Genomic DNA, 57,671 nt, shown 5'->3' on the forward strand with positions numbered 1-57,671 from the left:
CCCTCTCACCCGACGGCGCCCTGGAGGCAACCCTCGTCCTCCGAGCCGTCTACCAGTCCAGTGGCACCGCCTGGCTCCGAGCCGGCGCGGGCATCATCGCGCAATCGAGCCCCGAGCGCGAATTCGAAGAGACCTGCGAGAAGCTCGGCAGCGTGGCGCCCTACCTGGTCCCACGCACATAGCCCGATCGTCCACTCACCGGAAAACGCCGGATTGCCTTGTGTCAGACCACAGCCTGGCACAAGGCAATTCGGCATGACACCGAGGTGGCTGCTCATACCGTCCGCGTTGCGATTCCTCGCCGAGTCCGGCGGGTGACGTCGCGTGAACGGTAGGGCATCCCGCGGATGCGCGGAGCCGGATGCCCTACCGCGGATCCGCCGTCGGATACAGCCCGGCCGGCAGATCCGGACCTCAGGTCAAGGACCACTTGCGGGCACGGTCGCGTTGTGCCCAGAATCGCGTGTAGCGGCCGTCGGTGTCGAGAAGTTCGCTGTGCGTGCCGCGTTCGGAGATCGAGCCGTTGTCCAGGAAGAGGATCTGGTCCGCATGCATCACGGTGTGCAGGCGGTGAGCGATCACCAAGACCGTGCGGTCGGCGGTGAGGGTGGACATCGCGTCGTACACCGCCCGCTCGTTTTCGGCGTCGAGCGCCGCCGTCGCCTCGTCGAGCAGGACGACAGGCGCGTTCTTCAGAATCGCGCGGGCGATCGAAACTCGTTGCCGCTCACCGCCTGACAAGGTCGAGCCGCCTTCACCGACACGGGTCTCCCAACCGTCGGGCAGGCGATCGACGATCTCGGTGACCCGCGCGGCATCGGCGGCGGCCCGGACCTGGGCATCGGTGGCACCCGGTCGACCGAGGCGAATGTTCTCCTCGATGGTGTCCTCGAACAAGTAGACGTCCTGGAAGACCACCGAGATTCGAGACATCAGATCGACGCCCGCGATGGAGCGGATATCGACACCGCCCACTGTGACGCGGCCGGCATCGACGTCCCAGAAACGCCCGATCAGGCGGCTGACCGTCGTCTTGCCGGACCCGGAGGGGCCGACCAGTGCGGTGGTTGTGCCCTCGGGAATGACGAAGGAGACGTCTCGCAGAACCGTTTTGTCACCGTAGCCGAATTCGACCGCCTCGAATCGAACCTCGTTGCCCGACGGGGTCGACGGCATGAGCGGCTCGGGCAGTACGGGTTCGTTCAGGAGGGCCAGCACGCGATCCAACGCACCGCCCGCGGACTTCAGCGTGGATCCCAGCACCGCCAATTCGGTGATGGGCTCGGTGAATCGGGCTGCGAGCACCAATACCGCCACCAGCGTCGCGGCGGCGAGACCATGGTCCAGCACGAGGTAGACGCCGAGCGCGATGACCGTGGTGAAGGTTGCCTGAACAGCGACGCTCAGCCCGATCAATCCGGGTACCGCGGTCGCCAGCACTCGTCGCGCCGCGCGGTGATCGGTCTGGATTGCCTCCTCCAGGAGCCTGTCTCCGGCTCCACGCCCGAACACCCGGAGTACCGGCTGCAATTGCGCGAACTCGACCACCCGGCCGCTGCTCTCGGCGCGCGAGGCGGCACGGACGGCATCGGCGCGAGCACCCAGCGCCACACTCCAGCGGTAGACCAGGATGATCACGGGAATCGTCAGCGTCACGGCGATCGCCAGACGCCAGTCGAAGAGATACAGCGCCACGACGACCGTCGCCGGGGTGACGACGGTGTTCACCAGCGGGCGCAACAAATGCGCGGGAACACCCATGATGTCCATGACGCTCTTGGTGGCCAGCTGGCCGAGCATGCCGACCCGGTCGGCGCCGAACCAGCCCAGCGGCAGCGACGCCACAGTATCGCCCAACCGAGTGTGCAAGCTTCTCGACAGCGCCCCGCCCACCCGAACGCCCAGCTGCAGACTCACGTAGTACTCGATGGCGTAGACCGCGAGAACGACCAGCAGCAGGAACATCCACGGCCACAGGACCGAGGCCGGGTCGGGTCCGAAGAGGGTTTTCAGGATCGGTACCAGCAGAGCGAAGGCGATGCCCTGCATCACCGCGCCGATCACGAGCGCGACGAGCATGTGCCGCAAGGCGCCGCGGTGCTCGGGTCCGACGACCGTCAGCAGTTTCCGGATCATCATGCGCCGGTCCTCTCCTCGATGCGTTCGTAGTCCGCCCACATGCGGGCATACCGCCCACCGGCGAGCACCAATTCGGTGTGCTTGCCTCGCTCGGCGATGGTGCCGTCGGCGAGAACGACGATCTGGTGGGCGCCTGCCACCGTGGAGAGTCGGTGCGCGATCATGAGCACTGTCTTCTCGGCGGTGAGCCGAGACAGTGCGTCCTGAACGGCGGCCTCGGACTCCGGGTCGGCGTAAGCGGCGGCCTCGTCGAGGACGACGATCGGGGTGTCCGCGAGCAGCGCCCGCGCGATCGACACCCGCTGCGCTTGCCCGCCCGACAGTTGGGCGTCCATTCCGACGACAGAGTCGTAGCCGCGCGGAAGTGCCTGGATCTCATCGTGGATCGCGGCTGCGCGCGCCATGGCGATGATCTCGTCGCGGGTTGCATCGGGCCGAGCCAGCGCGATGTTCGCCGCGACGGTGTCGCGCAGCAAACGAACGTCCTGGAACACGAACGCCACTCGACGGTAGAGCTCGTCCGCTGCCATCTCCCGCACGTCCACACCACCGATGGTGACCGCGCCGGCGGTCACGTCGCGGAACCGCGGCACCAGGGTCGCGAGTGTGCTCTTGCCCGCGCCCGACGGCCCGACCAGGGCCGTCACCGTACCTTCCGCGAGCTCCAGGTCGACGCCGGCGAGCACCTCCACCTCACCGTCGTAGGAGCAGCGCACACCCTCGAGCCGGACAGTGTTGTCCAGCGGCACGCGCGGAGTCTCGGACACCGGCAGAACGGCTGTATCGAGCGTCTGGCGCACCTGCTCGGCGGCGGTCTTCGCCATGCTCAGTTCGTAGCTTGCGTAGAACAGCGACAGCACCGGAGCGGTGAGTCCGACGCCGAGCAGGGCGAACGGAAGCAGGTCGACCGCGTCGAGCCAACCGCGAGTCACGAAGATCGCCCCGCCGCCGAGCACCACGGTCAGTACGACCACCGGCGACAGCACCACCTCGGCCACGGTTTTCGATGTCAGTGTGGAACGGACCCAGGCGGTGAAGAAGCTGGAGAAGTCGGAGGCGGCCCGGGTGTAACGTTCGTGTGCCCGGCGGGTCTGCCCGAAGATCTTGACCACACCGATGCCTTGCACGAATTCCACTGCCCGGCTGTTGATTTCGGCCATCGCCTGCCCGTACGCGGGCATACTCTTGCCGATCGCGGCGGCGGTGACGGAGTACAGGCCCAAGCCGATGATCAGCGGCAGCAGCGTCACCGATGTCATCCGCCAGTCGACCCAGATCAGATATGCCACCGAAGTGGCCGGAACCACTATGGCGGACGTGATTTCGAGCATGGAATGCGCCACCAGATGGTGCATGGATTCCACGTCGTCGGTGACGACCTTCTTCACCGCCCCGGAGTTTCGGTCGGAGAACCACGCCAGTGGCACCTCCCCCAGCCGCCGGACCAAACGCTGCCGGATGTGCAGCTGCAGTTCGTTGTCGGCGAAGTGGGTGATGCCACCGGCGGTGAGCAGCAGGATGGTGCGAACGAACAACGCGACGACGGCCACCGCCACCCACAGCCAGGCATCCGCGGACCGGTCCGGTCCGGGACCGACGAGCGCGCGTCCGAGTTCCGCGATCGCGATGAAGGGCACGACTCCGGCGGCGGCGCCGAGCGCCTGTGCCAGGACAGCCGCTCGCAGCCGCCAGCGAATCGGTTGTAGGAGTCCACTCAGTGTCGAACTGTTCTCTGCCATCACCTTTCCCCGTTCATACGGCGGCGTGCACGCGCGCGGCGAGGTCACCGAGTTCGCGCCGGCTGTGAACGCCGAGCTTGCAGTAGCTGCGCTGCAGGTGGTTCTCGACTGTCCGAATGGAGATGAACAATCGCGCGGCGATATCCCGGTTCGACATCCCCTGTGCCGCGAGGGCCACGATCACACGCTCGCGGCGGGTGAGCGACGCGGAATGCCGGCTGTAAGTGGCGAACGATACGGTGGTCATCGAACTCTCCTGCTGCTCTGTGTCTTACGGCGCGGGCAGGAACCCGCGGCGGACGAAATAGTCCGTGTAGGTGGCGAACAATGTCGTGTCGATCGGCGGGCACGTGATGTCGGTACCGTCCGATCCCGCCCCGCGCAGGAATCCGCTCGTGATCTCGTCGGTGAACGGCGGCTGTTCTTCCTGCTCCATCAACATCGTCGTGCGGATCAGTGGGAACATGGCGTTGTCGACGTCGGCCGAGATCGCCTTCAGCCACTTGATGATGCTGACCTCTTTCAGGTCATACCCGGCGGCCGCGATGAATCCCTGGATGGTGGCCGAGTCGATGGCCTCGGGGCCGATCGCGTGGTAGATCCCGCCGATCGCGTCGTCCTGTCGCGCAACGGTCACGATTGCCGCGCACACGTAGTCGACCGGCACGAGGTTCATCTTCAGCCGGAACCTGCGCGGGTAGACCCCCGCCTGGATGGAGCCGATGACGAAGCGCCAGACGAAGTCGTTGCGCTGACACGCACCCGAGCGGGAATCGCCCCACACCTGGGTGGGCCGATGCACCGTAACCGGCACTCCCCGTTCGCGAGCGTGCTCGATCAGCTGCTCGGCAACCCACTTGCTCTTGGTGTAGCCCAGCGGCATTCCTTCGGCGGGTCCGGTCGGATGCCGCTCACCGCGCGGGGTGACGTTGTCGCCGGTCTGGCCGCTGAATACACCGGTGGTCGAAACATGGTGCAGAGGAGCTGAGGCCGCACACGCGAAGCGCAGCACCTCGTGGATTCCGCTGACGGTCGACTTGCGCAACCACTTGTAGGGCGTGAGGAAGTTGACTTTGGCCGCGGTGTGGAAGACCGCGTCGACTCCTCCGGCTAGGTCCTGATAGTCGGATTCGGACAGCCCCAACCGCGGCAGCGTGATGTCGCCGAGAACGATCTCGATGCGTTCCAAGGCGACCTGGCCGGTCAGGTCGTAGGACTCCAGATTGGCGAGCAGCCGCTCCCGGCCCTTCTCGACCGAGTCCGCTCGGACCAGGCAGTGCACCGTCAGGTCGGCCGCGAGCAGTTCACGAAGCAGGAACACACCGAGGAATCCGGTCGCGCCGGTGAGCAGTACCGACTTCATCTGCGCGCCCGGAGTTCGCGCGGTGAAGCCCTCGATGTCGTCCGCGAGCACCGTGTCCTCAGCGAACTGCGCTGCGTCGCCTTCGATTTCGAGCGATGTCATGTCCTTGCCTTCCCGTTCTGGCGGCTACGCGACTGCGGCGCGCGCCTGTTCGATCGATCCGCGCAACAGGAACAGCGCCTGTGCGATGTCCTCGGAGCCGGCGATGATGGGCGGAATGAGGCGCAGCACCTCGGGGCGGCTCAGGCAGGTGGAAACGATCAGGCCACGCTGGGCCAGACCCACCTGCACTTCACCGACGAACTCCGCCGAGTGGAAGTCGATACCCCACAGCAGACCTTTGCCCCGCACCTCGGTGACGACCGCTGGGTGGTCGGACGCGATCTCCGCCAGCCCGGCGGCCATTTCGGCGCTGATGCGCACGCCATCCTCGACGTGCGCTTCGATCGTCGCGAGCGCGGGCTCGATTGCCGCGGTGCACAAAGGATGTCCGGAGAACGTAGCGGTGTGCAGCACCGGGTCCGCCGCCAGCGGGGCGTACAGCGCCTCGGAGCACACCAAGGCGGAGACGGGCACGACACCGCCGCCGAGCGCCTTACCGAGCAGGACCGCGTCCACCGGCAGCCCGGCTGCCATGGCGGCGGATCGTTCCCCACAGCGACGCAGCCCGACCTGGATCTCGTCGGCGATCACGAAGACTCCGGCCGCTTTCGCGTCGGCACACCACTGTGCCAGGATTGCCGGATCGAGTACGGTCACACCGTTCTCACCCTGGACGGGTTCGAAAATCAATGCCGCGACATCGGTTTCGGCGACGACCCGCGCGACCGCACCAGCGTCGGCCGGGTCGATATGCACGGAGCCGGTGAGCAACGGGCCGAGGTTGCCCTTGAACCGATCGTGGTGGGTCAGCGCCAGCGCGCCGAGCGTCTTGCCGTGGTAGGAACCCGCTACGGCGATCACGGTCTTCCGCCCGGTCGCCAGGCGGGCCAGCTTCACCGCGGCCTCGACCGCGTCCGCACCGCTTCCGCCGAGGTACACCTTGGGCAGGGCGCCGCCGAGATGATCGACGATCGTCTCGGCGGCCTGCGCGGGAAGCGGGTTGAGCACCGAGCGGGTCGAGGTGGGCATCGTATCCAATTGCCGGCGCACGGCCTCGACGACCGCTGCATTGCGGTGACCGAGCAGGGCGACCGCGTACGAGCCGAAGTCGAGGGCTTCGCGACCGTCCGAGAGGGTGATACGGCAGCCGTCGGCAGACGCCTCGACCGCGCCCTGGCCGGTGAACTTGCCGGCCAGCGCCATCGACGGTGAGAAGTGACGCTTGACCCGCTTGAAGGTCGTCTTGGCATCGCTTGTCCTGATGTCACTCATCGCATTCCCCTACTGCTCGGCGCGGGCCACGATGGACCCGGCGTATCCCTCGAGCGCCTTGGCGATAGCCGGGTGGATCATCTCCGCCACCAGCGGCATCCCGATGTCGAACTCCACGCTCAGCTCCAGCTCGTTCGCGTGGACCTGCCAGTAGCCCTGATATTCGGCGAGGTCACCATCGAGCTGACGGAAGTCGATCCGGCGCTGCTCAACGGAGATGACATCCTCCTGGTCCCACTCCATTTCCGACCCCTTGAGCTCGACCAGCCAGCTGCTGGTGCGGCGCTCGCCTTCGTCGTCGAGGATCTCCACCTCGTTGACGCCGGTCATGTAGTCGGGGTAGGAGGTGCAGTCCAGCAGCACATCCCACAGGTGCTCCGGCGGGCACGTCAGGGCATGCCGAGAGGTCATCGAGTACACGTGTTCGTTCCGTTCATTCGTCGGTTCCGGACTCGCCGGATGCCAGTACCTGGATCTGCCAGTGCGAGAACAGCTTTCGCTCATCGTGCAGTCGCAGGAGGACTTCGGTGACGTGATCGATCTCGACCACGCCGGTGCGGGTCTCGGTCGGCTGGAAGGTGCGCCAGACACGTTCCAGGCACAGCAGCAGGACCGCACCGTCGGGGAACGGATCCTCCAGCACCGCACCGGAATTGACGGTCAGGTGGATGATCGCCGCAGCCGCGTGCAGGGCGCAGTACCGCTCGGCCAGGCGATACAGTTCTGCGGAGGGTCCATACTCACGGCCCAGTCGCACCTGCAAATCACGCTGGTCGGTGGCCAGCCGGTCGACCTCACTCAGCAACAGGTCCGCCAGGTCTGCCGATTGACCGAACCAGGCTCGCTGGTCACCCTCATGGGTATCGGCCAGCTCGCGCAGCTTCTGGATCGCCGCGGGCAGGGCCACCAGTACGACGTCACCGTCGCGGCTGAAAAGCTGCTGCCGTGCCGGAACCCACGCATCGAGCTTGGCGTCGATGTCGTACATGAGCGCGACCTTGGCCTGCGCGGCCGCGCGCTGCTCCGGCGTCGCGGTCGCACCGCGGGTCAGGATCGTCTCCAGCTGCGCTCCGACGCTCTTCAGGTTCACGACGGTATTGCCGTCGGCGAAAACCGAAACCAGGATGTCGCGCAGCATCTTCTGGAAGATGCCGTAGTGCGGGTGCTCACGCAGGTACAGCCGCGCGCCGAGAACCAGCGACAACTGTGACAGCGTGCGTTCCAGGGAGGTCGGCACGAAGTACTTGACGATGGCGGAGAAGATGCCCGCTTGTTCCGGACATGCCTGCAGGCCGCGCACGCCACCTGTCGCGACCGCCTCGGCGAGCAACAGGTCGGCGAAGCTCTCGGCCACCTGGCGCCGGGTGTAGGGGATCTGGGCGACCTTCTGTCCGAAGATCTCACGGGAGACAATGAAGTCACAGGTCACCCGTAGCGCGGTATCCGCCGCCCCGAGGGCGATGCCGCTGATCGTGGTGCGGGCCACCTGAGCACTTTTGAGGACCAGTTCCAGGCCTTGACCTTCCGCGCCGATGCGGTGGCTCTCGGGCACGAATACCTCGTCGAGCTGAATTCCGCTCAGATCCAGCGCGCGCAATCCGTGGAGCCGCTCGTTCGGCACCTCTCGCACGGATCCCGCAGGGCACAGACGCTTTTCGACCGCGAACACCGACCAGTCGCCCGGCCCGCCGCGAGCTCCGGTGCGCGCGTGCACCGTGACCACGTCGGCGAGGGTCGCGACGCCGATGAGCCACTTCTCACCGCTGAGCAGGTAGCCGCCGTCGGTCTTCTCGGCGCGCATGTCATTGGACAGCACATCGCTGCCGTGATGGCGTTCGGACAGGCCCCATGCCATCTTCGCGCCGTTGTTGATCATCGAGACGAACCGGGTGCGCTGGTCGTCGCTGCCACCGATCCAGGTCGGCATGAAGGCGAGGTCGGTCAGCATGAGCGCGCTGGCGGTGGTCGGGTCGCGACGTGCGACCAGGCGCAGCAGTAGGAAGCCGGTCTCGACGTCCCCGGCGCGCCCGCCCCATTCGGCCGGCAGACAGTACTCGTGAACAGCCTGCCGCTGCAGTTCGCCGACCAGTTCGTGCGGGAACTCCTCCAGCTCGTCGTAACGCAGAATGCGCTGGAACGACAGCAGGGTCGCCGGATCGTGAGGATCGCCGAGATGGCGTTCGAGTCCCTCGGCGAGGCCGATATTGTGCTGAACGGTCATGCCGGCGTCCGTCCTTTCTCGTCTTCCAGGTCTGTTCGGGGTCCGGCCAGCTGGATCGGAGCCGCGGAGAACAGCCGCTGCTCCCGCCACAATCGCGCTGCGATCCGGAATGCGGTGTCCGCCAATGGCATCGGAAGCCTGGCGGTACGCTCCGAAGCCCTCTCCAGCAGCAGCGACAAGGCTGCCGTCAGCCACCCGACCGCGCCGGGCGGACAGCCGTACAGCGAGTGGTGCCGGTTGAACCACCACAGGTGCACACACGCCGCGGCCGCGTGCAGATGGGCGATACGGGCGGCCAGGTCCAGCTGCACCGGACCACGTTGCGCGGACGGCTGAGCAGCTACCGCGCGAATGTCGGCCGCGGCCGAGCGCAGCTCGACCTCGAGCAGCTCGAGTTCCTGGAGCAGTAGTGCGGCATCGGCTTCCAGGACACCGCGGTCGAGCACGACCGGGTCCAGTGCCGCCCGCACCCGCGCCAGCACGCCGGCCAACTCGCCGGTCACCACATCGCGGCCACGTGCGCTCAGGGCCAGCCGATCGAACTCCAACGGCGGCAGTTCGCGACCCAAATCGAAGGTGGCAGCCAGCAATTCAGGGTCACGATCACTGTGCTTCGCGTCCGCGAAGCAGTTCAGCTGCATCGATACCAAGCGCAGATTCGCGGTGGGGCTGGTGTCGAAGTACCGGACCGCGGCATTGTCGGCACGCAGCACATCGAATGCTCCCGCGGGCCCTTCGCGAAGCACGCTCCTGGTGCCGAGAACATCGGCGCAGCGCGCGAACACCTCTTCGGACAACCCCGTGAGTACCGTCTTCAGCGTCCCGGACCACAGGCTCTGTGCCTCCGGGAAGGTGTGCATCGCGCGCACGCACGCCAATGCCGCAGCGTCGCAGGCGATCAGGGCCGCCGCCGCGGTGCCCAGCTCGCGGCGGTTGACCAGGTGGTGATCGACCGGGCGGTTCGCGACCACGTGCCCTCGCGCGAATTCCAGGGTGAGCCGCAACGCGCTGTCGGCGCCGGCCAGGTTGGCGGCGGTGCTGGTGGCTCGTACGATCTGCATCGCCTTCATGGCCGTTTCCATCCCACGACCGAGCTGCCCGACCAGTGCGTCAGCGGCGACGGGTACCTGACCGAAGTGGATCTCGGCGAACTGCGCGCCGCGCATGCCGGCGACGCGCTGGAAACGGATGGAGGTGGTGGGCTCCTGTTCCGAGGAAGGAAGGTCGAGTGGATTCTCGATGAGAACCGCGCTGAACGCGGCCGGGCCCCGGCCTCCTGTGTGGCCGATCACCAGGGCCGCTTCGGCCCGGTTCCCGAAGCCGGTGAGCCACTTCGACCCGTCGAGGTGCCACCCGTTCGCGGAGGGCATCAGGGCGCACGTGTTCGCGAGCAGGTCACTGCCGTGGTCGGGCTCGGAGAACGCGAAACCGATGGATCCGCCACCGCGCAGCAGCTCGACGACCCGCTGCCGCTGCTCTGCCGAGCCGGCCAGCAGGACGCACGAGGTTGCCGTGATGTCGATCATTGTCGCGGGCATGACGGTCAGGTCCCGCCGGGCAGCGACACGGACCAGCGCGAACGTCTCGTCGTAGCGCACCAGGTCCCCGCCCGCCGCCGCGGGCACGTAGGACAACCGCAGCGCCGGGCCGGCCGCGTCGGTCAGCGCATCGGGAAAGGAGCCGCGCTCAGCCCGGGTGATCATCGCGGCGAAACCGCAGTCGTTGTCCGGGTCGGTGGGATCTCCGAGCGCGGCATCCAACTCCGCCGCGGCCGAATACAGCTGGGCGGGTGCGAAATCCGCTACCGCGGTCACAGCTCGTTCCCGCTCTGTTCGGTCGGTGCGGGGCGAAAATCAGCGGTGCCACGGGGCATCCGCACCCCGGCGAGCGCCAGTTGGTGCACGCGGGAGGTGAAGGCCGCTCCCTGCATCAGGTTCCGCGCGACATCGGCGACGCGACGGTTCTCGGCGGCCGCCAGGTAGGAACCGCGAACCCATTCGTTGAAGCTGCCCATCGCCGGGCCGCACCAGATCTGGTAGTCGAGCGTCCGATCACCGTCGCCGACGACCGCCCACCGCGAGGCCATCCCCAGGTACCACCGGAAGATGAGTGCCATCTTCCGCTTCGGGTCGTCGGCGGCCCGCGTCAGCTGGTCGGGGTCACGGCGGGTGAAGTACTCGACCACGTCCTGCCAGACCTCGTCCACGGTACGACGCAGGATCTGTCCCTCGAGCCGGGTCAGCTCCGCCTCGGGCAGTGCGTCCAGACCGGAGTAGGCGCAATAGATTTCGTACAGGCGCTTGGCCCGCATCGCGAACATCGTGCCCTTCTTCAGCACCTGCAGCTCCACGCCGAGCTCGAACATGTCTGCCGCCGGGGCCATGTCCACATCGGCGACACCGGACTGGGCCAGCAGATGCCGGACTTCGCTGGACGTACCTGCCTCGAGACAGGATTGGTTCACCGAACCGGTGACGATGTAGTCGGCGCCCATCGCGAAGGCCGCGGCCGCGGCGATCGGCGTACCGATGCCACCCGCGGCGCCGATTCGGACGTCCAACGGCAAACCGAGTTCGTGTCGCAGCTGGTCACGGCGACGCACCAGCGATGGAAACAAGGTGGTCAGTGGACGGCGATCGGTGTGGCCACCGGAATCGGCCTCCGCGGTGATGTCGTCGGCCAGCGGAACCAGCCGGGCCAGCTCGGCCTGTTCGGCGGTCACCAGACCCGCGGCGACCAGCTCGGCGACCATGGCCTCCGGCGCCGGGCGCATGAACTTCTCGGCGACCTCGGCGCGAGAAACCTTGGCGATCACCCGATTCGCGGTGATCACCCAGCCGTCGGCGGAGCGAGACAGTCCGGCCACCCGGTAGCGGACGATGTTCGGGGTGATGTCCATGAAGGCCGACGCCTCGACACAACGGACGCCGTAGCGCAGGAACAGCTCCACTGCGGCGCGCTCGAGCTCGGCCTCGCTCGGGCTGTGAATCAGGTTGGCGGCGTAGGGAAGACCGGGGATCTCCGCCGCGAACCGCTGCAGGGCCGCCTCCACCCGCGACGGCAGCAGGCCGGCCGCGCCGAATGAGCCGAGATATCCGGCCCGCGCCAGCGCGATGACATAGTCCTCCGAGGCGATGCCACCCGCCATCGCGCCGCCCATGTAGGCGTACCGCACTCCGTGCTGCGCACGAAACGCCTGGGAGCCGAGGCTTTCCGGGACCAAGGGGCCAACCGCGGCGACAACGGTCGCGTCGTCCAGCGGCCGGTGCACGCTGAGCCCGACGCCCTCGGGCGTGCGCACCACGTAGACGGGAGACTCGAGGTCGGTGAGGGTGTCGTACAAGCCCTCGACGGTCGTGTGGACAATCGGTTCGACGAAGTCGTCGGTTCCGAGGGTGATGCTCATCGTTCGTCCTCTCGACGGTTGTGCACCTCAACGGCGATGTCGGTGATCTCGTAGATGCGCATGCCCGGCTTCCAGACATTGGCGTCGGCGATCACCAGCGCCCGGCCGTCCTCGCGCCGGATTTCCTTGATGTGCAGGTCGAAGGTCATCGGGCCCTCGGTCCGCAGAATCTGGCCGCGGTACTTCCAGGTCATCGGTACCCCGACCGGCATGGCGAAGACCGGGTCGTCGAACTCCCCGCCGATCCCCTGTTCGATGGCGTAGACCTGCAGTGCCTGGATCAGCGCCTCGACACCGAGCGAACCGGGCATGACCGGGTCGCGGTAGAAGTGGCACTCGAAATACCAATCGTCGTGATCGATTTCGCGGTGGCCACGCAGGTATCCCTGCTCGAACTTGCCTCCGCCGTCGACGATGTCGACGGTGTCGACCATGCGCAGATGTCCATCGGCCAACCGCAGCCCCGGCCGGGAGAACCAGTCGTCCGCGCCGCGCACCGCGAGCGTGCGAATCGCACCGGCCGGCAGGCTGTCCTGCTCGTCCAGCCAGGGCGCCACGTACTTGCCCGCGTCCAGGCCGACCTGGTTGGCCAGTGCGTCGGCCGTGTGATAGCCGAACATGGACTCGCCCTGGTAGAACAGCTCGCCATCCGCGAACAGCTCGTAGCTGAACTTCTGCAGCGACGTGCCGGGCATGACCTGGTTGAAGGTCATCCGGGTGTGCTGGCGAATCGTCTTGCCGCGCAGATCGATCTGTTTGACGACACCCGCGGTGCCGTCCAGGTTGCGAATGTTCAGCTCCTGCTCCGGCGTCGCCAGGGTGGCCCCCAGGTAGTAGCCGAGCAGAATGGCCGCCTGCAGCGAGGACTCCATGTAGACACAGTTCGGCATGCCGGGGAAGGCGTTCTCGTGGAAGTACCAGGCTTCCGGCGGGCAGTCGTACTCGGTCTCCATGGTGGCGCCGGACTTCAATTGGCCACGGACGCCATTGAATCGCATGATCCGGTCGACGAAGCGGAAGTCACCGTTTGGGATGTAGGGCGCCTTGCGGTCGGCGTAGATCTCGAATTCCGGCCCCATGGCGGTGGCGAGGTCGCCCTTGGCGGCGTGGGCCAGATGCAGCTCGTTGATGAACGCGGGCTCGCCGTGGACGTTCCGCCGGCCGAGGAATGCCGGGATGCCACCGGTTTCGGGCCGGTAATGGGTGCCGGGCTTCTCACGGACCTGCACACCGAAGTTCTGCATGCTGATCATCGCCTTGTCCCCGTCGTAGACGACGATGTCGGCGATCACCGCCGGGCGCGGCAGCATCGTCAGCTTCGTGATTTCGACGTGATAGCGGAGGCTGCGCTGGTTCGGTGTGATCTGTCCGCGAACCTTGACCTGCGTCTTCAGACCCGGGATGGATTGGAATTCGCCATCCGGAAGCACCAGGTGCATGCCCAGATACATCGCGTAGACCTGCAGCAGCTGCACGCCGCCCTCCGCGACCAGTGAACCGGCCAGCACCGGGTCACCCGGGAAGTGGCACTTGAAGTACCAGCCCTCGGGGTCGAGGTGCTTGACCGCGCTCAGTTCACCGATCCCGCAGGGGCCGCCGAGCCGGTCGATCATCGTGATCTCGTCGATCATGCGCAGCATCGAATCCGGCAGCCGCAGTGAGCGATTGCTGCCGTCCGCGGTCTGGTCCCAGGCCGGGCCGAACACCTCACCGGGCCGCCCCTGGGCGAGCAGTTCCAGATCGCTGCTGGACAGCGACGTTCGCGCGGTTCGAGCCAGCGGCTTGAACCAGGTGTGGCTCATGGCCTCTCGCCGCCTGCGGTCGGCCGCGCTGGTCACCACGCCGAGGGAGTTCTCCAGCTCGGCGGGGGAGAAGAAGCCCGCGCAGGCGTTGAGCAACTCGAGAATGAGCATGCCGTCGGCGTAGCAGCGGTAGTTGAAGAAGAACAGCAGGCTGTCGCCGTTCCAGACGAAGCGCGCGATATTGATCTCGTAGCGAAGCGTCTGGCCCTCACGTGGGAGGCTCCCGTGGAATACCAGCTCGCTGTCGAGCAGCCGGTAGACGCGCTCACCCTTGTTCCGGAAGTCGATGCCCAGGTAGCTGATCAGCAGCAGGTCACACTGGCCTGCCTCGATAGTGACGGCGCAGGGAACCAGGCCGTCCACCGAGTACCACGCGCCGACCGGCACGTCGTATTCGGTGGTGATCGACGAGGGTTCGTAAACCCCTGGAGTGCCGTTGATTTCGGTGACGCGAGTGACGAAGTGGTAGGGCGGCTCGGGCAGACGTACACGGACCGGGTAGGTGTCGTACTCGGCGAAATCAGGGCCGAAGACGTTCACCACCTTGCCGGCGGCGAACTCCAGCAGCTGTGCTTCATCCCAGACCACGGGTCGGGTCGGGGCTGCCGGGACGGGCGAGTTCGGCACAGGTGGAGGTACCAGTCCGCGACTCGCTTCGAGTGCGTCGACACTGGCCAGCGCCAAGGCATTCTGCGCGCGCAGGAAGGATGTGTGCGCGTCGGAGACGCTGTACCGCATGGGTTGGAGAACTCGCATGCGCGCCGCGATCACTGGTGCGGCGGCAACGGCCGGCTGCGGCCGGCGGATGGTCGGCTCCGCGATGGCAACAGGTGCTGCGGCAAGCTCGGCGGGCTGACGGGACGGTAGATACACGAACGGCTCTCCCTCGATGACGATGGCATCCGGTTCGACGGTGATCGGAAGCAGACTCTGCACCTCGGCCTCGAAGGCACGGCGCGCATTCACCTCGGCCAGAATGGGTTCCGCGCGGTCCCGGACCCGACCGACCAGTGATTCGCCACCGCAGGTGACCGACGCGCGGAACACCGGCCGGACCGGCGCGGGCTCCGCCGGGAACAGGCGGTCCAGCCGGACCTCGACCCCGTGGCTGACCAGCCGGGCGAGTGCGGCGCATACCGACTGCCCAGTGGACATTCCCCGGCGATCCACCGATACGGCGGCATGCGGACGGTCCCCGAGTGTGTCTCCGATCCATCGGGTACACGTCGCCCCCGGACCGACCTCGATGAACACTCGGAATCCGCGGTCGTAGGCGGCCTCGGTGAGCCTGGCGAAATCGACCGTGGTGCACAGAGTGTCGGCGATGCGGCGGGAAATCACCGAGCGGTCCGACACGTCGACCAGGCCGTAATCGAAGCTCGACAGCAACTCCAGACCCGGCGCGGGCGCGCCCAGCGGGTGGTCGTTGAGGGAGGCGAACTCCGCGAACTCCGATTCCACCACAGCGCAGTGCATGACGTGGTTCGCGGGAGCCTTGGCGGACTTGCAGTCCAAACGGGCGATGAGCTCGCGGACCTGCTCCGGGAATCCCGCCACCACCACTTCGCGCGGAGTATTGATGTGAGTCAGGTGAACCCGATCCAAGCCCGACAATGCCGCTCGCACCCGCTCGGCGTCGGCAAGCACCACCTGAGTGGTCCACACCTCACGGTCGGGCATCGAATCCGGCAACCCCCACGCCGAACGGATGAGGCGTTTGGGTCCGCGCAGCTGGTCGATGAACAGCGGGGACGCCGTCAGCGGCGTGTCATCGCGGACCGCGGCATCCCACACGTCCATCGCGAAGAGCATGCTGCTCTCCCCCAGGCTGTAGCCGAAGCCGCCGTCCGGTCGTATGCCCAGGGCGTCGCGCAGCATCCGGGTCGCCAGCACCGCGGCGTTGGTACCGAGGGCGAGCATGGTCGGGATCGACTCGATCAACTCCCCCTCGTGCTTCATCAGGGTGGCACGGTCGACACCCAGCGCGGCGGTCGGGAACAGAGCGGCGTGCTTGTACTCGGTCCAGGGCGCACGGGAATCGCGTTCGAACTCCGACAGCAAGCCTGGAAAGAGCGTGAACAGCTCGCGGCCCGCACCCGGGTAGGCGGTGAAGGCACCCGGATAGACGAAGGCGATCCGTCCGTCTGCTCCGACCGGGCGCGGCGTGCAGTAGCTGCCCGCCGGTGTTGTCCAGTCTCGTTCCGCGGCGATCGTTTCCGGAAGGTGCTTCACGGCCGCCGACAACTCCCGGCGAAGCGCGGCCGCATCGGCGGCGACGATGGCCGCGACATATCGTCCGCGGCGCTCGGTAGTCGCTTGGCGCCGTGCCAGATCCAACGGCGCGGTGCCGCTCTCGAGCGCGTCCAGACATTCCTGGGCGGCGTCGGCCAGGTCTCGGCCGCTGTCGCCCGACAGCGGCACCAGCATCGGCGCGACGGAACCCGACCAGTCGAGGGTTTCGACCGCAGGGCGCGACGGTGGCGCGGAAAGGATGATGTGCGCTGCGGCGGCGCCGTCGACCGCGTGCACGGCGGCGACCAGACGGTCGTCGACGCGGCGTCCGAGCCACGGGACAGGACCGTCCAGGAGCCGCAGCGCGGAATCGGTGAATCCGGCTGTCGAGTCGGCCGTCTCACCGATCTCGGCCGCGGCGGGAGGCAATTCCCGATACCGCAGGCTCAGCGCTGCCGAAACCACGCCCACCAGAACGCTCGCCTGCTGAGTATCGCCGAACAGCGGCACATGGCCGGCCAGCGCGCAGCCCGGTACATCCGTGCCGCGCTCACCATAGAGCTGGGCGAGCTCGCCGAGCTGCTCCGCATCCAGATCGGCCGCAAGCTCCAGATATCCGACGTCAGCCGGGGTCAAGCCATAGTCGGTGAGCGCCGAGCACACCTTGCCCGCCAGCGATGTGGGACCGCCGGCGTCGGTCACCACCGCGTCGATCGTCAGCTGGGAATCCGCTGTCGCCCGAGTGAGCACGACAGCCGCCGCGCCATCGCCCAGCACCGGGCGGACACCGTCGGCGAGCATGGTTCGGACGAGAGTGTTCTCGTATCCCGTGGCCAGCTCGACACCGCCGACCAGGACGGCCTCCACAGTCGGATCGAGCAGCAGCAGGGCCGCGATCTCGAGCGCGCGTGCGCCGCCCGTGGCATCGGCCGACACCGTGAAAGCCGGACCGGTGAAGTTGTGCGCGGAGGCGATACGGGCCGCCATCACGTTCCCGATGTAGCTCAGCACCTCGTTCGCGCCGATCGGGTCGTGCACCCCGGCCCGGACAGCGGTCTCCAGGCGTTGGAGCTCGTCCGCGGTCAGATCCATTCCGGTACGGGCGCATTCGGAACGCACGTGAGCGCCGATGTCGAAGCGGGCGCGGTGTGCGTGCGAACGCGGCTCCATCTCCATGGCGATCACCACGCCGATGCGGCGCTCGGCACGATCCTTCGAAGACGTGGCGGCCAGTCCGGCATCGGCCAACGCCTCGTCAGCGGCTTCGAACAGCAGCAGATGCTGTGGGTTGGCCTGGGCGAGTTCGGCAGGCGGCATGCGGTAGCCCCGCACGTCCACCTCGACGGTGTCGACGTAACCGGCGTCGGCGGCCGACTCGAGCTCGGCGATGCCGAGCGATTCCGCTCCGTACCATCGTGTCTCGGGGCGCTCGACCAGCGCGGCGCGTCCGGCGCGGCGAGCACGACGCAGCGCGGGCACGCCGGCGACTTCACCCACCCGCACACCGAGTCCGCCGACTGCCATCCGAATCGCCTGTGGCGCTGCCGTTTCAGGGATGGACGTCACTGTGTCGGTCAGGACGAGATGGGCGTTGGTACCACCGAATCCGAAGGCGGACACGCCCGCACGGCGGGGCCGATCCGCAGTGCCGGGCCAGGGCTGATTCGCTGTCACGATACGGTCGGCGGCGTGTTCCGCACCGGTCGGCCGGATGGGCTCGGTCGCGGTCGGCGTGGCGGGAATGATGCCGTGTCGCATGGCCAGGATCGCCTTGAGGACACTGGTGAATCCCGCGACGGTCAGCAAGTGACCGACGTTGCCCTTCACCGACCCGAGCAGGGGAACCTGGTCCTCACCGAAGAACTCCGTGAGCCCGCGCAGTTCGATGGGGTCACCCACGGGGGTGCCGGTCGCATGGCATTCGATGTAGTCAACCGACCGGGGACTCACGCCCGCGCCGTATGCCTGACGATAGGTGGCGAGTTGCCCGGAGATATTGGGCACCAGCGGATGAGCGCCCGCGCCGTCATTGCCGAGTCCGATGGATTCGACCACCGCGTGGATCCGATCGCCGTCGCGCACCGCGTCGGCGAGCCGCTTGAGTACCAGCACGCCCGCACCCTGGCCGGTGACGATGCCCGTGGACGCTGAGTCGAAGGGCTGGCTGACGCCATTACCGGGGTAGGCGTGCAGGTCGCTGAAGGACAGGTGGATCAGTAAGGGGTCCGGGGCACATACCGCGCCGGCGAGGACCACATCGGCAGCGCCGGTGGCGAGGTAGTCGCGGCCCAGGCTCATGCTGTACAGCGCCGAGGAGCATGCCGCGTCCAGCGCCAGGCGCGGTCCGCCCAGGCCGAGTGCGTCGGCTACGACGGTTGCGGGCAATCCGGACGGCCAGACCGATCGCACCGGTGCGTCCGGTTGCCACGACCGGGACTCGCTGTCCGGCAAGGGAAGTCCGGCCAGTCTCAGTCCCCTGCTGACGCCCTCGCGGAACATCGGCAGACACAGCCTGACCGATTGCTCGGTCGGAAAGGAATAGTTGCCGAGGACGAGTCCGGTGCGGTCGAGCGCCGGATCGTCCTCGGCGATCCCGGCATCGGCCAGTGCCTGCCGGATCGCATACAGCGGCCACTGGACCACCGCGCCGAGGCCCTCGACAGTCTGCGCGTCGATGCGCAGGCCGTCGTGGTCCATCTCGGGTTCGGTCACGAAACCACCGCGCACAGAGGTGATTCCGTGGGTCTCGTCACCCCACGCGCCCGGTGTTGCCGGATTCGCGCCGAAGGTGTCGGCGGTGCCCTCTTGGCGCAGGTCGGCGCCGGCGAGCAGGTTGGCCCAGAATTGCTGGGGCGAATTCGCGCCCGGGAGCAGGCAGCCGATGCCGACGATGGCGATCGGCGTCCCGCTGTATGTGTCCGACATGGATGTCACACTGTCCGATCCGATTGATCCGTCAGGAATGGAATTTCGCGCCCAGAGCGGCATCCGTCACCAGTTGCACGGCCTCGAAGCGCAACAGCACACGGCCGTCACGAGCGCAGGCGGTGACAGTGCCTCTGGCCACTGAACCGTTCACCTGGAGGGCATCCACGACCACCAGGAATTCGCCCGTCTCGGGCAGGGCGTCGTACACCTCGACCGCGCCGATCGCTGTCGGCAGACTGTTGAGCCCGACGGTCCGATGCACCTGCACCAGGGCCGCCTGAAGCAGCAGATCGGCCGACTCCGGCGAGTACTGCCCTGCGGAGAATTCACCGGCGCCGAGCCGTGGCTCGACCGGGCGGCACACCGCCACCAACCGCCCGTCCGGCGCCGCCACCGTGCCGGTGATCCCGGCCAGCGACGGTCCGTGGAACAGGATGCCGTCGGCATAGGCCGTAGCCGGATCGATGGTGCTCAGATCGGGCAGCGCGAGAGTCGGTGCAGCACCGGCTGATTCCGTCCCAACCCGCGCCCGGAAGCGCGGCCGACCGGAGGAGTCGGTCACCAACACCTGCTCGCCGGTCACCGCCAGATCCAGGTGCAGCGGTGCGTTCTCGTCGAGAACCACGCCCTTCAGCACCGAGAAATCGGTCAGCCGGGTGACCGGGATGCCTCGCAGACGCTGCGCCGCGCCCAGGATCGCACCGACCGCCGCCGTGGCCGGCAGCACCGGGATCCCGCCTATGGCGTGGTCGGACAGAACTTCGTTCTCTGCCAGCCCTGCCATCGGAAGACGCAATACCGTTGTTCCACTGTCGATCTCCCGCGGAGGCTTCGCCGACAGCGGCTGGTTCGGCCCGACCACGACCACCACATCGTGGGAGCGGGCCGTGCTGAACTGCTCGGCGAAGAAGTCCACGCCCGTTGCCAGCGGAATCAGCGTGACACCGCGTTCGGCGAACATGCGCTCGAGTTGCGGAGTCACCATGCCGCCCGCCCAGGCTCCCCAGTTCACCGAGGTGACGCGGGAGGCCGGGAGGCGGCGTCGCAGGGCCGCGGCGACGCGGTTGAGCGCCTCGTTCGCGCTGGCGTAGCTGGACTGCCCGCGGTTACCGAAGAATCCCGCGATCGAGGAGAACAAGACCACATGGTTCAGGCGGTCCTCGCCGATGGCGTCCAGTACCGAGCGCAACCCGGCCAGTTTGGTCGCCAGCACCGGACCGACATCAGCGCCGCGCTGATCCACGATCGCCTTGTCCGCGAGGACACCCGCGCCGTGGATCAGACCGGTGATCCGGTCCCGATACGGATCCAGCACGGCCGCGGTGGCCTCGGCATCGGTCACATCGACGGCCAAGTACTCCGCCGATGCCCCCGTTGCGCGGATTGCCGCCAGGGTTTCCCGGATCTCCCGGCTCGCGATGAGCCCGCGGTAGATCCGCTCCACATCGCGCGGCGTCGGCTTGGCGCCGGCCGACCGCAGCTCGCCGGCGATCACACCCTTGAGGGCGCCGTCGGGAACGCCTGTGGCCCACACGGGTTCTTCTCCGAGTGCGCTGCGGCCCAACAGCAGCATGCCGCTGCGGTAGCGCCGAGCCAGGCCGATGGCACACGCCGCGGTGACGCCACGTCCGCCGCCGGTGACCACCAGCAGATCCTCCGTGGTCGGTTCAGGAACCGAATCGCCCAGTGGCAGTAGCGGATCAGTGCCGTCCTCGATCGTCGCCGCCAGCGTTCGGCGGCTCATGTCCGCGGATACGCCGACCTCCACGATCGCGGCGTCCGCATCGGCGATCTCGGCGATCAGCTGGGCCACCGCCTGCTCCCCGGTGAGTTCCGGGCTCAGGTCGACAGCGCGGCAGAACAGTGAAGGAGCCTCGATCGCAAGGGTTTTCACGAGGCCGGGCAGGCCGCCGAGGAGTCCGGCGGCGTCGCCGCCGCCGGACAGGCCCAGGAGCCCATCGATCCGGCTGACCGTGACGAAAGCCGCGCGTCCGTGCTCGGCACTCCGCTCCAGCAGGCGCTGAACCGATGCCGCAGTCAGAAGCGCGGATTCGAGGGTCACGATGGACTCCGCCCACGCGGCCGGGGAATCTGGCGCCAGGAACAACACCAGATCCACCCGGCCAGGAACCTCCGTGCCACGCTGCACGGTCCAGCCCGCCGCCGAGAGAGCGGCGGAGATCGGGTCGGTCAAGGCGCTACCGTCACCGGCGACCAGCGCTACCGGCTGTTCAACATACGCCCCGACCAGAGAGAGGACAGAAGGAATCTCGACAAGGCGCGCCTGCATCCGGCCAATCCGGGACGCGCCGTCAGCTTTTGGGAGAACCGCCTCCGCCCCATTGACACCGGCGATCGCACCGCTGATGAAGGTGACAATGCCACCCAGGGTCCGCAGCTCACCCATCTGCTCGGGTCCGGCCTGCGGGCTGTCGGGGAAGCGCTCCTGCAGGGCACCCATGATCTCGACTCGCTTGATGGAGTCGATGCCGAGGTCGGCCTCGACGTCCATGTCCATGTCGAGCATGTCGGTCGGGTAGCCGGTCTTCTCGGCCACGACCTCCAGCAGGGCCTGCTGGACAACCTCGGTGGGGTCACCGGCGATGGCGGGGGCCGGGGCGGCCGGCACGGCCGGAGCCACGGGAGCGGCAGCCGGCGCGACGGGGACAGCGACCGGGGCCGCGGGAGCAGCCACGGCGACCGGCTGCGCGACCGGGACGGACGCGGGGGCCGGAGCGGCGATGGCCTGGGTGTGGGCGGACTGTCCCACCGTCAGCTCAGGGCGCGGCAGTCGCTCGACCGGTCGACGCACGGCCGGAGCGGCACCGCCCATACCGGCCTCGAGGTAGGCGAAGCCCAGGAGCACCTCGCTGGCCTGGCTGTGCGCCTGGCCGATCGCGACGCTGTGGTCACTGACCGAGGTGAGACCGGCGACGGTCAGCTCGGTCAGGGTGCCCTGCCGGGCGTCGTATTCCAGGATGCCGCTCAGCCTTTCGGCCACACGAATCTGGCTGCTGAGATATTCACGGTGCAGCACCAGGTGGTCTGCGGCCATGGTCTCGGGCACGGGCGCCACCGGCGCCGCGGCCTGCACCGGAGCGGGCGCGGGGTGGCCGTTTCCGTTGCCCGGGGCGGGCGCCGGGGCGGTCTCCGACTGGGGCACCTGGTATCCGTTCTCGAGTGCGTCCCGATAAGCGCCGCGACGCTCCTCGGAGACGTAGTTGATGCCGTTCAAGGGAATCCTCATTCCTTTGGTTTCGACTACATCGGGGGCTACGACGCTGTAGCGGTTGAATCCGGCGAGCGGCAGGCCGAGCACTGCGAGGCGTGCGGCGAGCTGCTTGAGCGAGCGGTCACCATCCGCGCCGGGGCCGGCGTCCGCGGCCAGCACCACGACGTCGTCGCGGTCGGTCAGGATCTTGCGCACCAGTCCGGAAAGCACCGACTTGGGACCGAACTCAACGAAGACCCGGTAGCCCGCCTCGTACATCTCGAGCACGCGCGGCGCGAACGAAACCGGCTGTGACAGCTGCTCGACCAGCACCGATCGGTTGATCTCGAGGTCCGTTCCGTACTCCGCGCCGGCGGTGTTCGCGAAGACCGGAACCGACGGAGCGGAGCACACCGCCTCGGCCACCGCTGCGCGGAAGGCCGAAACGCCATGTTCGACATAGGAGGTGTGGAACGCCGCTGACACCGGCAGCAGGCTCGCGCCCAGACCGAGCCGGTCGGCCGCCTCGGCGAAGGCGCGCACCGCCTCGGTGCCGCCGCCCACGACCGTCTGCTCGGGGGCATTGATGTTGCAGATCACCACATCCGGGTGAGCGGCCAGCAGCTCGGTGAGCTGCTCGGCGCCGCAGCGGAGCGCCGCCATCGTGCCCCGATCGGATGCGCCTTCGGGCAGCTGGGCCATAGCCTGCCCACGCGTCCGGGCCAAGCGGTGGAACGTTTCGTCGTCCAATGCCCCGGCCGCCCACAGCGCGGTGAGCTCACCGAAGCTGTGTCCCAGCGTGCCTTCCGCGTGGAAACCCAGTTCCACCATGTACCGGTATTGACCGGAGGACAGCGCGCCGATCGCGGGCTGCGCGAAGTCGGTGCGGCGCAACGCCTCTTCCTGGCGTACGGCCGTCTCGGTATCGAAAGCCTGCGGAGGGTAGACCACACGGCTGAGCGGCTCGTCGGGCTCCGAGATCCGGCTGGCGGCATCGAGCGTGGCGCGGACCGGCGGTACGGCCAGCGCCGTTCGCACGCCCATTCCGACGTACTGGCTGCCCTGCCCGGCGAAGAGCGCCGCGATCTTGCCCGGCACCGCCCCCTGCCGGCGATACCAGGCGCCGCCCGGCAGCTCGAACGATTCGACCCGCGGCTCGGAACGCAGCCGCTCGATCGCCTTGTCTCGCAACGTCTCCAGCTCGGCCGCATCGCGTGCGACCACGGCCAGCCGGGCATGCGCGGCCGCGATCGGCGCGTCGACATCGCCTCCCGTGGGCCGGTCGGCGACCGCGGCCAGCAGGGCGTCGACGTCCGCACCCTGCCAGACATGCACCTGGTAATCACGGTGCAGCGCACGAGTATCCGCCCCGACCGGGTCGTACTCCTCGAGCACACAGTGGAAGTTGGTGCCACCGAATCCGAACGACGAGCTCGCCGCCCGACGCCATTCACGATTCGGCTCCAGCAACCACGGCCGACTGGACGTGTTCACCCAGAACGGCGAGTTCGGGAAGTCGACAGACTCTTTGGGCTTCTCGACATTGATCGTCGGCGGAAGGACCTTCTGGTGCAACGCCATCGAAAGCTTGATCAGACCAGCCGCACCGGCCGCCGCCTTGGTGTGGCCGATCTGCGACTTCACGCTGCCGACCGCGCAGAACTGCTTCTCTTCGCTCGCCTCGGCGAAGACCTCACGCAGAGCAGACAATTCGGTCACGTCGCCGACAGCCGTGCCGGTGCCGTGGCATTCGAGCAAACCGATCTGCTCGGGACCGAATCCGGCGTCGTCGTAGGCGCGCTGCAGCGCGACGATCTGACCTTCTTTGCGCGGCGCGTAAATGCTCTTGAATCGTCCATCGCTCGAGCTGCCGATTCCGCGCAGCACCGAGTAGATTCGGTCTCCATCGCGTTCGGCGTCGGCCAGTCGCTTGAGGGCGAGCATGCCCATGCCCTCGCCGATCATGGTGCCGTCGGAGTTCTCATCGAACGGGCGGATCATGCCGGACTTGGACAGCGCGGGGGTCTTGCTGAAGCACAGGTACATCAGGATGGTGTTCTCGGCGTCACAGCCACCGCTGATCATCAAGTCAGCACGGCCGGAGACCAATTCGGCGACCGCCATGTGCACTGCGGCAAGCGAACTCGCGCAAGCGGCGTCGACGGTGCAGTTCGTGCCGCCCAGGTCGAAACGGTTGGCGATGCGGCCGGCGACGACATTGCCGAGCATGCCCGGGAAGGAGTTCTCCTCCCAAGGCGCAAAGGCCTTCACGAACTTCGCCGCGATCTCCTCGGCGTCCTGATCACTGAGCCCGCAGCTGCGCACGACCTCTTTGAGGACCGGAGTCTGCAGCCGGGTGGCCAGCGGCTGGGTGAGCGAGTTGGCGCCCGTGATTCCGAGGATCACGCCGGTCCGGCTCGGGTCGTACCACTTCGAATCGGGTGCGCCCGCATCCGCGAGGGTCTGCTTGGCCACCACCAGACTCAACAGCTGGAGGACATCGGTGACCTCGAGCTGGTTCGGCGGCAGGCCGAATTCGAGCGGGTTGAAGTCGATCGTCGGAATGAAGCCGCCGCGTTTGACGTAGGTCTTGTCCGGCGCGCTGGGATCCGGGTCGTAGTAGTCCTCGATCCGCCAGTGCGATTCCGGCACGTCCTCGATGCAGTCGGCGGCTTCGACAACATTCGACCAGAAGTCCGAGAGATCGGCGGAACGCGGGAACAACGCGCCCAGGCCGACGATGGCGATAGGTGTATCGCTGAGCTTCATCCGATTGTCCATTGCACTTTTCCTTGGCTGGAGCGTCCGGTCAGGCCGCCGCGAGGCGGTCCTTCTCGTCGACGATGTAGCGGGCGAGCTCGGCGATGGTCGGGTGGTACCACAGCGCGGTGGTCTCCAGTTCGAAACCGAGCCAGGATTCCAGTTCATTGCCCAGCACCAGGGCCTCGGTGGAATCGAGACCGAAGGAATCGAAGAAGTCGTCGAAGGCAATCTCGGAAGGCTCGGCCTGCAATTTGAAGGCAATCTTCTCGGCCAGCCAGTCCTGAACCTGCTCGACGGTGAGATCGGGGGTGTCAACCGTGTCGGTCATGATCAAACTCCACAAACTGTAGGTAATCGGGTCAGCGAGCGTTCTCGACGGAGAGGCTCCGCACTACCGCATCGGCGGCGGCCGCACCGGAATCGAATGCCGACTCGTGGCTGCCCACGATATCGATACCCATCTTCCGGGAGTGGAAATAGGAGCCGGCGAACTTCACTCGGGAGTCGCCGGAGTTGATGGTGTGAATCTTCGACTGGAGGGCCCGCGCCTCGACCGTGAACACGGGGTGTCGATAGTCGAATTCGCGAATCAACTTCTCGGGCGCGATATCGAACGGATAGTCGAGCGTCAGGAAGTAGTCGGTCTCACTGGTGAAGTCGTGCAGCTGGTTGAGGTAGTAGACGACCCAGGTACGCAGATCATCGTTGCTGCCCGCGCGCGCATAGTTCCAGCTGCGCCACTTCTCACGCTCATCAGGCATGCAGGCGGCATCGGTGTGCAACGCGGCGCGCGTGTGGTTGTAGCGGATCGCCTCGAGCATGCTCTGCGACGGTGTCGGGTCGGCCAGCAAGGCCAGTGCGTCGTCGGCATGCGCCGCGATGATCACTTCGTCGAATCGCTGCGTGCCCGCCGCGGTCGTGACGAGCACGCCCTCGGAGTCCTCGGCGATCCGGTCGACACCGGCGCCCAGCAGCACCTGCTGGCCGGCTTCCCCCAGGCGTGCCAGCGCAGCGCGGACGTAATTGACGCTGCCGCCGGTCACCGTTCGCCAGGGTGCGGTCCGTCCGCCCAAACCCTCCCGGCCATGGCCGAGGAAGAAGGCGATCACGGTCGCGGCGGGCATTTCCCAGATCCGGTCCGCGGGCACCGACCAAGCGGCGGTCGCCACCAGGACCACGAACCCGTACCGGAAGGTGTCGCTGTAGCCGTTACTGGTCAGATATTCGCCGAGCGGCATCTCGGCCTGCTTCCGAATGAAATGCTTCGGAGATTCTTCGTAGAACCGCTCGGCCTCGGCCCACATCTGCACGAAATCCGCGGGGTACTTGGCGCGAATCGCGGCCTCGTCCAGTTCGAAATCGTCCGATACGTAGCATATGCCCGTATCCGCGTTGTTGAAACTGAAGCGGCCCGGATGATCCTGGCATGCCACTCCGAGTTCCGCGAAGAACTTCGTGATCTTCTGGTAGTGCGCCTCGTTGTACACGATGAATGCGGTATCCAGCCCGAGGGTCCGGCCCGCATCGGTCACCTCGACAGAATTGGCATGCCCGCCGGCATTCGATTCCTTCTCGAATACGGTCACATCGGCGCGCCCACGCAGATGATAAGCGGCCGAGATACCTGCTATGCCGGCGCCGATCACAGCAACCTTTGCCATGCCCATCCCTTCACGGTTGATCACGATCAGATATCACCATAAACAGGAGAGGCACCGATTTAGAACGCCACAAAGGGAGCACTCGGGCATGTATCGAAAGTGGTATTCGAGGCGAGGTTGGATTCTGCCAGACTCCGACCATGGCGATCCACAGAACTACGTCTGGACACCATCGGAAAACCAAATCCTATCTAAATGTTAATCCAGCACGAACTTTGTATCTATGTTTCGTCGAAGCAAGACCATTCGTTCAATTCATGTTCGCACTACGTTTTGTCGCCGCATCGGCGCTGGCCACAGCGCCGTTCACCGCCATACCGATCTCTGCCTGGATCGACTACTTGTGGGCGGTCGCGACGTGGCTTCTCACAACGACGTGCGTCTATCTGATGAACGGCATGGCCGACCGTGAGAACGATCGGATCAATGGGGTTGGGCGGCCGATCGGCCGCGGCGATCTGCACCCCCGCGACGCGGCGACCGTCACCGGGCTACTAGCAGTCGCCGCTCTGGCCCTCGCACTCCACGTCGGGATCGGTATGGCCGCATTGGTTCTGGCCTTCCTCGCACTCGGCTACCTCTACTCCGCACCCCCTTTCCAGCTCAGTCGCACCTGGGCCGGCTCGAGCTCGATCGTGACGCTCGGGGGAATATGCACCTATGCCGCGGGTGGCGTAGCCGTCCGCGCCCAACTCGTTCCGGACCTGGTGATATTCGCGGTCGTGATGTCACTGTGGATGGGATTGATCGGCGCGGTGGTCAAGGACTTCTCCGACGTCGCCGGTGATCGCGCGGCTCAGCGGCGGGTACTCACCCTGGTCGTCGGTGAAATGCCGTTGCGCAGATCTGTATCGATCGTCGCTCTCGGCGTGGCAACGGGTCTCGCGGTCGGCGCATCGCGTCTTCCCGCGCTCCAGTGTCCCTGCGTCCCAATGCTGTTCGGAGCGATAGCGGTGGCGTGCTGCACCCTCACCACCCGCTATCGCGATCCGCGGCCGGTGAGCCGACGACCTTACCGCGCCTTCATGGTTACTCAGATAGCCGCCAACTTCGGTGCGTTGATCGGTTCTGTACCGGTGTGATCACTGCGGCGGAAAGGGCGCGATCAGCTTGGCCGCCGTGGCGCGCTTGACCATATCCAGTCGCGACACGGCACCGAGTTTCCTGAAGATGTTCCGCAAGTGCCTCTTCACGGTCCCCTCGGTGATCCCCAGGGCCTGCGCTATCTGCCGATTACTCAAGGCGCTCGCGACTCGTTCGACGACCTCCAACTCCCGGTCCGTGAGCGGCTGGCCAGGCAGGGTCTCCCTCCCACCCTCGCTGGGTCGCTTGTCCTCCTGCCACGAGACATAGACGACCACCTCACCACCCGCGGCCGCGGCACGAATTGCCGAGAGCAGCGTCTCGCGCTTGGCGCTCTTGTGCAGATATCCCGCTATGCCGTATTCGACCAGGTCACGGATGAGGACCGTGTCCTGGTGCATGCTCACGATCAGGACTCGCGACTGGGGGCTGACCTGCCGAAGTGTGAGAAGGTTCTGCACCACATCACTTCCGGGGATCTCGACATCGAGGATCACGACTCTCGGGTGCAGCCGAGCGGCGCATTCCGCGCCGGCGCGGCCGTCGGCCGCCTGACCCACGACAGTGATATCGCTTTCGCGATCGAGGATCTCGCACAGCGCACCGCGCAGCATGTTGTGATCGTCGATCACGAACACGGTTATCATCGAGCCGCTCACTCCATTCCGATCGGCAGCGGTATCCATACCGCGACCCGTGTTCCACTGCCGGGAGATGAACTCAGAGTGACCGATCCGGACAGCAATTCGGCCCGCTCCCGCATCGAGTGGAGCCCGTTCGCTCGCCGAGGCACCGTCAGGTCGAATCCGATCCCGTTGTCGACCACCCGCGCCCAGATCTCGTGCGGTGCGATGTCGACATCGACCACGACGCACGTTGCCTCAGCGTGAGTGAAGGCATTGCGCAGCGCCTCCCGCAGAATGAGGAACGTCTCGTCCATGACTTCGGTGGACACCCACGACTGCGACCCGTTGACCCGGATCTCGATAGGCGTCGTTCGCCCGACGGACCGCACGAAGGCAGTCAGAGCGTCTCGCAACGAGTTTCTACCCTCCGCAGACCGCAAGCCAGTCGTGATTTCCCCCAGTTCCGCGATCGCATCGGACAGGACGTCCACCGCGGCGGTAATCCCGTTCGCGCCCTTCGGATCTCCCGCTGCGACGATCTCCAGCTGGTGCATGGCCAGACTCAGCGTATTCCCGAGTCGATCATGAACATCTCGCGCGAGCTTCCGTCGGTCGGCGTCGTTCACGATTCGGATCTGTTCCAGCAGAAACGCGTCATACCCTTTCGCACCGGCCTCCAGCCGGCTGAACAGGCTGAGGCCGAGAGCCGTTGCCAGCGTGACGATCCGATCCGGCTCGTCAGGGCCGGGACCGAGCGCATCCGCTGCTTCACCGAGTACCAGTTCGTACAGGATCAGGGCCGCGCGTACAGAGCAGTCAGGACGGATCCCGCGGATACCTCGCCGCTCGGCCATGTTCACGAATCGATCGAGTGCGACCTCAGCTACGTTCGCCTGTCCGGTCGCCAATGACTCCGCGCAGTCCGCAATGATCTGCCGTGCCTGAGTGACACATTCGTCCCACACCGCGCCATCTGCGACCAGCGCGCTCCCGATGCGCTCCAACTCCCGATGATAGGAATCGATCATGTACTGCTGGCGGTCCCGCAAGCGCGCGGCCGCACGCTGCGGCAGATTCGAACTCATACATCGTCCCCGCCATACCTCACAACGCCAGCAATCTTGCTGCTATCGTGATCTCGCGGAAGTGTCCGGTGCCAACGCCATGTTCGTGCCACGATAACCATCGCCGATTTCCCTCAGGATTCCCACACACACTGCGCCGGAGCTATCGCTCGAGGGGATATCCCCGGGTTAGCCCGTACTGTACCCAAGAGTTCCCCTGGTCATCGACCGATCGAGCGCCGACCAGGGGCCTACCCATGAGTACTCGATCCATGAAAACACCTGGTCAGCCGACCTATTTGGACGTGATTCACCCGGCGTTCACCACAGCCGCCTCGATTTCATCATTCTCCGGCGTAGAACCTGTTCTGCCAGCGCAATTTTGGGAGACAGCCAGTCGATCTCGCGCGTCCAGGCCAATTAACCCTTAACACCAGAAGGCTTTTGGACAAAAAGAACATTCACCCTGATCCGGACGAAAATTGAGTAGCAGCGGATGAGCTGCCGCCGGTTAGGGTCGATGCGTGTTCAGCTGCGGCAAGGTTGGAGTACTGGCAATCGGACTCATGGTCGCCCTCGGACTCGGTGCGTGCTCAGCCACCGATGCCGGCGACACCGCAGCCAGTGGCAATGTCACAGCTACACTGGGAGATCCCAATCCTCAGCCCATAGCCTTGGAACCGCGCCCAACGCTCCCGGTCGCCGTTCGCAGCTTCGACGGCGCCGAGGTAATGGTCCAGGACGTGAGCCGCATCATCGCCGTCGACAGGTTCGGCACGCTCGCTCAGACGGTCTATGCGTTGGGCCTCGGCGATCACCTTGTCGGGCGCAGCGCCTCCGCCAAGATTCCCGCGATCGTCGGCTTGCCCGACGTCACCCCGAACGGCGAGGCCATGAGCGTGGAAGCCGTTCTGGCCCTGCGCCCGACCGTCCTACTGACGGACACGACCACTGGCACTCCCGCGGTATTCGCGCAGCTCCGCGCCGCAGGCGTGCCGATCGTCCACTTCGACCCGACACGGACGATCGACAGCACCAGCCCACAGATCCAGGCAATCGCCGATGCATTGGGTGTACACGACCAAGGTGCCGCACTCGCCCGGCGCACAGCGGCTGAAATCTCGACCGCGACCGCCACCCTTCCTGCGGTGGATCGGAAGCCGCGAATCGCATTCCTGTACCTGCGCGGCACGGCGCTCACCATGCTCGCCGGCCCAGGTTCGGGCGCAGACGCGCTGATCACCGGCCTGGGTGCCGAGGACGCCGGAACCGCGGTCGGGCTCCGCGAGCCCTTCGTCGCAATCACCAGCGAAGCCATGATCGCGGCCAGCCCGGACATCTTGCTGGTGATGACCGACGGACTCGAATCGATCGGCGGCACAGCCGGATTGCTCGCGCTCCCGGGCATCGCACAAACCCCCGCCGGGCGTACCCGCCGGATCATCGACATGTCGGACAGTGTCCTGCTCAGCTTCGGGCCCAACACCGGACGAGTGCTGACCGCACTGCGTTCGGCAATCTCTCGCTGAGCCGTCCTGAGCTCGAGCCGGATTGGGCAATGTCGATATGAGCCTCGAGCACGCCCTGCTGGGACTGCTGTCCGAGCGTCCGGCAAGTGGCTACGACCTTCTGAAGCTGTTCGATACGTCGCTGGCCAACGTCTGGCACGCGACACAGAGTCAGGTCTACAGTGCGTTGATCAGGCTGTCCGATACCGGAATGATCGAAATAGTCGCCGAAGGGCCAAGGGGCCGCAAAACGTATGCCTTGACCGCCGACGGACTGACCGAGCTGAGACAGTGGCTGACAGCAAGTAGTCCACGAGATGAGGTTCGCAACAACATTCTGTTGCGGGCGTTTTTTCTGGACGTCGTGGACTCCGACCAGGCACGGGCCTATTTTGCCGACGTGATCCAGATGTCCAATGAAGGTCAGCGGGAACCAGAAGAACCCAGCGAAGATTACGAGGAAGTCTGCCCAGACTACCGATCGATGGTTCTCGAGTATGACCGCAGATTGACCGCGATGCGCCGAGATTGGGCCGAATGGGCCGGGACCCAGATCAAATAGTGGCCACGTGTCGTCAGGACACGTTGTACGTGTAGCGCGAGCCTATGCAGGTCATGCCCATCCCGGCCGAACGGATGGCCCGCCCCTCCTCCATGTGCGTGCACCGTCCACGAGGTGGTGCGGGCGTGTCAGTGAACAGGCAGGTCAGTTCCGGGTGTCGAGAACGATGCGGAAGCGGGCCCGGCCCGAGAGCATGCGCTCATACGCCTTGGGCGCTTCGGACAACGGCACGATCTCGTTGTAGCTACGGATCCCACGCTGGTGGGCGAACCGCAGGCTGTCCTCGTTGTCGATGGCACTGCCGGTGAGGGTGCCACGGACGGCGCGGGTACCGAAAATCAGGCTGCTGGTACCGATTTCGAGCGGATCGGCGGCCGCACCGACGACAAGCAGCTCCCCGCGGGGAGCCAGCCCGCCGATGAGCGGGGACATCGATGCGCCGCTGGGCGCGGTGGCCAGGATCGCGGTCGCGCCGCCGACCCGCTGCAGGGCGGCGGCGGGATCGCCGGTGGTGCTGTCGATGTACTCGTCCGCGCCGAGTTCGGCTGCCAGCGCGGCCTTTTCGGGGCCTCGCGCGATGGCGGCCACTCGGTAGCCCAGCGCCTTCGCGTACTGCACGCCGAGATGGCCGAGACCACCGATGCCCTGCACCGCCACCAGGCTCCCGGGGCGGGCACCGCTGGACAGCAGCGCGCTGTACATCGTGATCCCCGCGCACAGCAGCGGGGCCACCTCGAGCGGGTCCGCGGCCTCGGGAATCCGAACCAGACCGCTGGCCCGCGCATACGCGACCTCGGCGTAGCCGCCGTCGACGGTGGTGCCGGTGGCCGGTTGGTTCGCGCAGTTGACGAAATCACCGCGGCGGCACTGTTCACACTCACCGCAGTGCCCGTTGAGGAAGCCGACGCCGACCCGGGTTCCCGGCGTCCAGGCCGTCACCCCGACGCCCACGGCGTCGATCACGCCGACGATCTCATGGCCCGGCACAACCGGAACGAGTGGGTCGGCGCGCATGCCCTCGACGGCGACCACATCCGAATGGCAGACCCCGCAGGCTTCGACCCGGATCCGTACCTGACCGGGCAGCGGATCGCGGACCTCCCGTTCGACCAGTGCGAAATTCCGTGAGGATGTCACCTCGAAAGCGCGATAAGTGTCCATCAGCGATTCCATTCCTTCGAGTCGATGGTGTGGTTCGGTGACCAGGAAGTCGGCTGCTGATTTCCCGCGGCACGCCTGTCGGTTGGTGTCCGCGGGGCTTGGCCGCCTCCATCACCACCATCCCTCCGCACCCGGAGTGTTCGCGCCCGTGAAACACCCTGGTCGCTTCGAAGCCCGGGGATTCCATTTCGATACCGCGAGGTAGACGGAGCTGGTCGGGGAGAGATGCCTCCTGGCACGCCGACTCGGTGCGGAACCAGGGACTCGCCCTGGGTGTCGACCAGGGTTCAGCACTGGTTCGACGACGTCTTACGAAGCGCACTCTCGGATAGGAAAGCAAAACCGCTGCTAGAGGAAACGAGGAGCAGGCCATGACATCCACAGGGATTCCCGCGCTGAAGCTCGAGGCGGTCGTCATCCCGGTCGCCGACGTGGACCGGTCGAAGAAGTTCTACGACGGTCTGGGCTGGCGCCTCGACGCCGACTTCGAATTCGACAACGGCTTCCGGGTCGTGCAGTTCACGCCCCCGGGCTCGCCGACCTCGATCCAGTTCGGCACCAGCATCACCACCGCGAAGCCGGGCACGACGGAAGGCATCTACCTGGTCGTCTCCGATATCCAGCAGGCACGCGACGCGCTCGCGGCCCAGGGCGCCGACATCAGCGAGATCTTCCACCCCGGCGCACCCGGTGCGCAGTTCCAGGCCCTGTCCGGCGACGAACGCGTGGCGGGCGCCGCCGACGAGCACGCGAGCTACGGATCGTTCGCGACCTTCCGCGACCCGGACGGCAACACCTTCCTGCTGCAAGAGGTAACCACCAGGATCCCGGGCCGTGTCGAGGCCACCGAGACGTCCTACGCCACCACCAGCGACCTGGTCGACGCGCTCGTGCGCGCGGCGGCCGCTCACGGCGAGCACGAGGCCCGCCACGGCGGCCAGTACGACGCCGAGTGGCCGAAGTGGTACGCGGCCTACATGGCCGCCGAAGCCCACGGCGATCAGTTGCCCGAGTAGCGCTCTTCCGCAACGTCATTCACACCATCCACCAGAGAGAAGAAACCGATGACCACCATCCATATGCACGCGAACGCCCAGGTGACGCCCGAGCAGTTCGTCGCGGCCCTCACCGACTTCGGCCCGAACCGCTCGGAACTGTTCGGCAACAGCGAAGGCGCGTACCTGCAGGTGCTCGCTCGAGACGACCAGCACGCGGACGTCACCGAAGGATCCGGCGGAGTCTGGGAGAGGCTCCAGTACGACTGGACCGACCCGAACCACATCGTGCTGACCACCACCGACTCCAACGTGTGGGGCCACCACTCCGGACACACCTACAACCTGACCCCGCTTCCCGACGGCACCACCGACATCGACTACGTCGTGGTGCGCGAGGGCAAGAACTCCCGCGGCTGGTTCCTCGGAGCCGTGCTCGCCACCGTCGGCAGGAGCGTGCTGACCAAGGCGTTCAAGAATTCCGTGTCCGCGATCGAGGCCCGAACCGAGGTACGGAGATGACCAACCCGAGCCCGTTCGCGACGCTCGACGAGTTCCTCACCGGCCCAGTCGAATAGCAGCCGTGTAGCGCGACGACGGTGGCCTAGTGTGGGGTAATGGCCGCGCAGACCACCGCCCTTCGCGGACGCACCGAGGAACGCGAACGCCTCGACAACCTGCTGCACCGCGTTCGACACGGGGAGAGCGGTGCGCTTGTCCTGCGGGGGGAAGCCGGAATCGGCAAGACGACGCTGCTGGAGTACCTCGCCGATCGGGCGACGGGGTGTCGAATCGCGGCGGTGACCGGAGTGGAGTCCGAGCTGGAGCTGCCGTTCGCGGCGCTCCATCAGCTGTGCTCACCCATGTTCGACCTGATTCCCGGCCTCCCCGAACCACAGCAGCGGGCTCTCCAGGTGGCCTTCGGGCACGTCGCCGGCGATAGGCCCGACAAGTTCGTCGTCGGACTGGCGGTCCTCGGCCTGCTGGCGGAAGCGGCGGCCGACCGACCGGTCGTGTGCTCGATCGACGACGCACAGTGGCTCGATGAAGCATCGATCCAGGTTCTCGGTTTCGTCGCACGGCGATTGGCAGCCGAGTCGGTGGTGATGGTCTTCGCGGTCCGCGAGCCCGCCGGTGAGCACCTGCTCGCGGGCATCCCGGCACTGGCCGTCTCCGGCCTCGGCCACGATGACGCGGTCGCGCTCCTGAGCGCGACCCTGCCGGGCAAGCTCGACCGCCGGGTCCGCGACCGGATCGTCACCGAGACCGACGGGAACCCCCTGGCACTGCTGGAATTGGCCCAGCGCGGAAAGGCCGAGCTGATGGGCGGATTCGCGTTTCCCGCGATGACAGCCGGCAGTCTCCACGACCACTACGTGCGTCGCATCCGGGCGCTGCCCGACCCGACCCGCCTGCTACTGCTGCTCGCCGCCGCGGAACCCACCGGAGACGCCGCCCTACTCTGGCGGGCTGCACAGTCGATGGGCCTCGAGCGCACCTCCGCGGAGCCCGCCATCGAGGAACGGCTGTTCGAGGTCGGAGGACAGGTGCGGTTCAACCACCCGCTGGTGCGCGGTGCCGCCTACGCCGCTGGGACGCCTGACGAGCGTCGCGCGGTGAACGCGGCGCTGGCGGCTTCGCTCGATGCCGAGACCGAGCCCGAACGCCGGGTGTGGCACCTCGGCGCCGCGACCATCGGTCCCGACGAACAGGTCGCGACCGCGCTGTACGAGGCGGCCGCGCGGGCCCGGGCACGAGGAGGAGTCGCCGCGGCCGCATCGTTCCTGGAGCGGGCCGCGGCGCTCACCGCTGACGCGCGACAACGCACCGAGCGAACCCTCGAGGCTGCGCAGGCGAATCTCGACGCCGGCCGTTACGACGCGGCGCTGGGTTTGGTCGCCGAAGCCGAGGCGGATGCGGTCGACGATCTGCAGCGCGCCCGCGCGGATCTGATGCGAGGTCTGACCGGACGCGCCGCAAGGTCCGGCGCCGATGCTCCGGCGGCGCTCGTGCACGCGGCTCGGCGGCTCGAGTCCCTCGATCCCAGGCTGGCCTGCGACACCTATCTGGATGCGTGGGGCGCGGCTTTGGTCGCGGGGAGCCTGGCGTATTCGAGCGGCGACCTGGCATCGGTCTCGCAATCCGCTCGCTCCGCGCCGACGCCGACAACCCCCGGCGCGGGCGACGCGCTGGCCCTCGGGCTGGCGACGCTGATCACTGCCGGAACGGCCACCGCGGCACCCGTGCTGAGGGAGGCCGTGACGAGTTTCCTCGATGACACCACTCCGACCGAGGTCTTCTTGCGCCGCGGAGTGTTGGTCGCGAACGCGGCTCTCTCGCTCTGGGATTTCGAGGCGTGGGATTCGGCGACCAGCCGGCACGTGGCGTTGGCGCGCGAGGCCGGCGCACTCGCGCCGCTTGCCAACGCGCTCAACGCACATCGAGTTGTCGCGTTGTGGCGCGGCGACGTGGACGACGCGCGCGACCTCGGCCTCGAGGAGCAAAGGGTCAAGGAGGTCACCGGAACGCTCAGAGCCTCATACGGCGATCTCTTCCTCCTGGCCTACCAGGGCCACGCCGCCGAAGCCGCACCGCTCATCGCCGCTGTGCGCGCCGAGTCCACGGCTCGCGGTGAAGGGCTGGGAGTGCAGATCACCCAGCGGGCCACCGCGTTGCTCCACCTCGGCCTCGGCCACTACGACCTGGCATTCGAGGCCGCGGTCCACGCGGCCACGGGTGACCTCGGCCCCTTCACCGCCCAGGCACTGCCGGACCTGGTCGAGGCCGCCGTGCGCAGCGGCGATATCGACACGGCGACGGCGACCGTGGACAGGCTGATCGCCTATGCGGCGGTTCCCGAATCGGATTGGGCGGCAGGTCTGTTGGCGCGCTCGCAAGCCCTGGTCAGCGTCGGCGAGACGGCCGAGCGGTGTTATACCGAGGCGGTCGAGCGGCTCGGTCACACGCGCCTGCGGTTCGAGCTGGCTCGTTCACGACTGCTGTTCGGCGAGTGGCTGCGGCGTGAACACCGACGCGGCGATGCCCGCCACCAGCTGAAAGCGGCGTTCGAAGAGTTCGTCGCCATGGGAGCCGATGGATTCGCCGAACGCACTCGGCACGAATTGCTCGCCACCGGCGAAAAGGTCCGCAAACGGACCGCCGACACACTCAACGACTTGACCCCGCAGGAACAACAGATAGCCCAGATGGCGCGCGACGGCCGAACCAACCAGGAAATCGGCAACGAGCTCTACATCAGCGCCCGCACAGTCGAATGGCACCTGCGCAAGGTCTTCGGCAAGCTGGGGATCAGCTCTCGACGCGAATTGCGTGACGCCCTACCGGCTCGCGACATCGAGCGGTCCACCTGATCGCGGAAGTCGGACCGGTACGGCATTGGTTCGGGCCGCTGACTCGCGACCGCTCCAGGGCGTGCGGCTGGACCGCGTCGGCCGCGAGGACACACGTGCCGGGAGCTGCCCTGGCCGTGCGACCGGGCAACGGCCAGGGGTGATCACGGGCGCGAACGACGACCCATCCGACGGAAGGTGAGTCTGTGCCCGGCGAATGACGTTCGGGCTACTCGGTCGAGATCTCGGCGAATTCGCCTGCAGCCCACGCCGCGGGTCGAGAGCTGAGGGCCTTGCTGAACGGCAGGGAAATCCCGGATGGACGATCCATGACATACTTCCCGCACCCGAGTGTCCGGTGCCGAGGCCGGACACCTTTGTCGATGCGAGAAGCCATGCTTGATGACCCTGAGCTCGTCCAGGCGCGAAACTTTCTGGACGACTTGCGCCGGCACGCGCGGACGCTGACGCGTCGGCTGCAGTCGGTGCCCGCGGCCGCGGCGGTCCCGCATTCCCGCACGGTCGAGGCCGAACTGGCCGCCGTGCACGACCAGATCAACCTGTTGTATCGGCGCTTTCCCGCACTTCAGGATCCAGCGCCGGCACCGGCCGGGTAGCAGCCCGAATCAAGAATTCCTTTAAACCGCATGCCTTTTGGCGAATCGTGGCATACTTCGCGAATCGTATCGAGGGGCGGTTGACGGTGCGGGTGACAGCACGCGACCATGACGTATGGCAGCGAATGATGAAGATCAGCAGATCACGGAACGTCCTGTGCTGGACACCATCCCGCCGCTCGTCGAGCGGATGGCCGCGCGCAGACCGGCTTCCACCTCGCACTGATTCGAGGCTCGGGTGACTACCGAGGATCACGAACTCGCCCAGGCACGGGTATTCCTGGGCGAACTCGACCTCTACGCGCAACAGTTGGCGCGTCGACGAGGTCAGTGGCCGGCGGACTCCCCCGGCCAGACCATCGAAACCGAATTACGGCAGGTAGGGCAGCAGATCGATAACCTCTGCCGCCGATTCCCGCAGCTTCGCGCACTCAGATCGTGGTGATCATTCCGCCGTCGACGACGAAGTCCGATCCGGTGATATTGGCCGCCCGTGTGCTGGCAAGGAAGACAGCGAGATCGGCGATCTCCTCGGGTCGGGTGAACCGTCCGGTGGCGGTCTGCGCCACCGCGGTGCGCGCGACAGCATCCGGATCACCGCCCGCGTTGTCGGCGATCGTGCGGGCTACGCCGTGCGCACCGAGCCACAGGTCCGTGGCGACCGGGCCGGGACTGATGGTGTTGACCCGGACACCCTGCGCGCCAACCTGTTTCGATAGCGACTTGCTGAAGTTGGTGAGGGCGGCCTTGGCGGCGCTGTAGTCGATGACCGTCGGGTCCGGCAGCTTCGCGTTGACCGAACTGATGGTGACGATGCTGCCTCGTCCCGCGTCGAGCATGGCCGGCAGTACCGCACGGGTGACGCGGATCGCGGAGAACAGATCGAGGGTGAGGGTGGCCAGCCAGTCGTCGTCCCCGATGTCGAGGAAGCCGTTCAACCGCGGCGTCACGCCGCCGACATTGTTGAACAGCAGGGCTGTCGTCCCGAACTTGGCTGCGACCGCGCCCAATTCGGTCGCCCCCTGCTCGGTGGACAGATCCACCTCCACCGGGTGAACGCGGCCGGTGTCGGCGAGCGCCAGGAGGTCGTCGCCGCTGCGGCGAGCCGCGGCCACCACGACCGCGCCCTCCTCGACGAGCGAACGGGTGATGGCCAGCCCGATACCCCGGCTCGCGCCGGTCACGACCGCGAGCGTGTCGGTGAGTCCCAAGTCCATGGCCGCGCCCTCCTCGGTGTCAGAATCCCTTGTCCGCCAGCCAGGCCAGCACCGCGTCGGCCACGTCCTTCCAGCCGCTGTCGACGGTGAGCGAATGGCCGCGACCCTCGAACTGCCGCAGTTCGGTCACGGCGGTGGAATCGCGGTACTGCTTCAGCGTCGAGCGGGTCACCACGTCGGGGACGGTGTGGTCCTCCAGACCCGAAATGAGCAGCAACGGGCCACGATCGGCGTTGCCGGTGTCGACCGCGGCCTGCGAGTGCAGGACGAAGTTCGCGGCGGCGGCCTGGAAGAGCGGGCGCGCGGGTGAGGGCACCGTCCACTTCTCGAACAGCTCGTCGGACTCCTGCTCGCTGACCGCGTTGCCGAAGCCGAACCGGAATTCCTTCTCGGTCAGTGACACGGATTTGTGCAGGTTGGCGGGATTGCCCAGCGCGGGGAGTCCGGCGCGCAACTGCGCGAGCGGCAGCGGCAGCACCCCTTTGATCTGAGCCGGATCGATCGCCACGCCCGCGACTCCGAGGCCGCGGCCCATCAGTTTCTCGGTGAGCAGCCCGCCGAAGGAGTGGCCGATGATGATCGGGGCAGCGGGCAACGTGTCGATGATGTCGGCGTAATGCGCTGCGGCGTCGTCGATTCCGATGTTCGCCACCGCCTCGGGATGCGCGCGAGCCTCGGCGACGGTGTCGGGCTCGTGGGGCCAGCCGGGCGCGATCGGGGCATAACCCGCGGCGCGGAAATGGTCGAGCCACGGCGCCCAACTGGTGGCGTGCAACCACAGCCCGTGAATGAAAACCACCGGTGTCGGTGTCTGCGGCATGTCGCTCCCCTTTCGGACCCTGATCCACTTCACCACCGCGATCCGCGGAGCGTCCAAGTCGTATCGCGCCCCGATCGATAACCCAGCCCGCATACTTGCTGGTGACGTGCTTTCGGACCGCCGTTGGCGGGAACAGGGGCAACCATGGATCTCGATCTGCGGCAGTTGCGTTACTTCGCTGTGCTTGCCGAGGAGCTCCATTTCGGCCGGGCGGCCGCGAGGCTGTTCATTACCCAGCCCGCGCTGTCGAAGCAGATCCGCCGACTCGAGGACCACCTCGGCAGTCCGCTGTTCGAGCGCGACAGCCGCCATGTCGCGCTCACTGCCCGGGGGCGCCGCGTCTTGGTGGACGCGCGGGAGATCATCACGCTGGCAGCGCGTATCGGCCACGGCCCCACCGATTCCGACGAGGTGCGGATCGCACACATTTTCGAATTGCAGACCAGCCGGACCGTGGCCGACGAGTTCGCCGCCGCCCACCCCGCCGTCCGGATCGTCGAGCGGTCACTGGACAGCGTTCGGCAGCTGGACGCACTGCTCGACCACCGCCTCGACATCGCCATCCTGCGGGTCACCGACGCCATGACCGCCCAACACCCGACGGGTTGGCATTTCCGCCGCCTGCGCCTGGAACCCATGCTGCTGGTCGGGCGGTCCAGCGATCCGCCGCAGACGGAAGTCTCGCTGTATGACCGTCCGGTGGAGGTCTTCGCCGACGGTCCGGACTCGGGGCTGTACAACGCACACGGCGACTACATGACGACGCTCGAACGCCACGCCGATCTCGGATTGCGCTGGCTGGGCAACCCGGGCGCTTTCGGACACTGTCTGGCCGCCTGGCATCGAAGGTCGCAGCCCGCCCGGATCCTCGAGTTCGAGAGCTATGCGCGGCGTTACGCGGAGTTCGGCGCCCCGATCCACCAACCGCTGGAATTCCAGCCGTATTACCCGTGGTCGATCGCCTGGCGTGACGAACCGCCCGCTTCGCCCGTCGCCGAGTTCCTCGACATCGCCGAGAAGATCGCGAGCGATCGGCAGTGGCGCGTGCCTTCACCTCGGTTGGCACAGCCGTGGCTACCGCCCGACGCCGCCTGGACGCCCCCACCCTCGTGGGGCTGACTGCGGATTCCCGGGTGCCTCCGCCGGTCGATTTGTATGCCCAGGGCATCGGGGCGGGACTCGTCGCGGGATACCGCAAGCTCGCCCTGACAAGAGAGGCTCTGCGCGAATGCGCTTTATGGGACGACCCGCGCAAATTGGCTAGGCCCAGCGGACAGCGCCACCAGTAGTGGGATTCCAGGGGATTGAGCCCGCCTTGTAAACACCGCGAAAACAGCTCGCAGAATTATTGCTGCCGGATTGCTGATTGTCATAAGGTCGAAGCACGTCGATCGCGGTGCCACCATTGCGATAACAGGATTGCCTCGATTCAGCTTCACAACGCTGCGGATTCGACGATCGAGGACCTGTCTGCGAAGGATCCATTTTGAGCCGATTCCCGTGCTCTGCAAAAGAATTCACACTGCCGTCGACCCTTGCGACCAAGCCCAGCAAGGTCCTCGTCGTCGAGAGCAACCCAGCGATGGCAGAGATCGAGGGACTTGTGCTGGCAAGTGCCGGCCATGTGGTGGTTTCCGCCCGCAATGCGCAGCGCGCTTTGACCGCCGTTCGGCGATGGCATCCAGACTTGGTGCTGCTCGAGCTGGACTTGCCCGATCTGCCGGGCGCGCATCTTTGCCGACAGCTGCGGAATTCTTCATCAATACCGGTCATCGCCATCTCCCTGGATTGCAATCCCGACGCCATCGATGAGGCCTACGCGGCCGGCGCGTGCGACTACCTGCCCAAACCGCTGAGAAGCCGTCACTTGCTCGACTGCATCGACGCCCATCTCGCATCACCGCAGCTGGTCTGAAACGTCCATCAAAGTCTGCGCCCCCTTGGCCTCGCGCCCTGCACTGATCGAACCAGCCGACTCGGCCTGTACCGAGCAAACCGACGCCCGATCGACGGCGTAATCGTCTACTTCGAGTAGCGCTTCGCTGCGGCGGTGTGGTCGACGAGGGTTTGGACTCCGTCGAAAATGCGATCCAGGCCGAATGCGAGGGGATCGATTTTCGCGGTGGTCTCGGCGAGTGTCCTCGCCAGGGCGGGGAAGCGTTCGGCGTGGCGGTCGATTAGTTCGCTGGTGAGCTGCTGCCATTCGCGGGCATGGTCGGCGTCGAAGTCGACGTGCTGCTGGGCGATATTGCGGACGTGTCCGGCGATGAGCAGGAATGTTTGATGACGTTCGGCCGCCTGGAGGCCGGTGGATTCCAACACCGCCAATGCCGCGTCCATCCAGCGGAGTTGGTGCGGGCCGAGGAGTTGTCGGCGCATGGCGATCGCGGTGAGCAGCCACGGATGCGCTCGATAGATCTCCAGCAACTGACGGGCCCACGCGAGGAGTCGGATGCGCCAGCCCGTGCCGGCCTCGGGTAGCTCGGGTTCGACGGCCAGCACGGCCTCGACCATCAATTCGACGAGTGCCGACTTGCCGGGGATGTGGCGGTAGAGGGCCATCCCCGAAACACCGAATGCGGCGGCCACCTTGTTCATCGACACGGCCTCCAGTCCGTCGAGGTCGGCGCGCGAGACCGCCGCCGCAGTGATGCCGTCGACGGTCAGGCCAGGTTTGGGTCCGCGGACGGACTCACCCCAGAGCAGCGCGGCAGCGGTGCGCAGATCACGGAGTTTGTCCTCGGCGCTGCGGGCCATGACCGGTTCTCCTGCGGGGTCGTAGTTGACAGACTCGTCAACTGTTTATACCTTAAACCTCGTTGTTTATGACATAAACAGTTGAGGAGTCATCATGCGGATCCCGGGCACGAAGCACGCGCAGCGGCTGCGCATCACCACCCCGGACGGCATCGACGAAGCCGACTTCGTCGAGATCGGCGGGATCGCTCAATGGATCTCGATCCGCGGCGAGCATCGCGACAACCCGGTCCTGCTCGAAATCCACGGCGGCCCCGGCGCTTCCAACCTCATCTACGCCGCCCGCACCCGGGAATGGGAACGCCACTTCACCGTGGTGCGCTGGGATATGCGCGGCGCCGGCAAGACCTTCGGCCACACCGGCCCGACCGGTCAGGGAGAGATGAGCCTGGCCCAGCTCGAGCGCGATGGTGTGGAAGTTGTCGAGCAGGTGCGGGCTCGGCTCGGTGTCGACAAGGTCGTTCTGATGGGCTGCTCCTTCGGCTCCTTCATCGCGCTGCGTCTGGCCCGCCGCCACCCCGAATTGTTCTCTGCCTACGTCGGCACCGACCAGAACATCAACGCCGGCGGCCGTGACCGCACCGCCTACACCGGACTGCTCGAGCGGCTCGAAAAGTCGGGCAAGCACAAGGATCTCGCAGCTGTCACCGCCATGACCGCGGACAGGTCGGCATGGACCACGTCGGACTGGTCGCAGTTCAACAAGCACACCGTCGGTTCCGATCCGCTCACCTTCGACACCGTCAAGAAGGTCGTGATGGGGTCGCTGCTGACCTCGCCACTGCACTCCCTCGGCGAGGTCCGTACCTACACGCAGGCCATGAGTTTCTCCGAATGCCTTGCCCCGCAATCGGTCACGATCGACGAATGGGCCGAGGGCACCGACTTCGCGATCCCGTTCTTCCTCTTCCAAGGTGAACACGACGTCATCACCCCGGCCCAAACGGCCGAGCGGTTCTTCGACGACGTCACCGCCCCGATGAAGACATTCGCTCTCATCGAGGACGCCAGCCACTTCGCGGCCTTCCGCCGGCCCGATCGGTTCCTCGACCTCTTGCTGAACCACGTCCGCCCCGCGATCACAGCACATGTCACACCTGCGACCGCTGCATCGTCGATCGACTAGACACCCCAGGCACGACAAGAAGAACGAGGATTGAGAATGTCCATCGAGAACCTGCGCACCGTCGTGCGCGGTGGTGTGATCCTGCCGGGCGATGCCGATTTCGAGCAGGCGGCGCAGCCGTGGAATTCCGCTGTCGCGCAGTCCGTGGCGGCCGTGGTCGAGGCGGCCGATGCGCCCGACCTCGCGGCGGTGCTCGACTACGCCCGCCGCGCCGGCCGGGCAGTGGTCACCCAGCCCACCGGGCACGGTGCGACCGGAGATATCGACGGTGCGATCCTGGTGCGCACCAAGCACTTCGACCGCATCGACATCGACCCCGAACAGCGCGTGGCACGAGTCGGCAGCGGCATGCGATGGGGACAGGTGCAGGCCGCTGCCGCCGCGCACGGTCTGGCGGGGCTCTCCGGGAGCAACCCGGTCGTCGGTGTCACCGGCTACACACTCGGCGGCGGCTTCGGCTGGTTCGCCCGCAAGTATGGCTGGGCCTCGGACGCGGTGCGAGCCCTCGAGATCGTCGATGCGGCCGGGCGTCCCCAGCGTGTCACCGCCGACTCCGATCCGGACCTGTTCTGGGCGCTGCGCGGTGGTGGCGGCGATTTCGGGATCGTCACCGGCCTGGAATTCGAATTGGTCGCGCTGCCCCGGCTCTACGGCGGGCGGGTGATGTGGCCGGCCGACCGCACCCGAGCGGTCTTCGAGCTGTTCACCGAACTCACCACCGACGCACCCGCCGAACTGTCGGTGTGGTTGCAGCGCTACCAGATTCCCGGCGCCGCGCCGACGGTCGCCATCGACTTCGCCTACCTCGGTGATCCCGCAGAGGGACGACAACTGACCCGCCGGCTCGACACGATCGGGGGCCACATCGCCGATACCCGCGGCGAGCTCAGCCCGGCCGAGATCGGCAAGATCACCGCCGAACCCACCGACCCCAGCCCCTCGCTCTCGCGCGGCGAACTGCTCACCGACCTAGGCGACGCGGTGGTGAAGACCCTCATCGACGCACCCGTCGCACCACTGCTCAACGTGCAGATCCGTGGCCTGGGCGGCGCACTCGCACGGCAGCGGCCCAACGGCGGCGCACGCGTCCCGGTCACCGAACCGTACGCGTTGTACCTGCTCGGGCTCGGGTTGCCACACCTGCTCGGCGCCATCGGTGACCGATTCGAGGAGATCATCGACGCGCTCGGCGCGAGCATCACCGGTACCAAGCCCTACACTTTCCTCGCTCCGGGTGAGTCCGCCGCCGCGGCCTTCGATCCCGACACCCTGACGCGGCTGCAGCAGATCAAGCGAACCCGTGACCCGCACAACGTCATTCGTGCCAACTTCCCGGTACTCGGCCGTCCCTGAGATGCGGTAAAGGCGATCGAGTCTGCGGTCATCGCGGGTGGGGCGCGCTTGCTCTCGATATGCGGTGTCGCCGGGAAGGCATGCGTGCGCAGCGACATCCGAAGTTTGGTCAACGCGCCCTGCCGTCCGTCGGTGAGCGACTGGTGGACAACGGTTTTCAACGACAGCGACTTCCTCATCATGTCGCTGATCTACGATCCGCTCACGGTTCCCGGAACTGACCCGAACGTCGCACCGCGCCTTGCGTCGCGGTGGGAATCCGATGCCGGACAGCGCAATCGACACGAATGTCGAGGTCGAACCAAGCGATTCGAGGTTGCGCTGTGTTGAGATCCTCGCCGTTCACCCCACCGCCGATCACCTGTGGTTGGGACACGTCCGCAGTCGGCCGCTCGATGCTGCTATCGATGACGCTTTCTCAAACGCGGAACCACGACCCAGGCTGTAATCACGGCCATCAACGCAGTGATCATCAGCAAGGGCACAGTGGCTTGACCTGCTACTGGATACACCACGTCGACGATGGCATCGGCGATGGACCTGAGAATCTGGCGGACGACATCACGCCGATCCGGGTCATCGGTCGCAGTCACCGTCCACCACACCGTGCCATCTCAATCCTCGGCAGCGTCGAGCCCGATGCTCGGACAAGTGTTCATATCCAGCGAGTACAGGTTCACCGTCGTACCACCCAAATCAACTTAGGTCCCCCTGACGACAGGGGCGCTTCTCCAGTTATGGTTCGCATCACCTAACGCCGAACCTGAGCGTTTGCTGTAGTTGCGACCTGTCCTCGAGGACGGTCGTGTAGCGGCTCGGCGCACACCGTGTACGCCGGAAAGCAATCCGTACGAGGGCGTGGCTCGAATCGCACGCGAACAGGGCCGTCCGAGGTCGGCGGAACATCGCCTTCGATCGTCGTGTGAATCCACGGACCTTCGTCCAATTCAACGATGGCGATCAGGGCCGGAACGACATCGCTGGATCCCTGCTCCGGTGCCCGATGCACCGATCGCCACGAGACGATGGAACCGAACCCGGAGGAGTCGGCCCACTCGAACTCCTCCGACCGGCAGGACGAACAGGTCGCGATGAACGGTGAGTGCAATGCCCGGCACCCCACGCAACGGCGCAGCATCAGGCTCTCAGCGCCTGCGGCATTTCGACTGACGAACTGTTGGAGATCGCTCATGACTACTACCTCGGGGCGCTGTGATTTATCCGGCCGAATCCAGACTCACCCTCGTACCGCAAAACTGCGACGGTAGAACGGCCCAAGGCATACCTATTTGCGGATACCAGCCCGTTGTCAGCATGGCGGCTCGATCACCGCACCTCGTGAGCCGCTCGTGCAGGGAAATCGTCGACCATCACTGTGCCGCGCCGGTGATATTGCGGACCATGCCGCCGAAGATCAGGGCGTGGAACGGGGCGATGGCGTGCCAGTAGAGGTGGCCGGCGAGGCCGTGGGGTTCGAAGAGGGCGCGCTGGTGGTAGTGCGCGCCGCCTTCGGGGGCCGGGGAGACGGATAGTTCGAGCCAGGCGCGGCCGGGGACTCGCATTTCCGCGCGGAGCAGGATTCGGTGGCCGCGTTCGAGGCGTTCGACGCGCCACCAATCCAGGGCGTCGCCTTCGCGGAGCCGGTGGGGGTGGCGGCGGCCTCGGCGCAGCCCGGCGCCGCCCATCAGGCGGTCGATCCAGCCGCGCAGCGCCCAGGCGGGCGGGAAGGAATACCAGCCGTTGGCGCCGCCGATCGCCTCCAGCACCGACCACACCGCTTCCGGGGTGGCGGACGTATCCTGTTCTCGCACATCGCAATACATCGAGCCGCCGGACCATTCGGGGTCGGTGGGCAGTGGATTGGCCGGGGCGTGGGGCGGATTCGCGTCCGACCAGCGGGTGGGCACGTCCAGAGTTCGGACCCGCTGCAAGGCGAGGGCCACCGCGCGGCGGTACGGTGTCGACCCGCCCGGTGGGTCGGCGATGACCGTGGCGATCCGGTGGTCGGCGCAGATCACGTCGTTGACCAGTGATTCCATCAGCGGTACGGCGATCGCGCGCGGCACCGGGGTCACCAGGTTCACCCACTGCGCCGACAGCCAGGGCGTGAGGACCGGGACCGGCACGATCAACCGGCGGGGCAGCTCGGCGACGGCGGCGTAGCCGCGCATCATGCCGAGATAGGTGAGTACGTCGGGGCCGCCGATGTCGAACGCGTCGTTCACCTCGTCCGGTAGACCCGCGGCGGCGACCAGGTAGTAGAGCACGTCGCGCACCGCGATGGGCTGGATGCGGTTGCGCACCCAGCGCGGGGTCACCATGACCGGCAGGCGTTCGGTGAGATAGCGCAGCATCTCGAAACTCGCGGAGCCGGAACCGATGATGACGGCGGCCCGCAGCACCACCGTGGGCGTCGCCGCCCGCGCCAGGATCTCGCCGACCTCGGCGCGCGACGCGAGATGCCGTGACAGCTCCTGGTCGGCGGGCGTGATGCCGCCCAGGTAGACGATCCGGCGCAGTCCCGCGTGGTCCGCCGCCGCGGCGACCGTGCGGGCCGCTTCGCGATCGACATGCTCGAAATCGGTGCGTGCCAAGGAATGCACCAGGTAGTAGAGGACGTCCTGCCCGGCCAGGGCGCCGCGTACGTCGTCGGGGCGGGTCACGTCGCCGCACACCACGTCCACTCGATCGCGCCAGGGCACGTCGTCGAGTTTTCCTACGTCGCGGGCGAGGACGCGCACACTGTGCCCGGCCGCCAGCAGTTCCGGCACCAGGCGGCCACCGATATATCCGGTGGCTCCGAACACCACACACCGCACCGTGATCACCTCTTCCGATCATGAACAGGCACAATCAAGGCATGTCGCACCGCCCGATATCCGCCCCCGAACAGACCGGTTTCTCGGTCCGCGCGGCGGCCGAACGGCTCGGCATCCCGACCGCGACCCTGCGCAGCTGGAACCGCCGCTACGGCATCGGCCCCGCACAGGATCGACCCGGCCGCCACCGGCTCTACACCGAAGGCGATATCGCACTGCTGACGCGGATGGTAGAGCTGATCCGCGCCGGATCCACGCCCGCCGGCGCGGCGGCGGCCGCCCGCGGTTCGGCCCTGTCCCACGGTGATGCGGCCGCGCTGGTGTCGGCGGCCTTCGATCTCGACACCGATGTGGTCTGCGATCTGGTCGAGAAGCACCTGCGCATGTACGGGGTGGTCGACACCTGGGATGGATTGTGCCGTCCGGCTTTCGCGAACATCGTCGGCCGCCAGCTCGCGGGCGAGGGCTGCGTGGATGTGGAACATCTGCTGTCGTGGGGCATCGTCGCGGCCCTGCACCGGACCGTGCCGCCGGCCACCGCCCGGCTGTCCGCGCCGCTGATCCTCGCTTGCACCGGCGGTGAAACCCATTCCCTGCCATTGGAAGTGCTGCGCGCGGCGCTCGCCGAACGAGAAGTGGGGGCGCGCATGCTCGGGCCGGATGTCCCGACCGCGGCCCTGGCCGACACGCTGGCCCGCGTCTCGGAGCCCGCCACGGTGGTGCTGTGGTCGCAGCAAGAGGCGACGGCCCTCACCTCCGCGATCCGCGCCTGTGCCGACGCCCAGGCGATGGTCTATGTGGGCGGTCCCGGCTGGGACACCCTCATCCTGCCCGAATCGGCCCGGCGGCTCACCGACCTCACCGAAGCGGTCGAACTGCTCAGCGCGTCCGTGGCGCAGTAAGCGCATCGAGCGCCTCCTCCAACGAGCGCAATCGCGAGACTCCGGTCTCGCTGCCGGTGTGTGCCCAGCCCGGCCCGGCGACGAACACCGATCCGGCCCCGGCGGCGGCCACCCGGAGCGACGCGGGCGACGCGGTGCCCGGCGATTGCGACCACAGCACCACAGCGGCCGGGCGGTCCCGCCGGGACAGAGCGCGCTCGAGGGCCTCCGGCGGAACCGACGCACCGAGCAGCAACGCCGCGGTTCCACCCTCGGCCAAGGCCGCGCGCAGGACTTCGAGCGGCAGCACATGCTGCTCTCCGGCGGTGCAGGCCAACACGATTCGCGGCTCCCCCGCCGCGTGGGCCACCGCCGGAACCGCCCGGTGCAGGCTCGTCGTGGACGCCCAGGACAGCAGGTGCTCGACCTCGATATAGCCCTCGCCGCGGCGCTGGCGATCGACGATCTCCGCGAAGGCGGGGCGGCACAACAGATTCCAGGTGTCGCCCACCCCGTGATGGGCCACGTGGGCCGACAGCAGCGTCAGCAATCGGGCCACATCCATGCTCTCCGCCGCGGCCAGCACCGGCCCGACATCGCCGCGGCGCGGGGCGGGTTCGGCGACGGCCCGAGCGGCCCGCGCGGCACTGCCGGGACTCGCGCCGGCCCGGACCAACTCGACCATGCGGGTGACCATCGCCAGGTCCGTCGAGGTGTAGGACCGGTGCTCTCCGGGCCGATGCCGCTGCGGGCCGATGCCGTAACGCCGATTCCAGCTGCGCAGGGTCGCGACGGGAACGCCCACCCGCCGCGCGACCGCGCCCACGGTGAACTCGGCCACCGCGCCCGGCTGCGTCCCGCCCGGCCCGGACGTCACGTCCGCACCGCACCATGCGCCGCGATCCGGTGACGCTGCCCACGGCCTCGACGCCACTCGTGGAGCGCGCCGGCCGCGCACAACACTCCCCAACCGCCGGTCACCGCCAGCGTTTTCACCCGTTCGGGCCTTCCGCGCAGGGCGTAGGCGAACACCAGGGTGTCGGCAGCGTCCGAAGCGACACGCACGGCCATCGCGGTGCGCCGTGCCCGCGGATCGGAGGTCACCACCATCGACACGCCCGAGGCCAGGTCGCGCAGGGCGATCAGCCGTGCCGCGGCTCTCGGCTCCGATTCGAGACCGGTGCCCAAACCCGTGGGCCGCAACAGGATCTCGGGCCGCAGCGCGACGGCGAGTCCGTAGGCGGCCGTCGCCGCGCCGAGGATCCGGGTGGGCGTGGTCGGATTCATCGTGCGCCGCCGTCCCGCTCGCATAGCACAAGGTGTACGACGTCGAGGTAGTCCGAGCGGAATCCGGCCTCGGAGTAGGCCAGGTACAACCGCCACATCCGCTGGAAGACCTCGTCGAATCCCAGCTCGGCGACGTGGTGGGCGGCGGCGGTGAATCGATCCAGCCACAGTCGCAGCGTGTGCTCGTAGTGGTGGCCCAGACTGCGGCGATGTGTGATCCGCAGGCCGGTATGCACCGAAAGGAGCTGGTCCAGCAGGGTTTCCGAGGGCAGGAATCCGCCCGGGAAGATGTACTCCTGGATCCAGGTGTGCGTTCGCCGCGCGGCCCGCAGGCGGTCGTGGGGCATGGTGATGACCTGTAGGGCGATGCGCCCGCCGGGCGCGAGCACCCGTTCGAGGGTGGCCAGGTAGCCGGGCAGGTAGTCGTATCCGACCGCCTCGATCATCTCCACCGACACCACGGCGTCGTAGCGACCGTCGACGCGACGGTAGTCGAGCAGCTCGATCGTTACCCGGTCGGTCAGCCCGGCGGCCGCGATCCGCTGCCGGGCGTGACGCTGCTGCTCGGAGGACAGGGTGAGCGACCGGACCGTCGCGCCCCTGCGTGCCGCCCGCAGCGCCAATTCGCCCCAGCCGGTGCCGATTTCGAGCACGGTGCTGCCCGGCCCGACCCCGGCGTCGTCCAGCAGCCGATCGATCTTGCGATGCTGCGCCGAGGCGAGATCGTCCCAGGTCGGTGCTGGTTCCAGGCGTTCGAATAGCGCCGCCGAATAGGTCAGGGTCTCGTCCAGGAAGGCCGCGAAGAAGTCGTTGGACAGGTCGTAATGGTGGGCCGCGTTGCTGCGGGCACCCTCAGCGGTCGCCCTGGTCGCCCGCGGGTGTCGCGGGAGCAGCAGTGGCCGGAACACGTGCAGCGGCCGGGGCACCAGGGCGCGGATGTCGGTGGCGAGCACGGTCAACACCGCGGGCAGATCCGGGGCGCTCCACTCCCCGGCCATGTACGCCTCGCCGAACCCGATGAGACCGGAGTCCGCGATCCGCCGGGCGAAGGCGTCGGGATCGTGGAGCGTCAGCCGCGCCGCGGCGGGATCGTCGAGCGCGCCGCCCCACCATTCGCCGCCGGGCAGCTCGATCCGCAGCGGAAGGCGTTGCGCCGCACGCTCGAACAGGGCCAGGACGATTGGGCGGCCGAGTCCGGACCGCACCCCGATCGGCACCGGCGGCGGTGCGATTCGGTGCGCGCCGGGGAGGATGGGCGGCGGCGCGAACGAGGATCGTCTCATGTCAGGACCTCCCGGGAGACAGCGGACGGGCGGGGAGTGATGGGCAGGCCCCTGCGCCACAGCCGCAGGCCTTGCCAGCGGATGAGGGCGCTCACCCGCAGCGTTTCGAGCGGGTGCGCTGCCAGCACCCGGGCCAGGGTGCGCCCGTTCGCGGGAACCACCCGCCCGCTGACGGTCCCGGCGAATACGGCGCGGCCGTCGGCTCCTTCCAGGGTGATCGCCACCCGGACCCGATCCGTGGGTTCCGGAGCCCGCAGCCGGTATCGACCGGCGGCCGGAGTGAACGGGGAGACGTAGAACTCCTTGGGCACCATCGCTTCCGGCTGCGCGGGCACCAGGTAGCGGTGCCGCTGGCCGTAGGTGTTGTGGACCTCGGCGATCACCCAGCGCAGTGTGCCGTTCGCGTCGTGGCACCAGTAGACGGTGAGGGGATTGAAGACGTATCCGAGGATTCGTGCGTTGGCGAGCATGAGAATGCGTCCGTCGCCCAGTTCGATCCCGGCGGCGGCCAGGTAGTCGATCACGTTCGCGCGCAGGGTGGCATCGGGGGCGCCGAGGTGGTCGCGAGCACGGAAGCTCGCGAACCAGCGCCACGGCCACGATAGTTCGGGCAGTTCGTCCAGGTCGACCAGCCAGCTGTAACTGCGATAGGTGAAGGCGTGCCGCACCGGTTCCAGTCGCGTGTGGTGAATGACGGTGCGCGCCAGCCTCGCCCGGGTCATGACGGTTCCCGAATGGCGGCGGCTGGAGTCGATGGGCTCACGTGCCACCGGCCGCCGATACGTTCGGCGGCGCGCAGCCCTGAGAGCGCGCCGTCCTCGTGGAATCCCCAGCCGTGGTACGCCCCGGCGAAAGCCACTGTGTGGTCCCCGATTTCGGCGAGCCGACGGCGTGCGGTCATGGATTCGGGTGTGTACTGGGGATGTTCGTAGTCCATGGTCGCGAGCACGGTCTCGGGTGCCACCCGGCCGTCGTCGCCAAGGGTGGCCAGGAACCGCCGATCGCCCGGACCGTCGGGCAGGCGTTGGAGCCGGGTCAGGTCGTAGCTGACCTGGACTCGCTCCGGGGTCGCGGCGCAGTGGGGCAGGCGATAGTTCCACGAGGCGCGCGCTCCGGACCGCCGGGGCAGCACCGAATCATCGGTGTGCAGCAGCACCCGATTGGCCGTATAGGGCAGCCCGCCGAGGATGTGCGACTCGGCGATCGTCGGCGAATCCAGCAGGCGCAGCGCCTGTTCCGGGTGCGTGGCGATGACCGCGGCGTCGAAGAACTCCACCTCGTCGGCGTCGTCGCGCACCCCGACCGTGTGCGCGCCACGGTGCACCGAGCGGACCGGAACCCCGGCGCGCACCTCGTGCAGCCGAGCGGCCACGGCCCGCACATAGCTCGCCGAGCCGCCGGCGACGGTGCGCCAGGTGGGCGATCCGAACACGGTGAGCATGCCGTGATGGTCGAGGAACGTGAACAGATAGCGCGCCGGATAGCGCAAGGCCAGCCGTGGCGGACAGGACCAGACCGCCGCCACCAGCGGCACCATGAAATGCGCCGTGAAGTAGGGCGTGAAAGCACAGTCCGCGAGGAACTCGCCCAGGGTGCGTGGTTCGCCCGCGCCGGTGGCCAATTCGGCCCGCGCCAGCCGGTGGAAACGCGTGATCTCGCCGAGCATGCGCAGATAGGGCCGCCGCAGCAGGGCGGCGGGTTCCGGAATCAGTCCGCGCGGCCCCTTCGCGCCGGCGTATTCCAGGCCGCAGCCGTCGCAGCGCACCGACATCGACATGTCGGATTCCTGTGTGCGCACGCCCAGTTCGCCGAACAACCGCAGCAGCGTCGGGTAGGTGCGGTCGTTGTGCACGATGAACCCGGAGTCCACGCCGAGATGATCGCCGGAGCCGTCCGTGCGCACGGGCACCCGATGGGTGTGGGCATGGCCGCCGAGCCGCGAATCCGCCTCGTACAGCACCACTTCGCAGTCGCGGGCCAGCACCCAGGCGGCGGTGAGGCCGGACACTCCGCTGCCGATCACCGCGACGCGGCGGCGGGCCGCCCCGGTCAGCGCGCGCACAGCGGCTCGATTCCGTCGAAGCCTCCGGTCACCGGCGAGGTCAGGAACAGGCAGGGATCCATGCCGGCCGCGTCGATGCCCGCCCGGATGGCGCTCCACTGCCCGGCGTCGGGCACCGGCGTGCGGGAGAGTACGAAACCGGCTGTGCGGCTGGGGTTCACGACGACCGACCAGCGGTAATCGGGATCCAGCGCGGTGACGATGTAGTTGGTCGCCGGATCGGATTCGCCGCGGAAGCTCACCCCCAGTTGCGCATTGGTGGCCGGATCGGTGATGCGCGCGGTTCCGGTGATCTCGTCGCGGGTGCCGAGCCAGGTGGTGCAGGAGTTCCGCACGGTCAGCCCGTCCGGTGTGGGGGTGTAGTCGGCCTGGGTGTCGCGCGCGCAGGCCAGATTGAACGGCTGCGGGATCGCCGCGAGCTGCAGCCAGGTTCCGGTGTACCGGGTCACCTCGAGCGTCGGCACCGGCGCCGGAGGCGCGGCGGCGGCTCGGGCGGCGAACGGCCAGCAGGCGGGCAGGACCGCGGCCGCGGCCGCGGCGCGCAGCCATCGGCGGCCGCGCAATGGATTGGTGTGCATGGTTCCTCCGCCGGTTGGGCGTGGGCCGGTCGGTTGTTCCCGGCTCCAGGCTGTCGATGCTAGCATTCAATCGATGCAAAAACGATGCATCTTTCCGAATCGACGCCCGACATCGAGCGAGACGAGCGAAAGGCGAGTTGACGGCATGAGCGCGCAGCACGTTCTCGACGACCTCCTGGACCGCTCGGTCCTACTCGGTTACGGCCGCCTCGGTCACCGGCTGCGGCGTGGGTCGTGGCCACCCATCCCTGCTGATGCGCTCCGCGGCCGCACCGCCCTGGTCACCGGCGCGAACTCCGGGATCGGCAAGGCCATCGCGACCGGGCTGGCGGAGATCGGCGCGGCGGTCACCCTGGTCGTGCGCGACCGCGCGCGCGGCGCCGCCGCGGCGGCCGAGATCGCCGCGGCCGCGCCCGGCGCGACGGTCACGGTCGCGCACTGCGATGTCTCCGACCTGGCGGCCGTCCGTGAATTCGCCGCCGACCTGGCCCGGCAGGTCGATCGCGTCGACGTGCTGGTCCACAACGCCGGAGTGCTGCCGCCGCGGCGCACCGAGAACCCCCAGGGCCACGAGCTCTGCCTGGCGACCCACGTGCTCGGCCCTCTGCTGATGACCGAGGCGCTCGCACCACTGCTATCCCGCTCGGCGGCGGCGCGGGTGATCCTGGTGTCCTCCGGCGGCATGTACACCCAGGCCCTGCACCCCGGCGACATCGAGTACCGGGCAACCCCCTATCGCGGCGCGACAGCCTACGCGCGCTCGAAGCGCATCCAGGTGGACCTCACCCCGATACTCGCCGATCGGTATGCACCGCAAGGCATTTCCGTGCATTGCATGCACCCGGGCTGGGTGGACACCCCCGGCATCTCGTCGGCGCTGCCCCGCTTCCGACGGCTGGCCGGACCGCTGCTGCGCACGCCCGAGCAAGGCGCGGACACCGCGGTCTGGCTGGCGGCCATGGACGTGCCGTCCGGGCGTTTCTGGCACGATCGCCGGGCCCGGCCGGAGCACTACCCGGCGCGGACCCGCACGTCGGCCGCCGCCCGGGAGCAGGTGTGGCAGTACTGCGCTGCCGCGGCGGGCCTACCCGCCCGGTGAAACCATCGAGGCTATCGATGCATAAACAGTTCACTCCGCCGTGCCGACCACGTCCAGTGGCCTTGCCGCGCGGGGTCGGCGGAGTCTACGGTCGAGGAACCCGGGCCGCAGGGAGTCAGCCGTGGCGTCGACAGTGCAGCGACGTGGCCCGATCGGCTTTCTGACCGATCGGTTCACCATCACCAGGCAGGAATGGCTCCGCCTGGCCGGGATCATCGCGGTAGTCGTCGGGTTGCATGTGATCGGCTGGGGCACGCTGATCGGACTCGTGGCCCCACAACATTTCAGCGTCGGTGACCGGACGCTCGGGTTCGGGGTCGGGCTCACCGCCTATGTGCTGGGCCTGCGGCACGCCTTCGATGCCGACCATATCGCCGCCATCGACAACACCACGCGAAAACTCATGCACGACGGGCAGCGGCCGTTGTCGGTCGGGCTGTACTTCTCGCTCGGGCATTCCGCCGTGGTGTTCGGGCTGGCGCTGCTGCTGTCGGTGGGCGTGAAAGCGGTGGCCGGTCCGGTGGCCGACGATTCCTCCGCGCTGCACCACTACTCCGGCGTGATCGGCGCCGCGGTGGTGGGCGGCTTCCTCTACCTCATCGCGATCATCAATCTCGTTGTGCTGGCGGGGATTCTGCGGTCGGTGCGCGGGTTGCGGTCGGGCCGGTTCGACGAGGCCGAACTGGAGGACCGGCTCGCCGAGCGCGGGTTCGTGACCCGGCTGCTGGGCCCGGTGATGAAGTCGATCTCCCGGCCGTGGCAGCTGTTCCCGATCGGCCTGCTGTTCGGCCTGGGCTTCGACACCGCCACCGAGGTCGCGCTGCTGGTGCTGGCCGGGACCAGCGCGGCGGCCGGGCTGCCCTGGTACGCCATCCTGTGCCTGCCGGTGCTGTTCGCGGCGGGCATGAGTCTGCTCGACACCATCGACGGCACCTTCATGAACTTCGCCTACGGCTGGGCGTTCGCGCAGCCGCTGCGCAAGGTCTACTACAACCTCACCGTGACGGCGCTGTCGGTGGCGGTCGCCCTGATCGTGGGCACGGTCGAGCTGCTGAGCCTGCGCGGCGCGCGGTCCGACCCCGGCGGGATCGATTCGACGCTGCTCGGCTGCCTGGTCGTCGGGGTTTTCGTCGGCGTCTGGGTGATCGCGCTGGCCGGGTGGCGCTTCGGCCGCATCGAGCAGCGGTGGGCCGGTGCGGCCCGGGTGGAGAGAACCGCCCGCACACCCGAGGCCGGGGAGTAGCGTGGGTCTTCTCCGATCGTCGAATCGAGGCCCGTGTGCACGAGATGGCGATAACCAGCAGCCTGGTCGAGGCGGTGTGTGAACACGCGGCCGGTCGGCGGGTGCACAGTGTGACCGTCGAGGTCGGGGTGCTGTGCGCGGTGATCCCCGCCGCGATGGAGTTCTGTTTCGAGATCGCCACGGAGGGAACCGTGGCCGAGGGCGCGCGGCTCGAGATCGCGGTGATCGCGGGCAGTGCGTCGTGTCGATCCTGTGGCAACCGTTTCGAGGTCGCCGATCCGATCCTGTTGTGTCCCTGCGGCAGCGCCGACGTGGAAGTCATCGCGGGGCGCGAGCTGCGTATCCGGTCCCTGGAGGTGAGCCGGGAATGTGCGCCACCTGCGGCTGCGGTGATGACGGATCAGCCGTGATCACCGTTGTCCCCCACCATCATTCACACGAGCACGATCACGAGCACGGTCATCCGCACCGGCACGACGGCGACGCGGGCGACCACGTGCACGGGCACGGCCCCGGAGAGCACGTGCACCTCGCGCCGACCGAGACGATCACCCTCGAACAGAAGGTGCTGGCGAAGAACGACGCACTGGCCCAAGCGGTCCGGCGCCGGCTGGCCGAGCAGGCCATCCTGGCGATCAATCTGACCAGCTCCCCCGGCTCGGGCAAGACGACCCTGCTCGAGCGCACGCTGCGCGACCTCGCCGACACCTCCATCGCGGTGATCGAGGGCGATCAGGAGACCATGCTCGACGGCGAACGCATCCGCGCGACCGGGCGGCCGGTGGTCCAGGTCAATACCGGCGCCGGATGCCATCTGGACGCCGCCATGATGGACACCGCCCTCACGGCGCTCGCCCCGGCCCCCGGCACGCTGCTGTTCATCGAGAACGTCGGGAATCTGGTCTGCCCCGCCCTTTTCGACCTGGGCGAGCACGCGAAAGTCGTCGTCATCTCGGTGACCGAGGGCACCGACAAACCGTTGAAATATCCGCACATGTTCGCGGCCGCCTCGCTGGTGCTGGTCAACAAAATGGACCTGCTGCCCTACGTGGATTTCGATGTGGAGCGGTGCCGCGAGTACGCGAATTCCATCCATCCCGGCATCGATGTGCTGACGGTGTCCGCGACGACCGGAATGGGCCTGGACAGGTGGTACGAATGGCTGTTCGAACAGACATCCGCGCTGCTCAGCGATCTTGAGGAAGGTCTGCGCCGAGAATAGACTGGCGTGATCAGGGTCACATTTCGACGCGATTCCGGGCTGTATGGGAACCACGCAGGTGGCCACCAGCTTCTGAAGGGCGGCATTCATGCCAACTGGCGAAGCAGTCAAAGCCGAAG

General features: G+C 67.4%; 46 protein-coding genes (2 of these 46 cut by a window edge). 19 read left to right on the forward strand and 27 right to left on the reverse strand.

The genetic code is table 11. The annotated features are described in order from the left end of the window. A protein-coding gene (locus ACQP06_RS19395; RefSeq protein ID WP_433665937.1) for a salicylate synthase crosses the window boundary here: on the forward strand, positions 1–182 show its 3' portion. The gene continues 1,144 nt to the left of window position 1, outside the view; 182 of the gene's 1,326 nt are visible here — the last part of the coding sequence; its start codon lies beyond the left edge, outside the window; the stop codon is at positions 180–182. A gap of 232 nt (positions 183–414) precedes the next feature. Here the strand turns inward: ACQP06_RS19395 and ACQP06_RS19400 are convergent, their stop codons facing one another. From ACQP06_RS19400 to ACQP06_RS19460, 13 genes are read right to left on the reverse strand one after another with little or no spacing between them, the layout of a single operon-like run. Continuing rightward, the gene (locus tag ACQP06_RS19400; RefSeq protein ID WP_433665938.1) at positions 415–2,139 is read right to left on the reverse strand and encodes an ABC transporter ATP-binding protein; all 1,725 of its coding nucleotides are present in this window, start codon (positions 2,137–2,139) and stop codon (positions 415–417) included. Next, positions 2,136–3,878: an ABC transporter ATP-binding protein gene (locus ACQP06_RS19405; protein WP_433665939.1), complete on the reverse strand. Its 1,743-nt coding sequence runs from the start codon at positions 3,876–3,878 to the stop codon at positions 2,136–2,138. Before ACQP06_RS19405 ends, ACQP06_RS19400 begins: the two co-directional genes overlap by 4 nt. A 13-nt stretch (positions 3,879–3,891) precedes the next feature. Further along, positions 3,892–4,125 (reverse strand): response regulator transcription factor, encoded by a 234-nt coding sequence (locus ACQP06_RS19410; RefSeq protein ID WP_433665940.1) that lies wholly within the window; start codon positions 4,123–4,125, stop codon positions 3,892–3,894. A 24-nt stretch (positions 4,126–4,149) separates the two neighbouring features. After that, positions 4,150–5,343: a thioester reductase domain-containing protein gene (locus ACQP06_RS19415; RefSeq protein WP_433665941.1), complete on the reverse strand. Its 1,194-nt coding sequence runs from the start codon at positions 5,341–5,343 to the stop codon at positions 4,150–4,152. 24 nt (positions 5,344–5,367) lie between these two features. After that, positions 5,368–6,615, reverse strand: a complete 1,248-nt coding sequence (locus ACQP06_RS19420; RefSeq protein ID WP_433665942.1) for an aspartate aminotransferase family protein — start codon at positions 6,613–6,615, stop codon at positions 5,368–5,370. 9 nt (positions 6,616–6,624) lie between these two features. Then, on the reverse strand, positions 6,625–7,026 hold the full coding sequence (locus tag ACQP06_RS19425) for a type II toxin-antitoxin system RatA family toxin (protein ID WP_433665943.1): 402 nt from the start codon (positions 7,024–7,026) through the stop codon (positions 6,625–6,627). A 22-nt stretch (positions 7,027–7,048) separates the two neighbouring features. Continuing rightward, complete coding sequence (locus tag ACQP06_RS19430; RefSeq protein ID WP_433665944.1) at positions 7,049–8,836, reverse strand: acyl-CoA dehydrogenase family protein; 1,788 nt, start codon at positions 8,834–8,836, stop codon at positions 7,049–7,051. Next, on the reverse strand, positions 8,833–10,650 hold the full coding sequence (locus tag ACQP06_RS19435) for an acyl-CoA dehydrogenase (RefSeq protein WP_433665945.1): 1,818 nt from the start codon (positions 10,648–10,650) through the stop codon (positions 8,833–8,835). The genes ACQP06_RS19430 and ACQP06_RS19435 overlap by 4 nt, the downstream gene beginning before the upstream one ends. Then, positions 10,647–12,242: a PfaD family polyunsaturated fatty acid/polyketide biosynthesis protein gene (locus ACQP06_RS19440; RefSeq protein ID WP_433665946.1), complete on the reverse strand. Its 1,596-nt coding sequence runs from the start codon at positions 12,240–12,242 to the stop codon at positions 10,647–10,649. Before ACQP06_RS19440 ends, ACQP06_RS19435 begins: the two co-directional genes overlap by 4 nt. Continuing rightward, positions 12,239–19,201, reverse strand: a complete 6,963-nt coding sequence (locus ACQP06_RS19445; RefSeq protein WP_433665947.1) for a beta-ketoacyl synthase N-terminal-like domain-containing protein — start codon at positions 19,199–19,201, stop codon at positions 12,239–12,241. The genes ACQP06_RS19440 and ACQP06_RS19445 overlap by 4 nt, the downstream gene beginning before the upstream one ends. 31 nt (positions 19,202–19,232) lie before the next feature. Beyond that, on the reverse strand, positions 19,233–25,196 hold the full coding sequence (locus ACQP06_RS19450; protein ID WP_433665948.1) for an SDR family NAD(P)-dependent oxidoreductase: 5,964 nt from the start codon (positions 25,194–25,196) through the stop codon (positions 19,233–19,235). 28 nt (positions 25,197–25,224) lie between these two features. After that, a complete protein-coding gene (locus ACQP06_RS19455) occupies positions 25,225–25,506 on the reverse strand; it encodes an acyl carrier protein (RefSeq protein WP_433665949.1) in 282 nt (93 codons plus the stop codon). 31 nt (positions 25,507–25,537) lie between these two features. Next, a complete protein-coding gene (locus ACQP06_RS19460) occupies positions 25,538–26,863 on the reverse strand; it encodes an NAD(P)/FAD-dependent oxidoreductase (RefSeq protein ID WP_433665950.1) in 1,326 nt (441 codons plus the stop codon). 233 nt (positions 26,864–27,096) lie between these two features. On the opposite strand from ACQP06_RS19460, the gene ACQP06_RS19465 reads away from it, so the two are divergent. Further along, complete coding sequence (locus tag ACQP06_RS19465) at positions 27,097–27,921, forward strand: UbiA family prenyltransferase (RefSeq protein ID WP_433665951.1); 825 nt, start codon at positions 27,097–27,099, stop codon at positions 27,919–27,921. On the opposite strand, the gene ACQP06_RS19470 is transcribed toward ACQP06_RS19465, so the two are convergent. Further along, a complete protein-coding gene (locus ACQP06_RS19470; protein WP_433665952.1) occupies positions 27,922–28,608 on the reverse strand; it encodes a response regulator in 687 nt (228 codons plus the stop codon). It abuts the gene before it with no gap. After that, on the reverse strand, positions 28,578–29,633 hold the full coding sequence (locus ACQP06_RS19475; protein WP_433665953.1) for a sensor histidine kinase: 1,056 nt from the start codon (positions 29,631–29,633) through the stop codon (positions 28,578–28,580). The genes ACQP06_RS19470 and ACQP06_RS19475 overlap by 31 nt, the downstream gene beginning before the upstream one ends. Positions 29,634–30,178: 545 nt before the next feature. Between ACQP06_RS19475 and ACQP06_RS19480 the strand changes: the two genes are divergently transcribed. Beyond that, positions 30,179–31,141: a heme/hemin ABC transporter substrate-binding protein gene (locus ACQP06_RS19480; RefSeq protein ID WP_433665954.1), complete on the forward strand. Its 963-nt coding sequence runs from the start codon at positions 30,179–30,181 to the stop codon at positions 31,139–31,141. A 37-nt stretch (positions 31,142–31,178) separates the two neighbouring features. Next, positions 31,179–31,682, forward strand: a complete 504-nt coding sequence (locus tag ACQP06_RS19485) for a helix-turn-helix transcriptional regulator (RefSeq protein WP_433665955.1) — start codon at positions 31,179–31,181, stop codon at positions 31,680–31,682. Between the two features lie 144 nt (positions 31,683–31,826). Here ACQP06_RS19485 and ACQP06_RS19490 read toward each other — a convergent pair whose 3' ends face one another. After that, on the reverse strand, positions 31,827–32,843 hold the full coding sequence (locus tag ACQP06_RS19490; RefSeq protein ID WP_433665956.1) for an alcohol dehydrogenase: 1,017 nt from the start codon (positions 32,841–32,843) through the stop codon (positions 31,827–31,829). 371 nt (positions 32,844–33,214) lie between these two features. Between ACQP06_RS19490 and ACQP06_RS19495 the strand changes: the two genes are divergently transcribed. From ACQP06_RS19495 to ACQP06_RS19510, 4 genes are all read left to right on the forward strand, one after another. Next, the gene (locus ACQP06_RS19495; RefSeq protein ID WP_433665957.1) at positions 33,215–33,859 is read left to right on the forward strand and encodes a VOC family protein; all 645 of its coding nucleotides are present in this window, start codon (positions 33,215–33,217) and stop codon (positions 33,857–33,859) included. A 48-nt stretch (positions 33,860–33,907) separates the two neighbouring features. After that, the gene (locus ACQP06_RS19500) at positions 33,908–34,360 is read left to right on the forward strand and encodes a hypothetical protein (RefSeq protein ID WP_433665958.1); all 453 of its coding nucleotides are present in this window, start codon (positions 33,908–33,910) and stop codon (positions 34,358–34,360) included. A 95-nt stretch (positions 34,361–34,455) separates the two neighbouring features. Next, positions 34,456–37,209, forward strand: coding sequence for an ATP-binding protein (locus tag ACQP06_RS19505; protein ID WP_433665959.1), 2,754 nt, complete (start codon positions 34,456–34,458; stop codon positions 37,207–37,209). A gap of 362 nt (positions 37,210–37,571) precedes the next feature. Continuing rightward, positions 37,572–37,805, forward strand: a complete 234-nt coding sequence (locus ACQP06_RS19510; RefSeq protein WP_433665960.1) for a hypothetical protein — start codon at positions 37,572–37,574, stop codon at positions 37,803–37,805. A gap of 431 nt (positions 37,806–38,236) precedes the next feature. Here ACQP06_RS19510 and ACQP06_RS19515 read toward each other — a convergent pair whose 3' ends face one another. Continuing rightward, entirely contained in the window at positions 38,237–39,022 is a 786-nt protein-coding gene (locus ACQP06_RS19515) for an oxidoreductase (protein WP_433665961.1), read from the reverse strand. A 19-nt stretch (positions 39,023–39,041) separates the two neighbouring features. Further along, positions 39,042–39,842, reverse strand: coding sequence for an alpha/beta hydrolase (locus tag ACQP06_RS19520; protein ID WP_433665962.1), 801 nt, complete (start codon positions 39,840–39,842; stop codon positions 39,042–39,044). A gap of 144 nt (positions 39,843–39,986) precedes the next feature. On the opposite strand from ACQP06_RS19520, the gene ACQP06_RS19525 reads away from it, so the two are divergent. Continuing rightward, positions 39,987–40,961 carry a LysR family transcriptional regulator gene (locus ACQP06_RS19525; RefSeq protein WP_433665963.1) on the forward strand — a complete coding sequence of 325 codons (975 nt, stop codon included), beginning with the start codon at positions 39,987–39,989 and terminating at the stop codon, positions 40,959–40,961. Positions 40,962–41,328: 367 nt separating this feature from the next. Further along, the gene (locus tag ACQP06_RS19530) at positions 41,329–41,757 is read left to right on the forward strand and encodes a response regulator (RefSeq protein ID WP_433665964.1); all 429 of its coding nucleotides are present in this window, start codon (positions 41,329–41,331) and stop codon (positions 41,755–41,757) included. Positions 41,758–41,864: 107 nt separating this feature from the next. Here the strand turns inward: ACQP06_RS19530 and ACQP06_RS19535 are convergent, their stop codons facing one another. Next, positions 41,865–42,599 carry a TetR/AcrR family transcriptional regulator gene (locus ACQP06_RS19535; RefSeq protein WP_433665965.1) on the reverse strand — a complete coding sequence of 245 codons (735 nt, stop codon included), beginning with the start codon at positions 42,597–42,599 and terminating at the stop codon, positions 41,865–41,867. Positions 42,600–42,693: 94 nt separating this feature from the next. On the opposite strand from ACQP06_RS19535, the gene ACQP06_RS19540 reads away from it, so the two are divergent. From ACQP06_RS19540 to ACQP06_RS19550, 3 genes are all read left to right on the forward strand, one after another. Next, positions 42,694–43,725, forward strand: coding sequence for an alpha/beta fold hydrolase (locus ACQP06_RS19540; protein ID WP_433665966.1), 1,032 nt, complete (start codon positions 42,694–42,696; stop codon positions 43,723–43,725). A gap of 36 nt (positions 43,726–43,761) precedes the next feature. Further along, on the forward strand, positions 43,762–45,078 hold the full coding sequence (locus tag ACQP06_RS19545) for an FAD-binding oxidoreductase (RefSeq protein WP_433665967.1): 1,317 nt from the start codon (positions 43,762–43,764) through the stop codon (positions 45,076–45,078). A gap of 84 nt (positions 45,079–45,162) precedes the next feature. Beyond that, the gene (locus tag ACQP06_RS19550) at positions 45,163–45,408 is read left to right on the forward strand and encodes a hypothetical protein (RefSeq protein ID WP_433665968.1); all 246 of its coding nucleotides are present in this window, start codon (positions 45,163–45,165) and stop codon (positions 45,406–45,408) included. A gap of 421 nt (positions 45,409–45,829) precedes the next feature. Here the strand turns inward: ACQP06_RS19550 and ACQP06_RS19555 are convergent, their stop codons facing one another. Together ACQP06_RS19555 and ACQP06_RS19560 are read right to left on the reverse strand one after the other, a co-directional pair. After that, positions 45,830–46,270 (reverse strand): Zn-ribbon domain-containing OB-fold protein, encoded by a 441-nt coding sequence (locus ACQP06_RS19555; protein ID WP_433665969.1) that lies wholly within the window; start codon positions 46,268–46,270, stop codon positions 45,830–45,832. A 178-nt stretch (positions 46,271–46,448) separates the two neighbouring features. Beyond that, on the reverse strand, positions 46,449–47,888 hold the full coding sequence (locus tag ACQP06_RS19560; RefSeq protein WP_433665970.1) for an SDR family oxidoreductase: 1,440 nt from the start codon (positions 47,886–47,888) through the stop codon (positions 46,449–46,451). Positions 47,889–47,938: 50 nt separating this feature from the next. Here ACQP06_RS19560 and ACQP06_RS19565 point away from each other — a divergent pair, with 50 nt between their 5' ends. After that, the gene (locus ACQP06_RS19565; RefSeq protein ID WP_433665971.1) at positions 47,939–48,799 is read left to right on the forward strand and encodes a MerR family transcriptional regulator; all 861 of its coding nucleotides are present in this window, start codon (positions 47,939–47,941) and stop codon (positions 48,797–48,799) included. On the opposite strand, the gene ACQP06_RS19570 is transcribed toward ACQP06_RS19565, so the two are convergent. The 6 genes from ACQP06_RS19570 to ACQP06_RS19595 are packed head-to-tail and all read right to left on the reverse strand — an operon-like array spanning position 48,777 to position 53,988. After that, positions 48,777–49,655 (reverse strand): MerR family transcriptional regulator, encoded by an 879-nt coding sequence (locus ACQP06_RS19570; protein WP_433665972.1) that lies wholly within the window; start codon positions 49,653–49,655, stop codon positions 48,777–48,779. The two genes, ACQP06_RS19565 and ACQP06_RS19570, sit on opposite strands and share 23 nt — an antisense overlap. Continuing rightward, on the reverse strand, positions 49,652–50,065 hold the full coding sequence (locus ACQP06_RS19575; RefSeq protein ID WP_433665973.1) for a hypothetical protein: 414 nt from the start codon (positions 50,063–50,065) through the stop codon (positions 49,652–49,654). Before ACQP06_RS19575 ends, ACQP06_RS19570 begins: the two co-directional genes overlap by 4 nt. After that, positions 50,062–51,348: a class I SAM-dependent methyltransferase gene (locus ACQP06_RS19580; protein ID WP_433665974.1), complete on the reverse strand. Its 1,287-nt coding sequence runs from the start codon at positions 51,346–51,348 to the stop codon at positions 50,062–50,064. The genes ACQP06_RS19575 and ACQP06_RS19580 overlap by 4 nt, the downstream gene beginning before the upstream one ends. After that, positions 51,345–52,070, reverse strand: coding sequence for a DUF1365 domain-containing protein (locus ACQP06_RS19585; RefSeq protein ID WP_433665975.1), 726 nt, complete (start codon positions 52,068–52,070; stop codon positions 51,345–51,347). Before ACQP06_RS19585 ends, ACQP06_RS19580 begins: the two co-directional genes overlap by 4 nt. Then, positions 52,067–53,410: an NAD(P)/FAD-dependent oxidoreductase gene (locus tag ACQP06_RS19590; RefSeq protein ID WP_433665976.1), complete on the reverse strand. Its 1,344-nt coding sequence runs from the start codon at positions 53,408–53,410 to the stop codon at positions 52,067–52,069. Before ACQP06_RS19590 ends, ACQP06_RS19585 begins: the two co-directional genes overlap by 4 nt. Then, a complete protein-coding gene (locus ACQP06_RS19595; protein ID WP_433665977.1) occupies positions 53,398–53,988 on the reverse strand; it encodes a lipocalin family protein in 591 nt (196 codons plus the stop codon). The genes ACQP06_RS19590 and ACQP06_RS19595 overlap by 13 nt, the downstream gene beginning before the upstream one ends. A 145-nt stretch (positions 53,989–54,133) precedes the next feature. On the opposite strand from ACQP06_RS19595, the gene ACQP06_RS19600 reads away from it, so the two are divergent. The 5 genes from ACQP06_RS19600 to ACQP06_RS19620 form a co-directional block, all read left to right on the forward strand. Next, positions 54,134–55,087: an SDR family NAD(P)-dependent oxidoreductase gene (locus ACQP06_RS19600; protein WP_433665978.1), complete on the forward strand. Its 954-nt coding sequence runs from the start codon at positions 54,134–54,136 to the stop codon at positions 55,085–55,087. Between the two features lie 133 nt (positions 55,088–55,220). Beyond that, on the forward strand, positions 55,221–56,330 hold the full coding sequence (locus ACQP06_RS19605; protein ID WP_433673370.1) for a HoxN/HupN/NixA family nickel/cobalt transporter: 1,110 nt from the start codon (positions 55,221–55,223) through the stop codon (positions 56,328–56,330). Between the two features lie 35 nt (positions 56,331–56,365). Then, on the forward strand, positions 56,366–56,740 hold the full coding sequence (locus ACQP06_RS19610) for a hydrogenase maturation nickel metallochaperone HypA (RefSeq protein WP_433665979.1): 375 nt from the start codon (positions 56,366–56,368) through the stop codon (positions 56,738–56,740). Continuing rightward, on the forward strand, positions 56,698–57,552 hold the full coding sequence (gene hypB / locus ACQP06_RS19615; RefSeq protein ID WP_433665980.1) for a hydrogenase nickel incorporation protein HypB: 855 nt from the start codon (positions 56,698–56,700) through the stop codon (positions 57,550–57,552). The genes ACQP06_RS19610 and hypB overlap by 43 nt, the downstream gene beginning before the upstream one ends. Before the next feature lie 88 nt (positions 57,553–57,640). Beyond that, positions 57,641–57,671, forward strand: partial view of a hydrogenase expression protein HypE gene (locus ACQP06_RS19620; protein ID WP_433665981.1) — the start only. The gene runs 1,025 nt beyond the window's last position; only the first 31 of its 1,056 coding nucleotides appear in the window; its start codon is at positions 57,641–57,643; its stop codon lies off the right edge, out of view.

Origin of the sequence: Nocardia sp. CA-136227, from assembly GCF_050955695.1 — a bacterium.
Taxonomy (GTDB): domain Bacteria; phylum Actinomycetota; class Actinomycetes; order Mycobacteriales; family Mycobacteriaceae; genus Nocardia.

Bases quoted from the DNA above. Each gene is read 5' to 3' on its own strand.
- ACQP06_RS19400 (WP_433665938.1), bottom strand. From the start codon at position 2,139: ATGATGATCCGGAAACTGCTGACGGTCGTCGGACCCGAGCACCGCGGC.
- ACQP06_RS19405 (WP_433665939.1), bottom strand. From the start codon at position 3,878: ATGGCAGAGAACAGTTCGACACTGAGTGGACTCCTACAACCGATTCGC.
- ACQP06_RS19410 (WP_433665940.1), bottom strand. From the start codon at position 4,125: ATGACCACCGTATCGTTCGCCACTTACAGCCGGCATTCCGCGTCGCTC.
- ACQP06_RS19415 (WP_433665941.1), bottom strand. From the start codon at position 5,343: ATGACATCGCTCGAAATCGAAGGCGACGCAGCGCAGTTCGCTGAGGAC.
- ACQP06_RS19420 (WP_433665942.1), bottom strand. From the start codon at position 6,615: ATGAGTGACATCAGGACAAGCGATGCCAAGACGACCTTCAAGCGGGTC.
- ACQP06_RS19425 (WP_433665943.1), bottom strand. From the start codon at position 7,026: ATGACCTCTCGGCATGCCCTGACGTGCCCGCCGGAGCACCTGTGGGAT.
- ACQP06_RS19430 (WP_433665944.1), bottom strand. From the start codon at position 8,836: ATGACCGTTCAGCACAATATCGGCCTCGCCGAGGGACTCGAACGCCAT.
- ACQP06_RS19440 (WP_433665946.1), bottom strand. From the start codon at position 12,242: ATGAGCATCACCCTCGGAACCGACGACTTCGTCGAACCGATTGTCCAC.
- ACQP06_RS19445 (WP_433665947.1), bottom strand. From the start codon at position 19,201: ATGTCGGACACATACAGCGGGACGCCGATCGCCATCGTCGGCATCGGC.
- ACQP06_RS19450 (WP_433665948.1), bottom strand. From the start codon at position 25,196: ATGGACAATCGGATGAAGCTCAGCGATACACCTATCGCCATCGTCGGC.
- ACQP06_RS19455 (WP_433665949.1), bottom strand. From the start codon at position 25,506: ATGACCGACACGGTTGACACCCCCGATCTCACCGTCGAGCAGGTTCAG.
- ACQP06_RS19465 (WP_433665951.1), top strand. From the start codon at position 27,097: ATGTTCGCACTACGTTTTGTCGCCGCATCGGCGCTGGCCACAGCGCCG.
- ACQP06_RS19470 (WP_433665952.1), bottom strand. From the start codon at position 28,608: ATGGATACCGCTGCCGATCGGAATGGAGTGAGCGGCTCGATGATAACC.
- ACQP06_RS19475 (WP_433665953.1), bottom strand. From the start codon at position 29,633: ATGAGTTCGAATCTGCCGCAGCGTGCGGCCGCGCGCTTGCGGGACCGC.
- ACQP06_RS19480 (WP_433665954.1), top strand. From the start codon at position 30,179: ATGGTCGCCCTCGGACTCGGTGCGTGCTCAGCCACCGATGCCGGCGAC.
- ACQP06_RS19485 (WP_433665955.1), top strand. From the start codon at position 31,179: ATGAGCCTCGAGCACGCCCTGCTGGGACTGCTGTCCGAGCGTCCGGCA.
- ACQP06_RS19490 (WP_433665956.1), bottom strand. From the start codon at position 32,843: ATGGACACTTATCGCGCTTTCGAGGTGACATCCTCACGGAATTTCGCA.
- ACQP06_RS19495 (WP_433665957.1), top strand. From the start codon at position 33,215: ATGACATCCACAGGGATTCCCGCGCTGAAGCTCGAGGCGGTCGTCATC.
- ACQP06_RS19500 (WP_433665958.1), top strand. From the start codon at position 33,908: ATGACCACCATCCATATGCACGCGAACGCCCAGGTGACGCCCGAGCAG.
- ACQP06_RS19505 (WP_433665959.1), top strand. From the start codon at position 34,456: ATGGCCGCGCAGACCACCGCCCTTCGCGGACGCACCGAGGAACGCGAA.
- ACQP06_RS19510 (WP_433665960.1), top strand. From the start codon at position 37,572: ATGCGAGAAGCCATGCTTGATGACCCTGAGCTCGTCCAGGCGCGAAAC.
- ACQP06_RS19515 (WP_433665961.1), bottom strand. From the start codon at position 39,022: ATGGACTTGGGACTCACCGACACGCTCGCGGTCGTGACCGGCGCGAGC.
- ACQP06_RS19520 (WP_433665962.1), bottom strand. From the start codon at position 39,842: ATGCCGCAGACACCGACACCGGTGGTTTTCATTCACGGGCTGTGGTTG.
- ACQP06_RS19525 (WP_433665963.1), top strand. From the start codon at position 39,987: ATGGATCTCGATCTGCGGCAGTTGCGTTACTTCGCTGTGCTTGCCGAG.
- ACQP06_RS19535 (WP_433665965.1), bottom strand. From the start codon at position 42,599: ATGGCCCGCAGCGCCGAGGACAAACTCCGTGATCTGCGCACCGCTGCC.
- ACQP06_RS19540 (WP_433665966.1), top strand. From the start codon at position 42,694: ATGCGGATCCCGGGCACGAAGCACGCGCAGCGGCTGCGCATCACCACC.
- ACQP06_RS19545 (WP_433665967.1), top strand. From the start codon at position 43,762: ATGTCCATCGAGAACCTGCGCACCGTCGTGCGCGGTGGTGTGATCCTG.
- ACQP06_RS19555 (WP_433665969.1), bottom strand. From the start codon at position 46,270: ATGAGCGATCTCCAACAGTTCGTCAGTCGAAATGCCGCAGGCGCTGAG.
- ACQP06_RS19565 (WP_433665971.1), top strand. From the start codon at position 47,939: ATGTCGCACCGCCCGATATCCGCCCCCGAACAGACCGGTTTCTCGGTC.
- ACQP06_RS19575 (WP_433665973.1), bottom strand. From the start codon at position 50,065: ATGAATCCGACCACGCCCACCCGGATCCTCGGCGCGGCGACGGCCGCC.
- ACQP06_RS19580 (WP_433665974.1), bottom strand. From the start codon at position 51,348: ATGAGACGATCCTCGTTCGCGCCGCCGCCCATCCTCCCCGGCGCGCAC.
- ACQP06_RS19585 (WP_433665975.1), bottom strand. From the start codon at position 52,070: ATGACCCGGGCGAGGCTGGCGCGCACCGTCATTCACCACACGCGACTG.
- ACQP06_RS19595 (WP_433665977.1), bottom strand. From the start codon at position 53,988: ATGCACACCAATCCATTGCGCGGCCGCCGATGGCTGCGCGCCGCGGCC.
- ACQP06_RS19600 (WP_433665978.1), top strand. From the start codon at position 54,134: ATGAGCGCGCAGCACGTTCTCGACGACCTCCTGGACCGCTCGGTCCTA.
- hypB (WP_433665980.1), top strand. From the start codon at position 56,698: ATGTGCGCCACCTGCGGCTGCGGTGATGACGGATCAGCCGTGATCACC.